Origin of the sequence: Nonomuraea sp. NPDC048916 (genome assembly GCF_040649575.1) — a bacterium.
In the GTDB taxonomy this organism is placed as follows: Bacteria; Actinomycetota; Actinomycetes; order Streptosporangiales; family Streptosporangiaceae; genus Nonomuraea.
Map to the genome: position 1 here is coordinate 1 of NZ_JBEZFS010000004.1, position 57,671 is coordinate 57,671.

Below are 57,671 nucleotides of genomic sequence, written 5' to 3' on the forward strand. Positions count from 1 at the left end.
TCGACCGCGGTCCAGCCGCCGTCCACGTAGAGGACCGAGCCGGTGACGAAGCTGGCCGCGTCGCTCGCCAGGTAGACCACGGCCCCGGCCATCTCCTCGGCCCGGGCCCACCGGCCGAGCGCGCTCTTGGCCGCGTAGGCGTCGTACCACGCGGGGTGGGCCTTGATCTGGCTGGTCAGCGGCGTCTCCACCACTCCGGGGGCGACGGCGTTGACCCGCACCCCGTGCGGCCCGAACTCGGCGGCGGCCGTGCGCAGCAACTGCACCAGCCCCGCCTTGGTGGCCGAGTAGACGCCCTGGCCCGGCTCCGTGACCGACGCGCGGATCGACGCGAACCCGATGATGGACCCGCGCCCGCGCTCCACCATCCCCGCCCCGAACGCCCGCACCACGTCGAACGAGGCGCGCAGGTTGAGGTCCACGACCCGGTCGAACTCCTCGGCAGAGTAGTCGAGCAGCCGCTTGCGCACGTTCGTGGCGGCGGTGAACACCAGCACGTCGGCGGGCGCCTCGGCGGCCGTCGCGCGTACGGCGTCGCCGTCGAGCACGTTCAGCAGCCGGGCCGTGCCTCCGCAGCGCGAGGCCGTCTCCTCGGCCGCCCCGAGGTCGCGGTCGGCGCACACCACCTCGGCGCCGTGCGCCGCCAGGGCCAGCGCCGACTCCCGCCCGATGCCGCTCCCGGCGCCGATCACCACAGCCCGCCGCCCGTCGAGGCGGAACAACGCGTCGTATCCCATGCGGGCCACCCTAGCGACTGGTCGGACCAGTACACCAGGTCCCGGGAGACGGCGGGTGGCAGAGTGTCGGTATGCGTATCGGTGTCCTTGGCCCTCTTCAGGTGGTCGCCGACGGCCGCGATGTGGAGGTGGGCGGGCCGCGCCTGCGCGCGCTGCTGATCCGGCTGGCCCTGGCGCCCGGCGCCGTCGTCACCTCCCACGCGCTGGCCGGGGCGCTGTGGCCCGACGGTGGTCCTGACCGGCCGGGGCCCGCGCTGCACTCGCTGGTGTCGCGGCTGCGTCGGGTGCTGCCGGACGGCGAGGCCCTGCGGTCGGCGCCCGCAGGTTACCGCCTCGACGTCCCGGCCGACGCGGTCGACGCCGTCCGCTTCGAGCGGCTGGCGGTACAGGGCCGCCTGTTCCTGCGCGACGGGCGCTCCGGCGCGGCGGCCCGGCAGCTCGTGGAGGCACTGGAGCTGTGGCGCGGCGATCCGCTGGCCGACGTGACCGGTCTTCCGTACGCCGACGCCGCCGCCGTACGGCTGGAGGAGGTCCGGCTGGGCGCGATCGAGGACCTCGCAGAGGCCCGGTTGGCCACCGGCGCCGGGCCGCCGGACGTGGCCGAACTGGAGCAGCTCATCGCCGCGCACCCGCTGCGCGAGCGGCTGCGCGTCCTCCAGCTCAGAGCGCTCGACGCGGACGGGCGCCAGCCTGAGGCGCTCGCCGCCTATGAGAGGTATCGGGTGTTTCTCGCCGACGCGCTGGGCACCGATCCCGGTCCCGAGCTCCAGCGGCGGCATCTGGCCGTGCTGCGCGTCTCCGGACGGGGCGGCGAGCCGGCCGCCGGAGGCGTCGGCGAGGGCTCCGGACTGTCCCGGCGAGGCAATCTGCGGACGCCGCTGGCCGACCTCGTCGGGCGTGAGCAGGAGCTGCGGCAGGTCGGTGCGCGACTGGCGGACTCGCGGCTGGTGACGCTGGTCGGCCCGGGCGGGGTGGGTAAGACGCGGCTGGCCGTGGCGGCGGCCGCGGACTTTCCGGGGCAGGTGTGGGTGATCGAGCTGGCAGGGGTGACCGAACCCGCCGACATGGCCGCGGCGGTCGCCCGCGCGATCGGGGTGCGGATCTCCGGCGATGTCGTGGCCGGCCTGGCGGAGGCGCTGTCGGTCACCGAGACGCTGGTCGTCCTGGACAACTGTGAGCACCTGATCGAACCGGCCGCCCGCCTCGCCGGAGAACTGCTCGGCCGGTGCCCCGGGCTGCGGGTGCTCACCACCGGCCGCGAGCCGCTCGGCATCACCGGCGAGACGCTCTGCCCGGTGCCACCGCTCCGGCCGGACGCGGCGGCCCGGTTGTTCGCCGCTCGGGCGCGGGCCGTGCTGCCGGAGTTCGAGGCCACCGATGAGGTGGCGGGGATCTGCGCGCGGCTCGACGGGCTGCCGCTGGCGATCGAGCTGGCCGCCGCCCGGCTGCGGTCGATGCCCGTCGACCGGCTGGCCACCCTGCTGGACGACCGCTTCCGGCTGCTGACGAGCGGAAGCCGCACCGCGCCGCCCCGGCACCGCACGCTGCGGGCGGTCGTGGAGTGGAGCTGGGACCTGCTCGGCGAGGCGGAACGCGTGGCGGCCGGGCGGGCCTCGGTCTTCCCATCGAGCTTCACCGCCGACGCCGCCGAGCACGTCGGCATCGCCGCCGACGCCCTGCACGCCCTGGTGGACAAGTCGCTCCTGCACCTCGACGGTGGCCGCTACCACATGCTCGGCACCATCCGCGAGTACGGCCTGGAGCGTCTCGCCGACGCCGGGCGGGTGCGGGGCCTGCACGCCGCCTACTACCTACGGCTGGCCGAGGAGGCGGAGCCGCACCTGCGCGGCCCCGGCCAGCCGGCGTGGCTGGGCAGGCTGGCCGCCGAGCGTGATCATCTGCTCGCGGCCCTGCGGTTCGCCCGCGACTCCGGTGACGCGGAGACCGCCGTCCGGCTGGGGGCCGCGCTCGCGATGTTCTGGACGGCCCACGGAGACCACACGGAGGCCACGGCATGGCTGGGTTCGGTGCTCCAGATGCCCGGAGCCGCGCCGACGGGGGCTCGGCCCGCCGCGGAGGCCGGCTATCTGTTCAACGCCCTGTTCGCCGGCCGGCCGGCCGACACCGGGGTCGTGGCCGGAGGCGGGGCCGGTCCGGTCGCCGCCTTCGTCGAGGCCCTGCTCCGCCTGGGTGACGGCGCCTCCGGCGCGGGCCTCTCGGCGCTGGAGCCGCACCTGAACCACGACGACGCCTGGACGAGGGGCATGCTCTGGCTGGCCCGGTCGTTCCTTGACGGCGCCCGGGCCGACGCGGCCGAAGTCGAACGGGACCTCGTCGCGGCCGTGGCCGCCTTCAGGACGGCGGGCGAGCGGTGGGGGTTGTCGCTGTCGCTCATGTCGCTGGCCTTCACAAGCACCGCGGCCGGCGCGTACGACGAGGCGGTCGCGGCGCTGGAGGAGTCGGTGGAGCTCGCTCGTGACCTCGGCACCCATCACCAGCAGAGGGTCTGGCTGGCGATGGTGGCGGTGCACACCGGCGACACCGGCCTGGCCCTCGCACACCTGCGGGAGGCGATCGGCGAGGCCCCTTCCAGCCGTCTCCTCGCCCTGGCCCGGGTGGCGCTGGCCGGCCTGGCCCGCTGCGACGGCGACCTCGATGAGGCGTCCCGGCAGCTCGGCCTGGCCGGGGAGGACGGCGAGGTGCCCTACCGCGCCCTGTACGCCACCGAGGCCGGGCACCTCGCCGTCGCCGCCGGCGACCTCGACACGGCCGCACGCCGCCTCGCCGAGGCGTTCGACCTCGCCAGGACGATGCCCGATCCGCCCATGGTCGCCCAGATAGGCGTCGCCGTGGCGGACCTGCTCCTGCGCCGCCGCCCCCGAAGGGCCGGCGCGGCGGCGGAGGTTCTGGGCATGGCCGCCGCACTGCGCGGCGGGCCCGACGCCCGCCACCCCGACGTCGTACGCCTCACGCGCGAACTCCGCCGGACGCCCGGTCACCGGGCCGCCTACGAGCGCGGCCGCGGCCTGGACCATGCGGCCTGCCAGGCACGGATCGAGAGCCTGCTGAAGGGGCGGCCGTCTCGGTGAGGCGTCAGGCGCGGGCGGCCTCCTTGCGGCGGCGCTCGGCGAAGGCGTCGCGGCACTCCTCACAGCAGAAGCCGTGGCGCGTGCCGTCCACCTCCAGCGTGATGGCGGTGTCGTCGAGCAGGACGATCATCCCGCAGAGGGGGTCCCGCACCGCCCTGCCGGAGGCGAGCTCCGCCTTGTAGGGCTCGTTCAAGAGGTCGACGATCCCGGTGGACGTCGTGGCCCGGCCGTCCAGGCCGATGCCTCCTTCGGGGACGCCGAGCACGTGGACGTGCACGACCGGTTCGCGGCCGTCCTCCTGCCGGAGCACCCTCGTGACGTACGAGATGATCGGCCCGCTCATGTCCTTGCGCCAGGGGCCGGGCACGTGGGCCCGGACGACGTAGCGCGGTGTGGTGACGGGTCGTTCGCCCGCCACCCACACCTCCGGCTCGTGCACGACCACCTGGAACAGCGACCGGAACACGTCGGCCGTACCGGCCTGCATGTGCTCGCCTTCGGCCAGCTCGTACAGCGACCCCAGCCGCTCGGCGACACGACGGAGCCGGTCGGCGTCGAGACTTCCACGGGGCACGAACAGTTCGACGAAGATCATCGAAAACACCTCCTGGCCCCGAGACTCCCCTGACGGCCTGCCAGACGGCTCACAGGCGGCTGTCAGGCGTCGAGCGCGTCGCGGCGGCCCTGGAGGAAGGCGCGCTCGGCGGCGTTGCCGGCCCGGGCGAGGGCCGCGTCGTAGGCCAGGGCCGCCTCGGCGGTGCGGCGGAGACGGCGCAGCAGGTCGGCGCGGACGGCGTGGAACAGGTGGTAGGAGTCGAGGCCGAGGCCGTCGACCACGGCGAGCGCCGCGGCCGGGCCCGCCACCTCGGCCAGCGCGACCGCGCGGTTCAGGGCCACGACGGGCGTCGGGGCGCACGCGAGAAGCTGGTCGTACAGCCGCAGGATCTGCCCCCAGTCCGTCGCCGCCGCGCTCGGCGCGTCACCGTGCACGGCGTTGATCGCCGCCTGGATCTGGTACGGCCCCGGCCGGTCGCGGCGCAGGCACTCGCGGACCAGGGCCTGGCCCTCGGCGACGAGGTCGTGGTCCCAGAGGCGGCGGTCCTGCTCGGCCAGGAGCACGAGCCGGCCGTCGGGCGTGGTGCGGGTGGCCCGGCGCGAGTGCAGCAGCAGCATGAGCGCGAGCAGCCCGATGGCCTCCGGCTCGTCCGGCATCAACTCGGCCAGCAGCCGGCCGAGCCGGATGGCCTCGGCGCACAGGTCCTCGCGGACGAGGCCGTCCCCGGAGCTCGCGGTGTGGCCCTCGGTGAAGATGAGGTAGACCACCGCCAGCACGGCGCGCACGCGGCCGGGCAGGTCGGCCTCGGCCGGCACCCGGTAGGGGATCCGCGCGTCACGGATCTTGGCCTTGGCCCGGACCAGGCGCTGCGCCATGGCCGGCTCCGACACCAGGAAGGCCCGCGCGATCTCCCCGGTGCCGAGCCCGCCGAGCAGCCGGAGCGTCAGCGCCACCTGGGCGGAGACGGCGAGCGCCGGATGGCAGCAGGTGAAGATCAGGCGCAGCCGGTCGTCGGGCACGGCGCCCTGCTCGGCCGGTGCGCCGGGAGCGTGCAGCAGGGCCGCCGCGGCGTGCCGGTCGTCACGGGACGCCTCGCGGCGCAGCCGGTCGATCGCTCGGTTGCGGGCCGTGGTGATGATCCACCCGGCCGGGCTAGGCGGCGGCCCGGTGACCGGCCAGCGGTCCACGGCCACGGCGAAGGCGTCCTGGACCGCCTCCTCGGCGAGGTCGATGTCACCGAAGCGGCCCACCAGCACGGCCACCGCGCGGGCGTACTCGCCGCGGAACACCTCCCCGATCTCGGCCGCCGAGACGCCCGGCACCCCGGGCCCGCCCTCGTCGGGCGGGCCGGCTCCGTCCCCGGGCGGAGCGCCGGTGTCGTCTCCTCGCCGCATGCCTGCCTCGCCCCTGCCCAGTACGCCGGTCTCAGGCATGGTCACGGATCGGCCGGGCCGGGACACGGGCCTCCCAGTCGGAGCGGAGCAGTTCGTACTCCACGTCACCCTCCTCCGACCCTTCGATGACGTCGGGCCAGTCCCCGTGGAACGTGCGCGTGTGGCGCATGCCGCACTTCTCCATGACACGGCGCGAGCCCCGGTTCGCGGTCATCGTCGTGGCGAAGACCCGCCGGGCGCCGAGCTCACCGAACGCCTCGCCGATCAGGGCGAGAGATCCCTCCGTGGCGTAGCCCCGGCCCCAGCAGGTCTTGTGCAGCCGGTAGCCCAGCTCCGGCTCGGCGGGGTCGCCGCCCTCCGGCGCCCGCAGGTGGAACCAGCCGAGGAACGCGCCGGTGGACCGCTCGACCGCGGCGAAGAAGCCTGACGAGATGAAGCGGGGCAGCGTCTCGTTCACGATCACGTCACGGGCCGCCGGCCTGCCGCCGTTGAGGAACCGCATGACGTCGGGGTCGTTGTGCAGCTCGAACAGGCGGTCGGCGTCGGCCTCGGTGAACCGGCGCAGGATGAGCCGGTCGGTCTCCAGGTAGATCTCCACGAGCCCACGCTAGCCCCGCCCCCGCGATCCGCGCCGCCGAGTTTCGCTGCACCGGATCGCGGCGGACCGCCCCGGAGCGTCCGGATTTCGGGGGAATGTCTGGATTGCGCGGGAGCGTTCGGATCGTGGGGCGCTGGATGGCGTGCGGCCAGGGGTGGCACGCGGGCCGCTGATGTCAGGGGCGCTGCCGGCGGAGCCAGGCGGGGGAGGAAGTCAAAGGCGTCGTCGTCGAGCAGGGCCCGGTCGACGCCGTCATGTCCGACCCCCGGGACCCGTACACGCGCACCCTCCTGGAGTCGATCCCGAGGTTGCGCTGATCGTTGACCCGCGAACGGCCCGGCGGCTAAACTCATCGCATAATGAATTATGTATGGGAGGTGCGGTCATGCGCAGGACACCCGCGGCCGTCGTCAGCGCCGCCTTCTTCGCCGCCGCCCCCGGCACCGTCGCCCTCCTCGGCCCGTGGTGGGTCTCGGGCTGGCGGTCGCGCGAGCCGTTCGCACCCTGGGTGATGGTCCCGTCGCGTGTGCTGGGGGCGCTGCTCGTGGTCGCGGGGGTCGCGGTGCTGGTCCACGCGTTCGCCCGGTTCGTGGTCGAGGGCCTCGGCACGCCCATGCCGGTCGCGCCGCCCGAACGGCTCGTCGTCGGCGGCCTCTACCGCCACGTGCGCAACCCGATGTACGTGGCGGTCCTGGCCTGCGTCATCGGGCAGGCCATGCTGTTCGGCGACGGGGGGCTGCTGGTCTACGCCGCCGCCGTGGCGGTGCCCGTGGTGCTGTTCGTCCGCTTCTACGAGGAGCCGGCGCTGCGCCGCAAATTCGGGGCCGACTACGAGCGCTACCGCGCGGCCGTGCCCGGCTGGTGGCCGGCGATCCACCCCTACCGGGCCTGAACCCCGCAACCTTGCTCAGCCCGAGCCCACCTGGGCCCGAACCCGTGAAGGGGCCGGAGACGGACGCCTCCGGCCCCCGGTCGTCAGCCGGTGAGGCCAGACCGTGGAGTTCTCGCAGAACCGCCGGCGGCGTGGCCCCGGATGATCTCCAGGACCTCGGCCCCCGGTCCCAGCGGGTACGGCTTGGCGAGCACCTCCTCCAGCTTCCCGGTGGCGAACAGGCCGGTGGTGGCATCGGCTTCAGCTCGGCATCCCGCACGTCCCGCACGTCCCGGTCGTCTTCGGCCAGCGGTCCGCGCGGTCCGTCCATTCGCTTCTTTCGCCTGACATGGGCATCCCGTGCGTTCTGGCTGACGTTTACGCGGTTTTGGTGGTGAGTCTCCCCCAGAGCGGTAAGGAGCGGTCATAGGGGTGTGCGTCCGGTCGCGAAGGGAGGATCAAGGTGAGCGTGTGGCATCGGTGCTCCATCAGGATCCGCCTGACCGCGGTGGCCGGCGCGGTCATGGCGCTGCTCTGCACTGCCGTCGCGGTGTTCGCCCTGATGGGGATACGGGAAGCCGCCATCGATGATCGGACGAAACGGCTCGTCACCCAGGTCGTGATCATGGCCAGGCAGATACGCCACGGCCGCCTGCCCCCCCTGCTGTCGGGCGGGCACGACGCGGCGATCCAGGTCTTCGACCCGACCGGCACGCTGGTCGCCGCCACCCCGGGCTTCTCGGCGCGCGAGCCGCCGATAACGAACCTTCGCCTCGATGTCGACGACGCTTTCGCGGAAGCGCGGTTGTGTGATCTGCGTGCGTTCCCCGGCCAGTGCAAGATCGTGATCTCCTACCCTCTCCACATGGCCAACGGCGTGTGGTGGATCAACATGGCCGTCGCCGATGTCCCCTGGTACGTCGGCCCTCGGCTGCTGATCTCGCTCGCCGGCGGCTGGCTTTTGCTGGTCGGGGCGACCGCGGTGGGCGCCTACCGGACCGTGAGCAAGACCCTGGAGCCGGTGGGCGCGATCGGCGGCGAGCTCGCCCTGATCACCGCGAGTGATCTCGGCCACCGGGTGCCGGTATCGAGGTACCGGGACGAGCTGCGAGACCTCGCCGAGATCGCGAACAAGACCCTGGACCGGGCCCAGGCGGCGATCGAACAGCAACTCCGGTTCGCCTCCGACGCCTCCCACGATCTGCGCAGCCCGCTGACCGCCATGAAGGCGGAGATCGAGGAGTCGCTCATGTACCCGCAGGAGACCGACTGGCCGCGAACGGCGAACGCGCTGCTGGGCAGCGTGGAACGGCTGCAGCACCTGGTCACCGACCTGTTGCAGATCGCCAGGATGGACGCGGGCGTCAGCGGCCGGCACGACCCCATCGACCTGACCGCCCTGGTGGCCGGCGAGCTGGACCGGCGCCCGCGCGGAGTCGAGGTGATCCGCCACCTCACCCCCGGCGTAACGGTCAACGGGGAGCGGATCGGCCTGACCCGGATATTGAACAACCTGCTGGACAACGCCGAACGGCACGCCGACACCACCATCACCGTCACCGTCAGGCTCGAATCGGGCACGGCGCTGCTGGAGGTGCGCGACGACGGCGACGGCATCCCCCCCGACCAGCACGAGACCGTCTTCCAGCGGTTCGCCCGCCTGGAGGCCTCCCGCAGAAGGGACGCCGGCGGCACCGGGCTCGGCCTGCCGATCGCCCGGCAGATCGCCGAAACCCACGGCGGCACCCTCACCATCGAGGACATCCCCCGCGGCGCCCGGTTCGTCCTGCGCCTGCCCGGCCATGCCGCGCCTCCCGCGGATCACACTCGCTTGCCGGCGCAGGGGTGAGAGCGCCGGGCCGCCGGCAGGGGCGGCCCGGCGCGTCACTAGTAGACGATCACGGCGAACACGGCCGCCACGAACAGGCCCGCCATCACCGGGATGAACGCCTTGCGGGCCAGGTCCAGCACCGGCACCCGGGCGAACCCGGCCACCGCGATCAGCGACGACCAGGCGACGAGCACCCCGCCGCCCGACCAGATGGCCCCCATCTGGCCCACGGCGGCCAGCGTGGCGGGGTCCATCCCGACGGCCGGACCGAGCGCGCCGGACAGCGAGCCGGTCAGCGGCAGCCCCGAGAAGCCCGACCCGTCCAGGCCGGTGATGATGCCCACGATCAGGATCGCGAAGGTCATCAGGAAGCCGTTCTGCGGGATGCCCTGCTGGGCCCCGCTGACCAGGTCGAACAGGAAGTTGGGCGCCTGACTCCCCTCCGGCAGGCCCATGATGCGCCCGGCGAAGTCGGCGTTGCCGATGAAGAAGAAGCCCGCGATCGGCAACACGATGCCCATCGCCTTGACCGCGAACACCAGGCCGTCCACCACGTGGTCGGCGCAGGTCTCCAGGGCCCCGCGGCCGTCGCTGACGAACGTGGCGAGCAGCAGCAGCACCGCCACCACGCCGCCCACCAGCGCCGCCGCCTCGCCGCCGATCGTCTCGGGGACCAGGTCGGTGAACTTGCCGAGCAGCATGTAGCCGACGAGCCCGGCCAGTGTGACGGGCACGATGATCGCGAACGCCTTGGACCGGCCCGTCCGCCCTCCTCCCGGGCCGCCGCCTCCGGCGGGCGGCTCGGCCACGGCCGTGGCCGTCGCGCCGTTCCGCCCCGGCGCCGCCGGCGCCTGGGTGACGGCCTGGACGGTCCCGGGCGCCTGGGCGGCGGCCACGGGCGTGCCCGCCGGTTCGGCCGTCACGAGGGTCGCCTGCCCGGCGGGCGGCGCGGGCACCCCCTCGGCGGCCTCGAGGTCCCGGACGGCCTGGGCGGCGGCCGGCTCCGCCAAGGCGGTGACCTCGGCCTTGCCCTCCCACTTCAGCAGGTGCTCGACGCTCGGCTCGGTGATCGTCTTGCGCGCCATGAGGTAGCCGAGCACCAGGGCGATCACGCCGACGATGAGTGACAGGACCATGGCCCGGTCGGCCACCAGGGTGGTGGACACGCCCGCCGCCTTGGCGGACAGGCCCGGGGCCACCTGCATGACGTAGTCGCTGGACAGCGCCATGCCCTGACCGGCGATCGCCATCGACAGGCCGGCCGCCAGCGGCGGCAGCCCGGCGCGGATCGCCGCCGGCAGCAGGATGGCGCCGATCAGCGGCACCGCGGGCGTCGGCCAGAAGAACAGGCTGATCACGTACGTCACGCCGGCGATCACCCAGAACGAGGCGTGCCCGTTCCGCATGACCGTGCGGAACGGCTCGATCATCCGCTGGTCCGCTCCGAGCGCCCGTAACGCCCCGAGCAGCGCGGTCACCAGCGCGATGATGAGGAAGATGTTGAACAGCTCGGCCGCCGCGGTCAGGCTCGCCCCGAAGACCGACTGCAGCCCCTTCACCAGGTCGCCGGTGAACGCCCAGGCCGTGAGGAACGTGGCCGCCACCGCGGGGATGACGATGTTCTTCCGCATGATCATGACGGCGATGATCACGACGATTCCGGCCAGATAGATCCAGTGAGCGGTGCCCAGGTTCATCCTGTCCCTCCCCATCCTTCCCCGGCGACCCCGGGCTTCAGCCAGGGGAGGGGCGGGGAGCTCGGGAGGGCCTCCAAGGCCCGCGTGGTGCGCTGATCGTACGGTTTCCGCGTCACAGGACTCTCCCTCTTGATATCGTCCTGGTGTTCGGACGGGCTGGTGAGAACCAAACCGGCCTGTCCGGGCCTACCGCCGACTGGCGGGATGTGAAGCCTGTGGAGGGCACGTAAGACCGGTCGCACACCCTCGGGTGTGCGCGGGCGGTCGCCGGTGAAGCAGGAAGATCCAGCCCGTGAGGGGTGGAATCCCCCGGATTCATCCGTGGGGAGGAAGTCAAGGCACCTCCCTTTCGGTACGGCATCGCGTACCTGGCAGTAAGTAGATGCACAGAATCTGCTCGGTGTCCTCAGCATGGACAATGAGGAAACTGCACATTAGGCACATGATCGTTTGTGCAGCTTGCCAGTGGTGTGGCGTTCGCGGCCAACGTTCCAGAAATGTGCAGGACGCCCATGTTTTTCGCCTTAGGTGCGGCACTTATCCCATATCGACGGTGAGGGTGCCGCGCCAACACTGAGTTCGGTGCGGGGAAAGGCCACGCCGCCTCCGGTCGGAGCCCGGAACCGCGGCGGTGCCGTACCGAGGGGCGAAGGAGGAACGGGCGTGGGCATGCATCGCGGGCTCAACCTGATCGGCGGGCAGTGGGTGCCCGCCCGGAGCGGGGCGACCTTCACCCGCGAGAATCCGGCGGACCCCGACGACCTCGTCGGCGAGTTCCCCGAGTCGGCGCCGGCCGACGTCCGGGAAGCGGCCGAGGCGGTCGCCGAGGGGGCCGCGGAATGGGCGGCCGCCACGCCCGACCGCCGGGCGCGGGTGCTCGGCGACGCCGCCGGCCTGCTGGAGGCGCGCCGCGCCGAGCTGGCCGCCGAGCTCACCAGGGAGGAGGGCAAGAGCCCCGCCGAGGCCGCGGCCGAGACCTCGCGAACCCCGCTCAACCTGCGCTACTACGCCGCCGAGGCGCACCGCGTCGCCGGCGCCGTGCACCCCGCCGACGACGGCGGCCTCGTCTACACCTGGCACGAGCCGGTCGGCGTGGTCGGCGCGATCACCCCGTGGAACTTCCCGCTGAACATCCCCTCGCGCAAGCTCGGCCCGGCCCTCGCCGCCGGCAACGGCGTCGTGTTCAAGCCGTCGCCGATCACCCCGCTGCTGGCCCAGCGGCTGGTCGAGGCCCTGCTGGAGGCCGGGCTGCCGGCCGGGGCGGTGGCCCTGGTGCACGGCGGGGCCGAGGCCGGCGCGGCGGTCGCCGCCGAGCGGCGGATCGGCGCCGTCACCTTCACCGGTTCCACCGCCACCGGCCGCGCCATCCACGCCGCGGCCGCGCCGCCGCGCCGCGTCCAGCTGGAGATGGGCGGCAAGAACCCCGTCGTGGTGCTGCCCGACGCCGACCTGGACCGGGCCGCGCGCATCATCGTGAAGGGCGCCTTCGGCCTCAGCGGCCAGGCGTGCACGGGCACCAGCAGGGTCATCGCGCTGCCCGAGGTGCACGACGCGCTGCTGGAACGGGTCGTCAAGCTCACCCAGGACCTCGAGCTCGGCCCGCTCGCCGCCGCCTTCCAGCTGGACAAGACCCTCGACTACGTGCGGATCGGCCAGGAGGAGGGCGCCGAGCTGGTCACCGGCGGGCAACGCCTGCCGGGCAAGGGCTACTTCGTCACCCCGGCCGTCTTCACCGGAGTGGAGCCCGGCATGCGCCTCGCCCGCGAGGAGATCTTCGGCCCGGTGCTGGCCTTCCAGCGGGCCGGCGACTTCGAGCAGGCGCTCGCCCTGGCCAACGACTCCGACTACGGGCTCGCCTCCGCGATCGTCACCCGCGACCTGGGCCGGGCGCTGGCCTTCGCCAGGAAGAGCCGCACCGGCCTGGTGAAGATCAACCAGCCGACTACCGGCATGGCGATGAACGCCCCGTTCGGCGGCATCGAGCAGCCGCTCAAGGAACAGGCCGGCCCCGCGCTGACCCACTTCTACACCTGCGAGAAGACCGTTTACCTTTCGCCCCCGGAATAGGAGCCCGGACATGCTGCTGTCAAAGGATGAGTTCCGCCAGGCACTGCAGGACGCCATCAAGGGCCGCCAGGCCGCCAACGCCAACTTCAGCCAGGCGTGGGCCGACGGCAAGCTCAAGCGGGAGCACTTCGCCCGCTGGGCCGAGAACCACTACCACTACGTGGGCCCGTTCGCCGACTACCTCGCCTACGTCTACGCCAACACCCCCGACCAGTACACGGGCGCCAAGGACTTCACGCTGCAGAACATGTACGAGGAGGAACTGGCCGACATCCGGCACACCGACCTGCTGATCAAGTTCGCCGAGGCGTGCGGCACCACCCGGGAACGGGTCGAGGACCCGGACAACATGAACCCGGTCACCCGCGGCCTGCAGTCGTGGTGCTACGCGGTCTCCATGCGCGAGCACTTCGTGGTCGCCACGGCCGCCCTCGTGGTCGGGCTGGAGTCGCAGGTGCCGAGCATCTACCGCAAGCAGATCGTGCCGCTGCGCGAGGTGTACGGGTTCACCGAGGACGAGATCGAGTTCTTCGACCTGCACATCACCTCCGACGAGGTGCACGGCGAGCGCGGCTACCAGATCGTGCTCGACCACGCCGACACCCCCGAGCTGCAGCAGCGCTGCCTGAAGATGTGCCGGTGGGGCGCGGAGATGCGCTACTCCTACACCCAGGGCCTGTACGACTACTACGTGAAGAATTCATGACCTGGGTCGAGGTCGCCTCGGTGAAGGAGCTGGCCAGGCGCCGGCGGAAGCTGGTGTCCGTCGGCGACCAGCAGATCGGCCTGTTCCTCATCGGTGAGACCGTCTACGCCCTGCGGGACGTATGCGTGCACAAGCAGCGCTCGCTGACCCGGGGCACCGTGCTGAACGGCCGGATCATCTGCCCCGGCCACCAGTGGTCGTTCGACCCGGCCACCGGCAGGGCCGACGGGCAGGAGCCGTGCCAGCCCGTCTACCAGGTGCGGGTCGAGGACGGCGCGGTCTACGTCGACCCCCGGCCGAGAGTCGCCGAGGAGGCCCGGTGATCCGGTCGCTGATCGTGGTGGGCGGCGGCCAGAGCGCCGCCGTCGCCATCAGGACGCTGCGCCGCCGCGGCTACGACGGAAGCGTGCTGCTCATCGGCGAGGAGCACGTCCCGCCCTACCAGCGGCCGCCGCTGTCCAAGGAGTACCTGGCCGGGGAGGCCGAACCCGGCGAGCTGACCCTGCTCGACCCCGGCTGGTGCGCGGCCAACGACGTGGAGCTGCGGCTCGGCGTCCGCGCCGAGTCCGTACGGGGACCCGAGGTGCGGCTGGCCGGCGGCGCGACGCTGACCGCCGACGCGCTGCTCATCGCGACCGGCGGCAGGCCGCGCAGGCTCCCCGGCCTCGAAGGGGAGCGGGTCAGGTACCTGCGGACGGTGGCCGACGCAGACCGGCTCCGCGACGACCTGAAGCCCGGCGCCCGCGTGATCGTGGTGGGCGCCGGGTTCGTCGGGTCGGAGGTGGCCTCCACCGCCCTCGCCAGGGGCGCCGAGGTGACCGTGCTCGAATGCCTGCCCAACCCCCTGCAGCGGATCCTCGGCGACGAGATCGGGCGGGCGTGCGCCGCCCTCCAGCGCGCCTCCGGTGTGGACCTGCGCACCGGGGTGACGGTCACCGGCTACGCCGAGACCGGCCAGGGCGCGGTCGTCACCACCGGCACGGGCGAGACGGCCGAGGGTGACGTGGTCGTCGTCGGCGCCGGGATGGTGCCCAACACCGAGGCGCTCGACGGGTTCGCGCTCGACGACGGCGTGCTGGTGGACGAGCACTGCCGCACCAGCGTCGAGGGCGTCTATGCGGCGGGCGACGTGGCCAGGCACTACCACCCCCTGTACGGCAGGCACGTCAGGGTGGAGCACTTCGACCACGCGAGCGCGCACGGCATGGCGGCGGCCAAGAACCTGCTCGGCCGGGCCACGCCCTACACCGCGCCGCACTGGTTCTGGTCCGACCAGTTCGACCGCAACCTGCAGTACGCCGGCCACGCCGACCGCTGGGACGAGATCGTGGTGCGCGGCTCGCTCGACGAGCTCGACTTCGCCGCCTTCTACCTGCGCGAGGGCCGGCTCGAAGCCGCCTTCGGCATGGAACGGGGCGGCGAGGTGGCCGTCGCCAGGCAGCTCATCGCCGCCCGCGTCACGCCCGACCCGCGGGTCCTCGCCGACGAGGACGCCGACCTGACCGACATGCTGTGAGAGGAGGACGACCATGGACCAGCGGGACGACTACCAGCGGGTGGCCCGGTCGGGGCAGGTGCCCGACGGGATCGTGCGGCGTTTCTACGTGGGGGAGGTGGAGATCGCGGTGGCGCGCTGGGACGGGCGCGTCCACGCCATGTCCAACTACTGCACCCACCTCGACTGCCTGCTCTCCTCCGGCCACGCCACCGAGGACGGACTGCTCTGCTCCTGCCACGGCAGCGTGTTCGACTACGAGTCGGGCGAGCCCATCCAGCCCCCGGCCACCCGTCCCATCCGGGTGTACGCGGTCCGGGAGGTGGACGGCGAGATCCTCGTCCGCCTTCCCCCGGACGCCACCGACGACCGCCCCCGCCGCCGCCAGACCGGCGTGACGGGCTGACCCGCCGCCCCCCACACCCCGCCCGCGTCAGGGGACGAGGAGGTCCTCGGCGGGCGGGGAGAGCTCGTCGGTGAGGGCGCCCGTGACCGCGGCCAGGGTGTCGATGTGGTGCGCGAGCCAGACCATGAACTGGGCGTCGGCCGACCTGATGTCCATGCGCAGCGCCCGCGAGGCCCGGTCCAGTTTGTACAGCATCGTGTTGCGGTGCAGCTTGAGCGTGCGGGCCGCGGCGTTCAGGTTGCCCGCCGACTTGATGTAGGCGATCACCACCTGCTCCAGGTCGCCGGTCTGGCTGTGCACGCGGCGCAGCGACTCCAGGATCTCCCGCGCGAACGCCTGCCCCTCCGGGCTGGCGGCCACGTCCTTGAGCGCGGCGTAGATGCGCAGGTCGTCGTAGCCGCACACCGGCGCCGACCCGGCGTGCCTGGCCAGGCCCATCGCCACCCGCGCCTCGTAGTAGCTGGTCGCCACCCCCGCCGCGCCCTCACCGGGGCGGCCCGAGGTGATCCGCAGGTCGCCGCCGAGGTGCGGGGCGAGCGTGCGGTGCAGCTGCTGCGCGAAGTGGGTGACCGCCCGCTGCTCCTCCAGCGGGTCGCCCTCCGGCACCTGCCTGACGACGACGATGAAGTTGCCGACCGCCGCCGCCAGCGTCCACCGGTTGCCCGACGGCTCGACGCCCTGCGCGACGCGCGTCACGGTCGCCGCCCGCCGCTGGTCGCGCCGTCCCGTCGGGACCAGCGCGGCGGCCGTCACGGTGTGCACGGCGTAGCGGCCGGTGACGTCGAACCCGTGGTGGCGGGCGCGGGCCGCCAGCGCGTGCGGATCGGCGAACCGCCCGTGCACCAGCGACTCGACGAAGTCACCCCGGGCCCGCTCCTCGGCCGCCCGGACCGACCGCTGCCGCAGCATCTCCGAGCCGGTCAGCGTCGCCCCGTGCTCGGCCACCACCCGGTGCTGGGCCAGGTCGTGCTCGTCGGGCGGCGAGCAGGGCTCGACCAGCACCAGCCTGCCGTACAGGTCGCCGCCGACCACGATGGGCGCGATCAGCACCCGCGTCGGGCGCGGCGGCAGGTCCAGCTCGGCCACGTCGGCGGCGGTGCCGTCGGCGCGCAGCTCCGGCAGCCGCTCCGCCAGCAGCTCGGCGATCTCGCCCGGGTCGAGGTCGGGGGAGTCGAACCCGGCGTACGCCTGTGTCTCGCCGTCGGCGTCCAGCACGATCACCGGTCCGCGCGACAGCCCCGAGATGGCCCTCGCCATGGCGGGGATCCCGGAACCGCGGGCGAGCACCTCGGCCAGCGCCCGGTGCACCCGGGTGCTGTACTCCAGCACGTGGGTGGCCTGGGCGAGGGCCTTCTGGCCGACGAGCCGGCCGACGGCCCGGTAGTCGGCCGTCGCGCCGAGGAGCAGCAGCGGCATCTTGGCCTCGTCCGCGGCGCCGGCGGCGGCCTCCAGTGCGGGCTCCGGCTCCTCCGGCGACGGCCAGGCGAGCAGGGCCGCCGCGTCGCGCCTGCCGAGGGCCGAGACCAGGCGGCGGGCCTCCTCGGGGGAGGCCAGGGCCGACGCCGGCAGGTGCACGGCCACGCCCGAGAGATCGTCGTGCGCCCCCAGCTCGGATAACGGCAGGCACCAGGAGGCGGCCCGGTCCAGCCCCGCCTCACCCCCGATCAGTCTGCCCCGCAGCAGGGGCTCCGCCAGGAGCGCCCGCAGGGGGATTCGTCCGTTGCAGTCGATGCCATAGCCGTTGTGCTGCTGATGTGCCATGTGCCCAAATCCTGTCCCGCTGGTTCGGCATTCTGTCCATTGATCGAGGTCAGGGTCGCTCGGAGACTGACGGGGTGTAGACGGTCCCGTCTCGCAGCGGGAAGGAGTTCTCCACAGTTTGCTTTCTCCCGATTTCTAGCGCAATAGCCGACTTTTTCGGGCTATGTGGTCTAGAGCCATGCGGCCCAAACCGGGCGCACTCGCTTGCCGTTCTTTGGAGGGATCATGCATCTCGTACACCGGTTGACGCTCGAAGACGCCCTCGTGATGCTCGAAGCGGCCGAGCAGGAGGCCCGGCGGATCGGCGTGCTGCAGACCATCTGCGTCGCCGACGACGGGGCCCATCCGATCGCGCTGCACAGGATGACCGGCGCCCGCCTGACCGGAGTGGAGATCGCGATCGCCAAGGCGTTCACGGCGGCCGGCCACCAGCGTGCGACGCACCGCTTCAACGAGCCCCCGGACGGGCCCGCGCTCCCGGGGAACGAGGCCTTCGGCATCAGCCACATGCACCCCGGCAGGTTCGCCGTCTTCGTGGGCGGCTTCCCGATCGTGCACGAGGGGCAGGTGGTGGGCGCGGTGGGCGTCAGCGGGGGCAACGGCGACCAGGACAAGGCCGTCGGCGCCGCCGCACTGCGCGCCTTCCAGGAGAAGATCGCCACCGCCGGCTGAGCCGGGCTCCCGGTCGGCCGGGTCAGCGCGGGCCGCGATAGCCGGGCGGCGGGGTGCCGGCGGTGTAGGCCCGCACCGGCTTGCCCGTCAGGAACGCCCGCAGGACGTTCAGGTACGGCCGGCCCCGGCCGGAGCCGTCCAGGTGGACCAACCGTGAGCCGGGCAGCGCCGCGCGGTAGTCGACGGCCGACGACCAGCTCTGCTCGTCGCAGTCGCCCTTGACGACCAGGGCGGGCACGGACAGCCCGGCGAGGCCCGGCCGCACGCTCCGGGGCAGGGGCCGCGCGGCGAGGTGCGCATAACCCCCCAGCCCGCTGAGCGCCGCCGATGACGGCGCCGAGGCCGGCGTCCGGATCGGGGCCGAGGTCGGGGCCGAGGGCGAGGCGGAGGACGGTGCCGGGGTCGCGGTCGAGGGTGGGATGGCGCCGCATGGCGGCTCGGCGGGCCGGGGGAGCCAGGCGTCAAGCTCGCGGTCCCCGGCGAAGGCGTGCGCGGCGGCGGGGTCGGCGCGCAGCAGTGTGTAGACGGCGAGCATGCGGGTCGAGGGCAGCCTCGCGCCGGACCCGGCCGGGCCCAGCAGCGCGGCGGCCCGGTCGCCGGCGGGGGAGTCGAGGCTCGCGGGATCGGCGAAGACCACCCTGGCCACCCGGTCCGGGTGCGCGGCGAGGTAGGCGGCCGCGAGCCGGGCCCCGTGGCCGTGGCCGATCAGGATGAGCCGCTCGGCGCCGACGGCCTGGCGTACCGCCTCCAGGTCGGCGGTGTCGCGGCCGAGGCCGTACTCTCGCGGGTCGGCCAGCCGCGCCGACCGGCCGGCTCCGAGCTGGTCGTAGACGTACACCTGGTAGCCGTCGTCGGCGAGCCTGCCGTAGAACGCCGAGTCGCCGGCGAGGTCGGCCCGCCCGGGCCCGCCGTGCAGGAACACGACCGGCTCCGCCCGCGTCACCCGCTTGGGCGCCACCCGCGCGTACGCCAGCCGGGAGCCCGTCTCCAGCCGCCACTCCCGCTGCCCGGCCACCGGCGGCGGGGGCGCCTCCAGAGGCGGAGGGAGCGTGAGGGCGGCCGTGACCTGCCAGACGACCACGGCCTCCACGGCCAGGACCGCCACCGCCCGCGTCCACCGCCCCCAGGAGACGGACGGCCTCGGCACGCAACGCAGCAGGCCGACGAAGAACACCGCGCCGAAGACCGCCAGCCCGGTCGCGGTGAAGACGTCCGGCCCGGCGCCGAGCATCGCCGTCCCGGCCAGCGTCGCCAGGCCCAGGACCGGCGCCAGCGCCAGCACCCCGAGCCCGGTCAGCAGCCGGACGGTCCACCGGGCGAGAACACGCACACGGCGAAACTAGTGCAAAACCTCCCTCCGAGGGGCGGCATCGGGTCGGCGCGCTGCCCCGCCGCGGGGACCGGGATAGCGCCTACACCGGCACGTGCGATGAAATATCACCATTCGTCTATCTGCTGGAGATTGTCGTGGCGCTTTTCGACCTGCCGATTGAGCGGCTCCGTTCCTACCGTCCCGACCGGGACGAACCCGCCGACTTCGATGCCTTCTGGTCGCGCACGCTCGCCGAGGCTCGCGAGTTCGACCTGGCGGCCGAGTTCACCCGGTACGACGTGCCGCTGACCGCCGTCGAGGTGTACGACGTGTCGTTCGCCGGGTGGGGCGGGCACCGCGTCAACGGCTGGTTCCTGACGCCGGGCGGCGCGGACGGGCCCGTGCCCTGCGTCATGCACTACATCGGCTACAGCGGCGGCCGCGGCTTCCCACACGACCACCTGATCTGGCCGGCCGCGGGTCACGCCGTGTTCGTCATGGAGACCAGGGGACACGGCGGGGCCAGCCCGCAGCACCCCGGCGTGACCGGCGACCCGCACGGCGGCGACCACGCCCAGGCGCCCGGCATGATGACCCGGGGCATCCTCGACCCGGAGACCTACTACTACCGGCGGGTGTTCACCGACGCGATCCGGGCGATCGACACGGCCGCCGCCCATCCGGCCGTCGACGCCGCGCGCATCGTGGTGTCGGGCGGCAGCCAGGGCGGCGGCATCGCCCAGGCGGCGGCCGCGCTGCATCCCTCGGTCAAGGCGGCGCTCGTCGACGTGCCGTTCCTGACCGACTTCCGCCGGGCCGTCGAGATCACCGACCGCGACCCGTACCAGGAGATCGTGCGTTTCCTGGCGTCGCGCAGGGACGCCGCCGAGCAGGTGTTCAGGACGCTGGCCTACTTCGACGGGCTCAACTTCGCCGCCCGCGGCCAGGTGCCCGCGCTGTACTCGGTGGCGCTGATGGACGACGTGTGCCCGCCGTCCACGGTCTTCGGCGCCTACAACCATTGGCGGGGACCGAAGGAGATCACGGTCTGGCCGTGGAACGGACACGAGGGCGGTGCGGGATTCCAGCGTGAGGAGCAGTTGCGCTACCTGCGCAAGCTGCTCTCGGACGGTTGATCGCCGCGGGCCCGGCACGGCCCCCCGCCGCACCGGGCCTGCGATCGGCGGTCAGACGTTCTGGTCGGTCACCAGGAAGGACACGGCCCCCTTGTCGTCGGCGCCGGCGTCCAGGGACTTGTCCTCAAGGACTGTGGCGGCCACCGGATCGAGGTAGACGCGGGCGCCCTCGGCCTCGACCACTTCGTCGGAGGGCTCCGGCTGGGTCGCCAGCGAAAGGGTGAGCGAACCCGAGCCCTCTCCCTGCGACGAGATGCGGATTCCGCCCTGATCTGGCTCAGGAGCGGACGCGGTCAGGTCACGGATGGCCTGCGCTGCGTTGGCGGTCAGGGTGAGCACTGCGGCTCCTCCTCACGGTCGACGTACATGAATTGCCTGCCCTTCCCGCCTCAGAGCAGCCCAACCATCCCCGGTCAGATTTCTTTCCCCATGCCGGCGCGGATCGCCCTACAGCTCGGCGAAGCGCTCAACATCCTCGGTGCGGCCGGAGATGAGGATGATGTCGTTGTACGTCAGCTCCGTCTCGGCGGTGGCGTAGGTGAACTCCTCGTCGGGGCTCTTGACCGCGACGACGGTGATGCCGTGCTTGCGGCGCAGGTTGGACCGCCCCAGCGGGGCGCCCACGTACTCCTTCGGCGGCCGGGTCTTGGCCAGCGCGAAGTCGGCGTCGACCTGCATGTAGTCGAGCATCCGCCCGCTCACCAGGTGCGCCACCCGCTCGCCCATGTCGTGCTCGGGGAGCACCACGTGATGGGCGCCGATCCGGCTGAGGATGCGGCCGTGCTGCTTACTGACCGCCTTGGCCCAGATGTCGTCGATCTCCAGCTCCACCAGCAGCGACGCGGTGAGGATGCTGGCCTCCAGATCGCCGCCGATGGCCACGACCGCGCGGTAGAAGTCGGGCACGCCGAGCTGGCGCAGCACCTCCATGTCGGTGGCGTCGGCGACGGCGATCTGCGTGATCTGCCCCGCCAGCGACTGCACCACCTTGGGACGCTGGTCGATGGCCAGCACCTCGGTGCCGTGCCGGGCGAGCTCCAGCGCCAGCGAGGTGCCGAACCGGCCCAGCCCGATCACCACGACCGGGTCGCTTCTCTTGTCAACCAACGGTGATCCGCTCCTCGGGTAGTTCGTAGCGGCGCTGGCGCTCCTTCAGCGCCAGCGCGGAGCCGAGCGTGAGCGGGCCGATCCGGCCCACGAACATGAGCAACAGCAGCAGGGCGTGCCCGGCCGGCGACAGGTCGGCGGTGACGCCGGTGGACAGGCCCGCCGTGCTGAACGCCGCGATCACCTCGAACAGCACCTTGTCCAGGCTGTGCGGCGTCAGCACGAGCAGCACGTAGGTCGAGACGGCCACCAGGACGACGCTGATCGCGGCTATCGACAGCGCCTGGCGCTGGGCCGACTCGGGGACGCGGCGGTGGCCGACGTTCACGCGGTTCTCGCCGCGCAGCTCCGCCCAGATGACGAACGCCAGCAGCCCGAACGTGGTCACCTTGATCCCGCCGGCGGAGCCCGCGCTGCCGCCACCGATGAACATCAGCACGTCCGTGGCGAGCCAGCTGGGCGGGGTCATCGCGGTGATGTCCAGGCTGTTGAAGCCGGCCGTACGGGGCATGACGGCGGCGAAGAAGGAGGCGAGCAGCCGGTCGCCGTCGTCGAGCGGCCCGAGTGTCCTGGGGTTGTGCCACTCGGCGCCGAGGAAGACCAGCGTGCCCGCGGCGAGCAGGATCACGGTGACGGTCACCGTGATCCGGGTCAGCACCGACCAGCGGCTGGGCCGCCGCCAGGACCTGGCCAGCTCGAACATCACGGGGAAACCGAGGCCGCCGACGATCACGGCCGCCGCGATCGTCAGGCAGATCCACGGGTCGGCGACGAACCGCGTCAGGCTGTCGGGCCACAGGGCGAACCCGGCGTTGTTGAACGCCGACACCGCGTGGAACGCCCCGAGGTAGGCGGCGCGGCCGAACGGCTCGCCGTAGCCCGTCATGAACCGGATGGTGAGCACCACCGCGGTCACGCTCTCGCACACCAGGCTGAACACGAGCACCTTGCGCAGCACCTGGCGCACGTCCGACATGCTCAGCGTGCGCGTCTCGGCCTGCGCGGCGAGCCGGGCGCGCAGGCCGAGCCGGCCCGCGACCAGCACGGCGAAGAGCGTGGCCAGCGTCATGATGCCGAGGCCGCCGGCCTGGAAGAGCCCGGCGATGACGACCTCGCCGAAGACCGACCAGTGTGACTCGGTGTCCACGAGCACCAGGCCGGTCACGCACACGGCGGAGGTGGCGGTGAACAGCGCGGTCAGCCAGCCCGCCGACTCGCCGGTCGTGGTGGCCGCGGGCAGCGCCAGCAGCAGCGTGCCCACGAGCACGGCGGCGCCGAACCCGGTCACGATGACCTGGGTGGGATGGTGGAACCGGGAGAGGATGAGAGACGACCTCACGCGGAGAGATGTTCCAGACAAGCCGTCACACGGCTTCAGCACTGACAAGGGGGGTCACGAAACGCCTCCGAAGTCCCCACGCGACATCGACGTTGCCGGCCGGCTTCCCGGCGCATCGTGGCCTACCGTAACAGGCATGTCGCATTGACGGCATATGATCTACCTTGTCTGCCAGGCAGGTGAGCCGCGTCACTGCCCGATCAGGCGGTTCACCAGTGCCTGCAGCGTCACCGCGCCGCGCAGCGCGCCGCCGTCCACCACGGCCACCAGAGGGCTGTGGGTGCGCGCCATCAGCGTCGCGAGCTCCAGCACGGTGGCGTCGGGACCGGTCACGGGCAGCTCGCGGGGCTTGTCCGGCAGCGCCTCGCGCACGGTGCGGCCGGCCAGGGACCGCAGGAACACGTCGGCGTGCGCCTCGTCGATCACGCGGGCCAGCGCGGGATCGTCGATGCAGTAGGTGGGGAGCGCCAGCCGCAGCACCTGGGTGCCCGGCAGGATGCTCAGCGGCCGGCCGCGCTCGTCCACCACGATCAGGCCGGGCAGGTCCTGCTCGGCCAGCAGGCGGGCGGCCTCGCCGACCGGGGTGTCGAGCGCGACGGTGGGAAACTCGGTGACGAGGTCGCTGGCACGCATGGGGCCCTCCCGAGGTCGACGAACCACCGACCCAGCTTCCCGGCGTCCGGGCCAACCTATCGGCTCACAACCGGCATTATCCCCCGGTCAGCGAGCATCTGGGCTAATCCCGGCGATGGACGGAAAAGTCACCACCGGTACCGCCCGCCCGCGGGTGCATACAACCATTCCTGCCGGTTAGGGGATCTCCTTCGGCCGCCGCGAGACCCCCGGGACTCGGCATTGACGGCGTACCCTCGCCCTGGCCGCCAAGATCCCGCTGCTCAAGCCGGACGACGTGGAGAAGGCCGAGGACTGGTTCGCCCGCCACGGCCACCGGACCGTCTTCCTGGGCCGCATGGTCCCGGTCTTCCGCAGCGTGATCTCGGTCCCGGCCGGCCTGCAGCGCATGTCGCCGGCCGCCTTCTCCCTGCTCACCGCCCTGGGCAGCCTCATCTGGAACACCGTGCTCGTACTGGCCGGCTATCTGCTCGGCGAGCAGTGGCCGCTGGTGCGGACCTACGTGGGCGGCGTCACCAACGTGGTGATCGTGCTCGCCGTGCTCGCCCTGCTGGTGTTCGCCGGCCGGCGGATCGCCGAGAGCCGCCGGAACTGACCCCTGCCGTTCCGGAACCCGTCTGAGCCCGTCCCAGAGGCCCGTTCCACAGGCCCGTCTCAGAGCCCGTACGCCTCCAGCAGCCGCAGCCACACCTCGCTGACCGTCGGGAACGACGGCACCGCGTGCCAGAGCCGGTCCAGCGGCACCTCACCGGTCACCGCGATCGTCGCCGAGTGCAACAGCTCGGCCGTGCCCGGCCCGGCGAACGTCATCCCGAGCGGCACCCGCCGCTCCTCGTCGACCACCATCTTGGCCCGCCCCCGATAGCCGTCGCCGAGCAGGTAGGCCCCGGTGACCGAGCTCAGGTCGTACTCCGCCACGCGCACCGGGAAGCCCGCCGCGCGGGCCGCCGCCTCGGTGCGGCCCACCGCGCAGATCTGCGGGTCGGTGAAGACCACCTGCGGGGGCCCGTACGCGGAGGCCGAGGCGCGCATCGCGGGCAGGTCGTCACGACGGCCCCTGGCCCGCGCGGCGATGACGTCGCCGCAGACCCGGGCCTGGTACTTGCCCATGTGCGTCAGCAGCGCGCGGCCGTTGACGTCGCCGACCGCGTAGAGCCAGCCGTCCTCGACCCCGGTCGCCCGCATGCTGTCGTCCACCTCGACCGTGCCCTGACCGGGCAGGCCGACGGTCTCGAGCCCGAGGTGGGCCGTGGCGGGGGTGCGGCCGGTGGCCACCAGCAGCTCGTCGGCCTCGAGCGGCGGGCCCTCCGGCAGGTGCACGGTCACCTTGCCGCCCGGCTCCGGCCGCTCCACCCGGACCGCGCTGGTGCGCATCCGCACGTCGATGCCGGAGTCGGCGAACGACTCGGCGAGCAGCTCGCCGGCGAACGGCTCCATCCTGGGCAGCAGCCTGTCGCCGCGCACCAGCAGGGTCGTCTGCCGCGCGCCGAGGCCGTGCATGGCCTGGGCCATCTCGCAGGCCACCACGCCGCCGCCGATGACGGCCAGCCGCTCGGGCACCGACGTGGCCGCGGTGACCTCGTGACTCGTCCACGGGGCCGCCTCCAGCAGCCCCGGCACCGGCGGGACCGCGGCGGTGCTGCCCGTCGCCAGGACCACGGCGTGGCGGGCGGTCAGCACCCGTTCGGAACCGTCCGGCGCGCTCACCCGGACCCGCCTCGCGCCGTCGAGCCGCCCGCGCCCGCGCACGAACTCGGCGGGCACGTCCTCGATCCACCTGACCTGGCCGGCGTCGTCGTAGTGGGAGACCGCCTCGTCTCGGTGGGCCAGCACCTTGCCCGCGTCGACGGGCCCGAGTGACAGGCCGGGCACCCGCGCGACCTCGGCGGCCAGGTCCACCGGGCGCAGCAGCGCCTTGCTGGGGACGCACGCCCAGTAGGAGCATTCGCCGCCGGCCAGCCGCGGCTCCACGACCGCGGCGGTGAGCCCGCCCCGCACCGCCCGATCCACCACGTTCTCGCCGGCCGGGCCGGCCCCGATCACGATCACGTCGAACTCGTCGCTCACGTCCGCCTCCGGTAAGAGTCCTCTCACCAGGCTTTCACGGCCCGGCGCCCGGCGCGTGCAGGGCTCACCAGTTGGGCCGGTCCGGGCAGGGCACGGCCGGGCACCCGTCCCGGCGACCCCGGCCAGCAGCGCCCCGGTGGCCCTCACCAGCTCGCCTTCGCGGCCGGGCGCCAGGCGGACGGCGCTGATGACCACGTCCTGGCCGGCGCCGAGCCGGGCCACGTCCCCGGTGTCCGCGGCGTCACCGGCGCGGGCGACGACGCCGGCGGGCAGGTCGCGGACCACGGCGGTGACCTCGTGGCCACAGGACAGCGCTTCGGCCACCGTGTGCCTGCCCACGTTTCCAGCCGCTCCGAACACGGTGATGCGCAGGGTCGTCTACTCCTTCTCGATCGACGGGGTGGGGCGCGGACGGGGGGCCGGGGGCGCCAGCTGGCCGGCGACGAGCGCGCCGAGCGCCACGAGGAACCCGGCGATCTGCCAGCCGGTCAGGGTCTGGCCGAGGATCACGAATCCGGCCAGGGTCGCGACCAGCGGGTTGGTGAGGCCCAGCAGGGAGAGCGAGGTGGGCGGCAGCCGGTCGATGCCGCGGAACCAGAAGGCGTACGCGACGGCGGTGCCGACGATGCCCAGGTAGGCGAAGCCGAGGACGTTCGCGGTGGTGACGGTGGCGGGCACGCCCTCGACGGCGAGGGTGAGCGGGGCCAGCACCAGCCCGCCGGCGGTGAGCTGCCAGCCCGTCATGACCAGTGGCGACTCGGGCGGGCCCCACTTCTTGGCCAGCACGATGGCCGTGGCCATCAACGACGTCGCGGCGAGCATGGCCGCGATCCCGAGCGGGTCCAGGGCGGCCCGCGCGGTCAAGGTCAGCAGGGCCACGCCGCCGCTGCCGGCCAGGGCGGCGTAGAGCACGGTCCGGCCCGGCCGGATCCGCAGGACCAGCAGCGACAGCGTCGCCACGATCAGCGGCTGCACCGAGCCGATCGTGGCCGCGACCCCGCCGGGCAGGCGGTAGGCGGCGAAGAAGAGCAGGGGGAAGAAGGCGCCGAAGTTGAGCAGGCCGAGCACGGCGGACTTCCACCACCACGCTCCGGTGGGCAGCCGGCGCGTGGCCGCCACCAGCACCAGTCCCGCCGGCAGCGCCCGCAGGGTCGCGGCCAGCAGCGGCCGGTCGGCGGGCAGCAGTGTCGTGGTGACGACATAGGTGGTGCCCCAGCTCGCCGGGGCGAGGGCGGCGAGCGCCAGGTCGGCCGGACGACGGGACCGCACGGCGCGCGGGGCCGTGATGGTGGCCACAATGATCACTCCTCATTGATAATCTCAACGTTGAGATAATCAGCTCGGATGTGCGAACGTCAAGCCAGTGAACGTTAAGACTCTTTAGGCTAAGAGGAGTGGCGATGGGTGACGCGGTCGACGCCGTGCTCGCGCAGTGGCAGCGGGAACGGCCCGACGTCGACGTGTGGCCGATGGGGATCGTGGGGCGGGTCTCCCGGCTCTCCAGCCTCTTCGGGCGCGCCCTGAAGGAGTTCTTCGCCGAGCACGGGCTGGAGTCCTTCGAGTTCGACGTGCTGGCCACGCTGCGCCGCTCGGGCGCGCCGTACGAGCTGACGGCCGGGGCGCTGCTCAAGTCGGCCATGGTGACCTCGGGCGCGATCACCAACCGGATCGACCGGATGGAGGCCAAGGGCCTGGTCGAACGTGTCCGCGACAGCGAGGACCGCCGCTCCGTGCGGATCAGGCTGACGGGGCGCGGCCTGGACGTCGTCGACGAGCTCGTCGCGCTGCACGTGGCCAACGAGGCCCGGCTGCTCGCCGCCCTCGATCCGGACGCGCGTGATCAGCTGGCCGGCCTGCTGCGCCTGCTCCTGGAGTCGATGGGCGACACCTCGCTCGAGTGACCGGCCTTGTCGGGCCGGCCACCGGCGGAGCCGGCCCGGTCAGAGCCGGTCAGGCGCGCTTGGCGATGGCCGTGATGAGCGGCTGCACGAGCTTGGCCGCCAGCGGTCCGAACGCCGCCAGGATGAGGACGTAGGTGGCGGCCAGCGGTCCCAGGTCGGGATGCACGCCCGCGGCCACGGCCAGGCCGGCGATGACGATGTTGAACTCACCGCGCGGGATGAGCGCGATGCCCGCCCGGGCCCGCCCGGCTGTCGCGATGCCCGCCCGCCGGGCCGCGTACGCGCCCGTCAGCAGCTTGGTGATCATGCTGATCAGGGCCAGGAGCGCGGCCAGGCCGGCCACCGGGAGCATCTTCGTCGGATCGGTCTGCAGGCCGAAGAAGACGAAGAACACCGCGGCGAACAGGTCGCGCAGCGGCGCCAGCAGCGCCTGCGCGTCGTGGGCCAGCTGCCCGGACAGCGCGATGCCGACCAGGAACGCGCCGACGGCCGCCGACACCTGCAGCTGCTGCGCCAGCCCGGCCACCAGCAGCGCCAGCCCGACGATCTTCAGCAGCAGCACCTCGTTGTTGGGGCTGGACACGAACGCCTCGATCCACTTGCCGAAGCGCAGCGCGACGATCAGGACCACGGTCACCGTGGCCAGCGCGATCCCCACCGTGATGGCCCCGCTGACCAGGCTCAGGCCGGCCAGCATGGCGGTCAGCACCGGCAGGTAGACCGCCATCGTCAGGTCCTCGAAGACCAGCAGCGACAGCACGGTCGGTGTCTCGCGGTTACCGATCCATCCCAGATCGGACAGCACTTTGGCGGTGATGCCGGAGGAGGTGGCGTAGGTGACGCCGGCCATCGCCACGGCGGCGACCGGGCCCCAGCCGAGCAGCAGCGCGCAGATCGCGCCGGGCGCGGCGTTGAGCACTAAGTCGACCAGGCCGGCGGGAGCGTTCCCTTTGAGGCTCGCCACGAGCTCGTCGGCGTTGTACTCCAGGCCCAGCGTGAGGAGCAGCAGCACGACCCCGATCTCGGCGCCGACGGAGATGAACTCCTCACTGGTGGCCAGGGGGAGCACTCCGCCGGTGCCGAAGGCGAGACCGGCGATCAGATAGAGGGGGATGGGCGAGATGCCGACGCGCATCGCCAGCGCGCCCAAGACGCCCAACCCCAGAAGAACGGCACCGAATTCGAGGAAAAGGATGGCGGTATGATGCACCCGCGGCCCTACCCGTGCGCCAGGATGTCGGTCACCTCGGAGGTGCTGTCGGCGCTGCCCACCACGACGACCACGTCGTTCTCGGCGAACACGAAGTCGGGGGTGGGGCTGGCGAAGACCTGCCCGCTGCGCACCACCGCCACGATCGAGGCGCTGGTGCGCGTCCGCACGCGCGCGACGCCCATCGGACGTCCCACGTACGGGGAGCCGGACGGGATCGGAACCTGCAGGCTCACCAGACCCTCCACCTGCTCGTGGAGGGCGTTGAGGCGCTGCACGATGCGCGGAGCGCCGAGCAGCTCGGCCAGCGCGTCGGCCTCCTCGTCGTTGAGCTTGACCGAGTCGCACACCCGGTCCGGATCTTCGCTGTCGTAGATGACCAGATCCCGGCGTCCGGTCCGGTGTGAGATGACACCGATCCGCTGGCCTGACCGCGTAGTGAACTCGTGACGCAGCCCGATGCCGGGCAACGCCGTCTGCTCGACCTCCACCGTCTATCCCACCCACCCGATTTACGCATTTCGCGGCTACTTTAGCAGTTTGAGAGATCTGCCCGATATGTAGGGACCTAGATCTCCGGGCAAAGCACAGATGTTAGGCCCAATGCAGGTGTAGTCATGCAACTTCACCTCATGTCCTTGTTTTTGGTGAGGATGTGGGGTTGGCCCGGCGACCCGCGAGGGACGCCGGGCACACCTGTTCAGAGCAGGCTCAGTGTCTGGCGGGCGATCTCCCACTCCTCGTCGGTCGGGATGACGAGCACCGCCACCTCGGAGTCCGGATGCGACACGACGCGTTCGCCGGCCGAGTCGGCCTCGTTGAGCGCCGGGTCCAGCCTGATGCCGAGCCGGTCGAGCCCCGTCATCGAGGCGGCGCGGGTGGCGGGGTCGTGCTCGCCCACGCCGCCGGTGAAGACGATCGCGTCCACCCGGCCGAGCACCGCGTAGTAGGCGCCCACGTACTTGCGGATCCGCCGCGTGTAGACGTCCAGCGCGAGCCGGGCCCGCTCGTCGCCGGCGGCCGCGCGACGCCGTACCTCCCGCATGTCGCCGCTGCCGGCGAGCGCGAGCAGGCCGCCGCGGCGGCTCAGCGCCTCCTCGGCGGCCTCGGCGTCCATCCCGGTCACCCGCTGCAGGTAGCCGGGCAGGGCGGGGTCGACGTCGCCCGAGCGGGTGCCCATGACGAGCCCCTCCAGAGGCGTCAGCCCCATGGAGGTGTCCACGCTCCGGCCGCCCGCGATCGCGGTGGCGCTCGCGCCGTTTCCCAGGTGCAGCACGATCAGGCCGGTCCGGTCGAGGGGACGCCCCAGCAGGCCCGCCGCCCGCTCCGACACGTACGCGCAGGACGTGCCGTGGAACCCGAACCGCCGCACCCCCCATTCCTCGGGGACCGCGTACGTGTACGCCGCGGGCGGCAGCGTCTGGTGGAAGGCCGTGTCGAACACCGCCACCTGCGGCACCCCCGGAAAGGCGTCCTGCGCCACCCGGATCCCGATCACGTTCACCGGGTTGTGCAGCGGCGCGAGCGGCGCCAGCTCCTCGATCGCGGCGATCACGGCATCGTCGACCAGCACCGCCTCCCGGAACAGGACCCCGCCGTGCACCACCCGGTGTCCCACCGCCACGGGGTCGAGCTCCGGCCCCACGTCGGCGAACGCCTTCATCACCGCGGCCAGGCCCTCCGCGTGCCCCGGGAAACGCTCCTCTCTCTCGTAGGGCGGGTCGTCCCCGCAGTGGTGGGTGAGCCGTCCCCGCTCCTCCCCGATCCGCTCGACCAGCCCCCGGGCCGGCCGGCCGCGGGTCGCCACGTCGATCAGCTCGTACTTGATCGAGGAGGAGCCGGTGTTCACGACGAGAATGCGTTCGGCCATGTCCATCCGCTGATCTCCGGAACGTCCTCGCCGTGCTCCCGGGTGTAGGCGCGCGCCCGCAGACGGGAGTCCACCATCAGCTGGCGCAGGTGGGCCTGGGTGCTCCCGAGGCCGGGAACCCGGTCGATGACGTCCATGACCAGGTGGTAGCGGTCGATGTCGTTGAGCATGACCATGTCGAACGGCGTCGTCGTGGTGCCCTCCTCCTTGTAGCCGCGCACGTGCAGGTTGGCGTGCCCGGCGCGGCGGTAGGTGAGCTGGTGGATCAGCGACGGATAGCCGTGGAAGTTGAAGACGACCGGCCTGTCGGTGGTGAACAGCGCGTCGAACTCCGCGTCCGACATGCCGTGCGGGTGCTCCGTCGGCGGCTGCAGCCGCATCAGGTCGACGACGTTGACGACGCGGACCTTCAGCTGCGGCAGATGTTCGCGCAGCAGCGCGGTGGCGGCCAGGGTCTCCAGCGTCGGCACGTCACCGGCGCACGCCATGACCACGTCCGGCTCGTCCCCGGCGTCGGTCGAGGCCCACGGCAGGATGCCCAGCCCCCGGGTGCAGTGGGCGATCGCCTCGTCCATGGTGAACAGGTCGAGCACCGGCTGCTTGCCCGCGACGATCACGTTCACGTAGTTCCGCGAGCGCAGGCAGTGGTCTCCCACCGACAGCAGCGTGTTGGCGTCCGGCGGCAGGTAGACCCGCACGACCTCGGCCTTCTTGTTGACCACCACGTCCAGGAAGCCGGGGTCCTGGTGGCTGAAGCCGTTGTGGTCCTGCCGCCACACGTGCGAGGACAGCAGGTAGTTGAGCGAGGCCACCGGCAGCCGCCACGGGATCTTCCGCGATATCTCCAGCCACTTGGCGTGCTGGTTGAACATCGAGTCGACGATGTGGATGAACGCCTCGTAGCAGTTGAACAGGCCGTGCCGCCCGGTCAGCAGATAGCCCTCCAGCCAGCCCTGGCACAGGTGCTCGCTCAGCACCTCCATGACCTGCCCGCCGGGGGACAGGTGCTCGTCGGTCGGCTCGATGGCGGCGTCCCACGCCCGGTCGGTGACCTCGAAGACGTCCGAGAGCCGGTTGGAGGCGGTCTCGTCCGGCCCCATCAGCCGGAAGATGGACGGGTTGGCGGCGATGACGTCGCGCAGCAGCCCGCCCAACACCCGGGTCGGCTCGGTCGACTGCGCGGCCGGCGACTTCACCTCCACCGCGTACTTGCGGAAGTCGGGCAGCCGCAGCGGCTGGAGCAGCTCGCCGCCGTTGGCGTGCGGGTTGGCGCTCATCCTGAGCGGGCCCACCGGCACTGAGCGCAGGATCTCGGGCACCGGCCGGCCCTCGGCGTCGAACAGCTCCTCCGGCCGGTAGGAGCGCATCCACTCCTCCAGCTGGGCCAGCCGGTCCGGCCGGTGCCGCACGTCGGTGAGCGGCACCTGGTGGGACCGCCACGTTCCCTCGACGGGCAGCCCGTCGACCTCGCGCGGCCCCGTCCAGCCCTTCGGGGTCCGGAGGATGATCATCGGCATCCGCTCGGCCTCGCCCGCCTTGTATTCGGCGATCTCGGTGTAGACCTCGTCGAGGGTGCTCGCCATCTCCTCGTGGTCGGGGCCCACGAGGTGCGGGCGGTAGCCGTACCCCTCCATGAGTTTGACCAGCTCCTCCATCGGGATCCTGGCCAGGATGGTGGGATTGGCGATCTTGTATCCGTTGAGGTGCAGGATGGGCAGCACCACGCCGTCGCGGCGGCGGTTGAGCAGCTTGTTGGAGTGCCAGCTGGCGGCCAGCGGGCCGGTCTCCGCCTCCCCGTCACCGATGATGCAGGCCACCATCAGGTCGGGGTTGTCGAAGGCCGCGCCGAACGCGTGCGCGAGGCTGTAGCCCAGCTCGCCGCCCTCGTTGATGGAGCCGGGTGTCTCGGGCGCGACATGGCTCGGGATGCCGCCGGGGAAGGAGAACTGCCGGAACAACTGCCGCATGCCCTGCGCGTCCTGCGACACGTTCGGGTACTTCTCCGAATAGGAGCCCTCCAGCCAGGAGAGCGCCACGGCCGCCGGGCCACCGTGTCCGGGGCCGACGACGTAGATCATGTCCTGGTCGTGCTCGCTGATCAGCCGGTTCAGGTGGGCGAAGCAGAAGTTCAGTCCCGGGGTGGTGCCCCAGTGGCCGAGCAGGCGCGGTTTGACCTGCTCCGGGCGCAGGGGCTCGGTCAGCAGCGGGTTGTCGAGCAGGTAGATCTGTCCCACCGACAGGTAGTTCGCTGCACGCCAGAAGGCGTCGATTTGGTCCATTCATAGCTGATTCCTCCAAACTGGCGACTCAACCGGATTAGTTCTCCTCTTCTGGGCAGAGGATCCGCACCTGTCGAGCAGCGAGGCGTCATGGAGATCAGGGGAGCACGGGAGCGGGCGTTCACCATCTCGTTCACCAGGAAGGGCGTGCCGCGGGCCCGCGGCGCCGCGATGCGGCTGGCCCGGGCGCAGGGCATGCCGCCCGAGCGGGTGATCGACCTGGCACTGGTGGTGAACGAGGCGATGGTCAACGCGGTCGCCCACGGCGGCGGGCGCGGACGGCTGCGCATGTGGCGCCAGGACGGCGCCCTGCTGTGCGAGATCGAGGATCACGGCCCCGGCATCCCCGCGCGCCAGTTGGACCGGACCGGGCCGCCGCCGCCGTCCTCGCTGGGCGGCTGGGGCATTTGGCTGATCCGCCGCCTGGCCGATAAGGTCGCCCTTACGACCGGCCCGGACGGCACCGCCGTACGCATCGCGATGGACCTTTCTGAGCGCGAGCGCGCTGTGCCGTAAAGGCCCATTCAGTTCTGGTAGGCGGGCGGGTGAACACGGATTCTGGTGATGCGGCCCCCCCATCGTTGCTCGTCACGTTCTTCGCGGAGAGCAGCCTGGCCGACACGCGCGCCGCTGCCCAGCACCACGCGCGCGAGCAGGGGCTGACCGGCGAGCGGCTCGAAGACTTCGTCATGGCGGTCAACGAGTGCCTGGTCAACGTCCTGGCCCATGGAGGCGGGCAGGGCCGGCTGCGCCTGTGGCGAGAGGGCGACACCCTGCTCTGCGAGGTCAGAGACTCCGGCCCCGGCATCCCCTCACGCTTCCTCGACGAGTCCGAGCTGCCGGCGCCCTCGCAGCTCGGCGGCCGCGGGATCTGGCTGATCCGGCGGCTCACCGACGGCGCCGTCTTCGCGACCGGCTCCGCCGGCACCACCGTCCTCATCGCCAAGAAGCTCACCGCCGGCAAACCCGTCCCAGGGCAGCCCGCCGCGGGCAAGCTCGCCACCGGGAAGGTCCCCACCGGAAACCCCGCCGCCGGGACACCGCCGGGTGACGCCGGCGAGCCGTTCCGGCCCGCCGGCGGATCGGCCGACCGCGCCTGACGTCGGCCCCTGCGCCTCCAGGCGACGTCCATGGGGATCCAGGGATGTCCGGACAGGTCGCGATATGGTGCCGGTCATGGGGCTCCGCAGTGCGCGCTGGTACTCAGGTAACGACAGGAACTCCTACATCCACCGCGCCTGGATGCGCCGCGGCCTGCCGGACGAGGCGTTCGACGGCGGCCGGCCGCACATCGCGATCGCCAACACCGCCTCCGACCTCACCCCGTGCAACTCCCACCTGAACGAGGTGGCCGAGAGCGTCAAGCAGGGCGTGTGGGCGGCCGGCGGCGTCCCGCTCAACCTGCCCGTCGTCTCCCTGGGCGAGACCAGCGTCCGGCCCACCGCGATGCTCTGGCGCAACCTCGCCGCCATGGCCACCGAGGAGATGCTGCGCGCCAACCCCGTCGACGGCGTGGTGCTGCTCGGCGGCTGCGACAAGACGATCCCGTCGCTGCTGATGGCCGCCGCCTCGGTCGATCTGCCCGCGGTCGTGCTGCCGGGCGGCCCGATGCTGACCGGCCACTTCCGCGGCGTCCCGCTCGGCTGCGGCACCGACGTGTGGCGGCTCAGCGAGGAGGTGCGCGCCGGCACCCTGTCCCGCGAGGCGTTCCTGCGGTCGGAGTCGTCGATGATCCGCAGCCGCGGCCACTGCAACACGATGGGCACCGCCTCCACCATGGCCTGCGTGGCCGAGGCCCTCGGCATGACCATCCCCGGCACCGCCGGCACCCCCGCCCCCGACAGCAGGCTGCTCGAACGCTCCCACGAGACCGGCGGGCTCGCCGTCGAGCTGGTGCGCCGGGGCCGCCGCCCGAGCGACGTGATGACCCGGGGCTCGTTCCTGAACGCGATCGTGACCCTCGCCGCGATCGGCGGCTCCACCAACGCGGTCGTCCACCTGCTGGCCATCGCCGGCCGCCTCGGCGTCCGGCTCGCCCTGGACGACTTCGACCGCACGGGCGCCGGGGTGCCGCTGCTGGCCGACCTCCAGCCCGCCGGGCGCCACCTGATGGACGACCTGTTCAGGGCGGGCGGGCTGCTCGCCGTCCTGAAGGAGGTCGAGGACCTGCTCGACCCCGCCGCGCCGACCGTCACCGGCAGGCCGCTGGTCGAGCATCTCGCCGACGCCGCCATCTGGGACGAGACGGTCATCAGACGGCGCGCCGACCCGCTGCTGCCCGACGCGGGCATCGCGGTCCTGCGCGGAAACCTCGCCCCCGACGGCGCCGTGATCAAACCCGCCGCCGCCTCGCCCGAGCTGCTCCGGCACCGCGGCAGGGCCGTCGTCTTCGACAGCGTCGAGGACGTGTACGCCCGGCTCGACTCGCCCGACCTGGACGTGGACGAGACGTCCGTGCTGGTGCTGCGCGGCTGCGGGCCCAGGGGCTACCCGGGCATGCCGGAGGTCGGCAACCTGCCGCTGCCCGCCAAGCTGCTGGCCAAGGGGGTGCGCGACATGGTGCGGATCAGCGACGCCCGGATGAGCGGCACCGCCTACGGCACGGTCGTCCTGCACACCGCGCCGGAGGCCGCCGCGGGCGGGCCGCTGGCCAGGGTGCGCACCGGCGACCCCATCGTGCTCGACGTGGCCGCCCGCCGGCTCGACGTGGACCTGCCCGACGGCGAGCTGGCCGCCCGGGAGCCGGTCATGACCGGCCAGGCCAGACCCGTACGCGGCTGGGAACGCCTTTACGTCGACCACGTCACCCAGGCCGACCGGGGAGCCGACCTCGACTTCCTCACCGGGTCGAGCGGCGACGGAGTGGGACGCGAATCCCACTAGGCAAAGAGTCACTCCGCCGTGCGCGGAATCGTCTCGCCCGGGTACGGGGTTACGACACCATGTGATCGGTTTTCGACGGTACGAGGAGGAAGACGTGGGCGGCGACATCACCCAGAGCCACGAGTGGGCGGCTCTGGCCAAGCACCACGAGGAGCTGGCGGGCAGGCACCTGCGGGAGTTGTTCGCCGAAGACCCCGGCCGCGCCGGGCGGATGACGCTGACCGCCGCCGATCTCTTCCTCGACTACTCCAAGCACCGGGTGACCGACGAGACCATCGACCTGCTGGTGGCGCTGGCCGAGCGGGCCGGGCTGCGCGACCGCGTCGAGGCCATGTTCGGCGGCGAGCACATCAACGTCAGCGAGGACCGGGCGGTGCTGCACGTGGCGCTGCGGATGTCGCGCGCCGCGGGGCTCGTCGTCGACGGCCAGGACGTGACCGGCGACGTGCACGCGGTGCTCGACAGGATGAGCGCCTTCGCCGACCGGGTCCGCTCGCGGGAGTGGCGGGGCGCGACGGGGCAGCCGATCACGACCGTGGTCAACATCGGCATCGGCGGCTCCGACCTCGGCCCGGCCATGGCCTACGAGGCGCTGCGCGACTACGCCGACGCGGGCGTCCGGGCCAGGTTCGTCTCCAACGTCGACCCGGCCGACATCACCCGCAACCTCGCCGGGCTCGACCCCGCGAGCACGCTGTTCGTGATCAGCTCCAAGACGTTCACCACGCTCGAGACGCTCACCAACGCCAAGGTCGCCCGCGACTGGCTGGTCGGCGCGCTCGGCGAGGACGCCGTCGCCAGGCACTTCGTGGCCGTCTCCACCAACGCCGCCAAGGTCGCCGAGTTCGGCATCGACACCGACAACATGTTCGGCTTCTGGGACTGGGTGGGCGGGCGCTACTCCTACGACGGCGCCATCGGCCTGTCCCTGATGCTCGCCATCGGGCCCGGCCGGTTCCGCGAGATGCTGGCCGGGTTCCGCGCCGTCGACGAGCACTTCCGCCACGCGCCGTTCAGGGCCAACATGCCCGTGCTGCTCGCGCTGCTCGGCGTCTGGTACACGAACTTCTTCGGCGCCGAGACCAGGGCCGTGCTGCCCTACAGCCAGCGGCTGCACCGCTTCCCGGCCTACCTGCAGCAGCTGACCATGGAGTCCAACGGCAAGTCCGTGCGCGCCGACGGCGGGCCCGTCACCGCCGCCACGGGCGAGATCTTCTGGGGCGAGCCCGGCACCAACGGCCAGCACGCCTTCTACCAGCTGCTCCACCAGGGCACGCGGCTGGTGCCCGCCGACTTCATCGGCTTCGCCGAGCCGTACGAAGACCGCGAGGGCATGCAGGACCTGCTCGCCGCCAACCTGTTCGCGCAGACGTCGGCGCTGGCGTTCGGCAAGACCGCCGAGGAGATCGCGGACGAGGGCACCGCGCCCGCGATCGTCCCGCACAAGGTGATGCCGGGCAACCGGCCCACGTCCACGATCCTGGCGCCCAAGCTCACCCCCTCCACGCTGGGCCAGCTCGTCGCGCTCTACGAGCACGTCGTGTTCGTCGAGGGCATGATCTGGGGCATCGACTCCTTCGACCAGTGGGGCGTCGAGCTGGGCAAGAAGATGGCGCTCGACCTGGCGCCCGCGCTCACCTCCGAGGAGCCGCCGGTGGGCTTCCCCGACCCGTCCACCGAACAGCTCGTGCGCAGATACCGGGAGCTGCGCGGCCGGCGCCCCTGACCCGCCGCGAGGGGGCGTGCCCCGCGCCCGTTGACGGCCGGGCCCCGCCCGTCCGACGATCGCAGGCATGCCCCTCATCCCGGTATCCGGCCGCGACCACACCTGGGCGGCGCTCACCCCGGCCACCGCGTACGTCTTCGGCGTCGAGACAGGCGAGGAGACCCGAGTCGTCCAGCGCTACTGGGGGCCGCGACCGCCCGTCGCGGCCCTGTGCCAGCTCACCGGGCTCCCGCCGGGCGGGATCACCACCGGCTTCCTCGACCCCGCCGACGCCGGCGAGCTGCTGCCCGTCGACGGCGGGCGCCGCTGGGGCGTGCCGTCGCTGCAGGCCGTCTACCCGGGCGGCGTGCGCTCGGTGGAGCTCCACTTCGAGGAGGCCGTCCGCGGCGAGAACGAGCTCGATCTGGTGCTGCGCGACCACGACTACGGCCTGCGCGTCGGCCTGCACATGCGCGTCTTCGACGACTGCGACGTCATCGAGCGGTGGGTGAGCCTGACCAACGAGTCCGGTCAGGCCGTCCGCCTGCGACGGGCCGACTCCGGCAGCTGGGTCATCCCCGAGCAGGCCGGGTTCCGTTACACCGGCGTGGCGGGCGGATGGGCCCGCGAGACCCACCCGCACCACGGCGAGCTGCCGATCGGCGAGACGACGTTCACCAGCAGGACCGGCACCACCTCCCACAAGGCCAACCCGTGGATCATGATCGGCGACGCCACCGAGACCACCGGGCGGGTCTGGAGCGTGGCGCTCGCCTGGAGCGGCTCGTGGCGGCTCACCGCCCAGCGCCGCCCCGAAGGCGACGTGACGGTCAGCGCCGGGTTCGGCCACGAGGGCCTGTCCTGGCCGCTCGCCCCCGGCGCGACCCTGCGCACACCGCCCGCGCTCGGCCTGCACACCGACGGCGGCCACGGCGCCGCCAGCAGGGCCTGGCACGACTACGCCCGCAGGCACGTCCTGCCCACCCCGGCCGAGGAACGGCCCGTGCTCTACAACTCGTGGGAGGCCACCTGGTTCGACGTCACCGAGGAGGGCCAGCTCGACCTCGCCCGCCGGGCCGCCGCCCTCGGCGTGGAGCTGTTCGTCGTGGACGACGGCTGGTTCGGCCGGCGCACCGACGACACGCGCGGGCTCGGCGACTGGTGGCCGGACCCCGACCGCTTCCCGCGCGGCCTCGGCAGGCTCTTCGCCGGCGTCCGCGAGCTGGGCATGCTGGCCGGGCTCTGGGTCGAGCCCGAGATGGTCAACCCCGACAGCGACCTCTACCGCAAGCACCCCGACTGGGTGCTGCACTATCCGGAACGCCGCCGCGACACCATGCGCAACCAGCTCGTGCTCAACTTCGCCCGCGACGACGTGCGCGCCTGGGCGCTCGGCTGGCTCGACCACCTGGTCCGCGAGTACGACCTGGCCTACCTCAAGTGGGACATGAACCGCAGCTTCAGCCAGGCCGGCTGGGCCGAGGGCGGCGACCTGCTCTGGATCGAGCACACCAGGGGCGTCTACGCGATCATGGACGAGCTGCGCCGGAGGCATCCGCGGCTCAGGATCGAGTCGTGCTCCGGAGGCGGCGGCCGGATCGACTTCGGCGTGCTCCGCCGTACGGACCAGGTGTGGACCTCCGACAACACCGACGCCCGCGACCGGCAGCCGATCCAGCAGGGCTTCTCCTACCTCTACCCGGCCAGTGCCATGTCCTGCTGGGTCACCGACAGCCCCAACCCGATCACCGGCCGGGAGGTGCCGCTGCGCTACCGCTTCCACGTGGCCATGGCCGGCACGCTCGGCATCGGCGGCGACCTGACCCGATGGAGCGCCGAGGAGCTGGAGGAGGCGCGGCGGCTGGTCGCCGGCTACAAGGCGGTGCGGCCGGTCATCCAGCACGGCGTCCTGCACCGGCTGGACGGCACCCCCGGCAGCACCGCCTCGGCCGTGCAGTACACCCTCGGTGACCGGGTCGTCGTGCTCGCCTACAACCCGTACACACCGGACAGGCGGCCGCCCCGGCGGCTGCGGCTGGCCGGGCTCGACCCCGACGCCGTCTACGAGGACGCCGACGGCGCCCGCCTGCACGGCGCCACCCTCATGCACCACGGGCTGGTTCTGCCGACCTGGCATCACGCGGGCGGCGACTACCGGAGCGAGATGGTGGTATTGCGGCGGACATAAGACGAACATGTGGACATGAACATCATGGAACTCCTGGAGCAGTCGAAGGACGCCGCGACGGTGAAACGCGTTTTCGGCGACCCGATCCAGCAGGGCGACGTCACCGTCATCCCGGTCGCCCGGGTCGGGCAGGGCGGCGGTGGCGGGATGGGCAGCGGCAAGGGCGAGCACGCCGAGCAGGGCGGCGGGGGCGGCTACGGGCTCAGTGCCACGCCGGCCGGGGTGTTCGTGCTCAAGGACGGCGACGTCTCCTGGCGGCCGGCCGTCGACGTCAACCGCATCGTGCTCGGCGGCCAGGTGGTCGCCGTGGTGCTGCTGCTGACCGTCCGGGCCATCGTGCGGAAGCGACGCCGGCGTTAGGGCCTCCCCCCTGGCCCGCCTGCGGGTTTAGCACGGATACGGGCCGGTCATAGTCGGATGTGCGGATTGACGTCCCGTCCGACATGTGCGGGGCAGACCGGGGGGTCGCGATGGGCTTGCTGAACGACGCGCTGGAGGCGCACGGCCGGCTCGCGCGCCGGCGGGACCCGACGACCGTACGGGTGGCGCCCGACGACCGCGCGGGCGGCGCACGGCCGGCTCGCGCATCGGCGGGGGCGACGCGATGACGCCGGTTGACCGGCGCGACCGGCATCTGACGCTCGTCACCGGCGCCGCCGGCACCACCGGCGGCGTCGGCCGGGCCGTGGTACACGATCTGCTGGCGCGCGGCCTGCCGGTGCGGGCCTTCGTCCACCGGGAGGACGCGCGGGCCGACGCCCTACGCGCGGCCGGGGCCGAGGTCGTCGCCGGTGACCTCACCCGGGCCGGCGACGTCAGGCGCGCGCTCGACGGCTGCCGCCGCCTGTACTTCGCGATGTCCGTGTCGCCGCGATACCTGGAGGCCACGGCCGCCGCCGCTGCCGCCGCGCTCGACCAGGGCCGGCTGGAGATCTTCGTGAACATGTCGCAGATGACGGTCTCGCAGATGGACCTGACCAGCGTCGCCGAGTCCGACCAGCACCGGTCGCAGTGGCTGGGCGAGCAGGTGCTCAACTGGTCGGGACTGCCGGTCACGCACATCAGGCCCACGGTCTTCATGGAGAACCCGCTGTTCCGGATCATCGCCGCGAGGTCGATCCGGCAGGACGACGAGATCCGGCTGCCCTTCGGATCCGGCCGCACCTCCCCGGTCGCGGTCCGGGACGTCGCCGACGTGATCACGGCCGTCCTGACGGATCCCGGACGCCACGCCGGCCAGGTCTACGAGCTGACCGGGGCCGCCTCACGCGATCTCACCGCCATCGCCGCGGAGTTCAGCGCGGCGCTCGGCCGGCACATCACCTACGTGGACGTGCCGTACGACGACTGGGCCAGCGGGGAGCTCGCCGGGCTGGACCTTCCGGCGCACGTCCACGACCACCTGGCCACCATGGCGCGTCTCCACGCGCAGAACCGGTACGACCGCGCGACGCGCGACGTCGAGAGGCTCCTCGGCCGGCCCCCGTCGACCATCCAGGACTTCGTCACCCGGGATCCGGCGCCCTTCACGGAGCGCTAGGCGCGTGGTCGCTAGGCGATCGTGACGCCGAGCAGGTGGCCGAGCCCGTACGTCACGGCCGCCGCGCCGACGCCCAGCCCCAGCTGGCGCAGGCCGCCCAGCCACCACGGCCGGGCGGTCAGCCGGGCGACCGCCGCGCCGAACCCGAACAGCGCCAGCACGCTCAGCACCAGCGCCACCGCCAGCCCCGATGCCCCGAACAGGAACGGCACCAGCGGCACCAGCGCCCCGGCCGCGAACGCGCCGAAGGACGACGCGGCGGCCAGGTAGGGCGAGGGCAGGTCGTCGGGGTCGACGCCCAGTTCCTCGCGCACGTGCACGCGCAGGGCCTGCTCCGGATCGGCCGACAGCCCCGCCGCCACCTGGTCGGCCAGCTCGGCGTCCAGGCCGCGGGCCCGGTACAGCGCTGCCAGCTCCGCCTGCTCGCCCTCGGGGTTGCGGGCCAGCTCGCGGCGTTCCACGGCGATCTCCGCCCTCATCAGCTCCGTCTGCGACTTCACCGACGTGTATTCGCCCGCGGCCATCGAGAACGCCCCGGCGGCCAGGCCCGCGAACCCCGCCAGCACCGCCGCCTGGCCCGCGCCCGCCGCGCCCACCACACCGGCGATCAACGCGAAGTTGGAGACGAGCCCGTCCATCGCCCCGAACACCGCCGGCCGCAACCACCCTCCGGACACGTCCCGGTGATGGTGGTGCCGCTCCGGGGAGTGCGGCTGGTCGAGCTCGATGGTCATGAAAGTCCCCTCCTAATCACAACTCGTCTAGAAATTTAGGCATATTTCCGTACGTGTCGCAACGAAGGGGAGGCTTGCCTGACCTGCGCTTCTGTACTTTCGTGACACTGTGTCACGAAACTATGAGCGAATACCACGAACTCCCCGGCCGTCCCTGAACCCCCGCCCCGGAGCGACCGCGGGCGGGCACGCGCGAACGGCCGGGGACGACGAGGTCACTCCCGGCTGGGGCCGGGCGGGTCAGGCGTGGCTGGGGACGGCTCGCTCGTCCCGAGTGGCCTCGGCCGCGCCGACTGGGCCGACCACACCGACTGGGCCGGCTGGGCCGGTGTCGCGGATCAGCGTCGTGCAGTCGCCGATCGCGCCCGCCAGCAGCTCGCGCAGCAGTTTGTCCGGGTCGGGAATGCAGGCCTGCACGATCCCGACCACCGCGAGCTGGACCGCGTTGGGCGCGGCGTAACGGCGGAAGCCCTTCTCGGTGATCTTCGCCGCACGGCTGAACCGTCTGGCCTGCTCGGCGGCGTACGGCACCTGAGCCATCGCCTGCCGGCTCGCCTCGCTCATCCGGCCCGACGGCGCCCCGTCGAGCCTGGCCAGCATCTCCTCGGCGGCCAGGACCGACACCGCCAGGGCGAGCTGGCGTTCGGCCGCCGCCACCGGCAGCGCGGCCGTCGCGCAGCGCAACGCGATCCGCGCGTCCACGCGCAGGTCGTCACTGGCCAGGCCGATGATCGACGGGACGAGCCCGACGAGCTCGGCGCGGCTGTCGTCGTCGACGTTGTCGTTGACCAGGCGGGCGAGAGCGGCCAGCAACGGGTGCGTGCAGGCCGGGTGATCGCTCCACCGCTCTCCGGCTAGGTAGGACGCCAGCTCCATGAAGCAGGCACCACGCTTCGGATTACGATGCCTACCTCGGGACAGAACCGGCATATGATCTAGGTAGTTGTCCACGGGTGCTCCTACTTCCACGGATCGCCGTTCTTCCAGTCTGCGCCGTCGATCGCCCGGACGCCAGTGATGGACCGCGAGGGACCGGTGTGGCGCGCGGGATAACGCGCGCGGAACGTTGATCAAAAGGTGGCGCCGTTCCGGACGACCCCGTGCTACGTTGCCGACACTTCCCGACTTGAGCACCGCGCGGCACACCGGACGTCGCCGCCGCGGGCTTCTCACTTGGATGGGGGCCAACGGTGAGGCAGGCACTTCTGCTCTTGGTCGCGGCGACGCTGTGCTGGGCGCTGCCTGCCGTGGGCGCGTCCGCCGCCACCGCGGCCGCGGAGGAGGCCGGCGGGCGGGTGGTCTTCATCGGCGTGCCCGGCCTGCACTGGGACGACCTCGACCCGACGACCACCCCGCACCTGTGGCGGCTCGCCGGGCAGAGCGGGCTCGGCTCGGTCTCGGTCAAGACCCTCGGCACCGTCACCTGCCCCTACGACGGCTGGCTGACCGTCTCGGCCGGGGTGCGCTCCGCCGTCGGCCACGGATGCGGGCTGCCGCCCGAGCCCGACCTCCAGGGCACGGGGGCGAAGGTCCCCGGCTTCAAGGACCTGCTCGGCGAGCGCGACGGCACCTACGCCGGCACCCTCGGCGAGGCCGTGCACACGGCGGGCCAGTGCACCGCGGCGGTCGGCAGGGGCGCGGCCCTGGCGCTCGCCGACCGCCAGGGCGCCGTCGACCTCTACGCGCCGGAGCCGGCCGGCCTGGCCGACTGGTCACGCTGCAAGGTCGTCGCCGTGGACGTGGACGAGCTGATCAGCCCCTACCTGACCGACGGCAAGCTGCCCAAGGAGCCCGACGCGCTCGGCCCCGCGCGCCGCCAGGAGGCGGTGCGCGCCGCCGACGCCGAGGTCGGGGCCGCACTGGCCAGGGTCCCCGCCGATGCCGAGGTGGTGCTCGCCGGGATCGGCGACCACGGCTCGGTGCCGCACCTGCGGGTCGTGATGTGGAAGCGTCCCGGAGCGGCCGGGGCCTTCGTCGGCACCACCTCGACGAGGCGCGAGGACATGGTGATCCTGCCCGACATCGCGCCCACCGTGCTGACCGCCGCGGGCATCTCCGTCCCGCCGACCGTCGTCGGCGTGCCGTGGGCGCTCGGCCGCGCCACCGGGCTCGACGAGGCCGCCGCCGACCTGCGCATAGCCGACCTGGCCGGCACGACCGTGCGGCTGACCACCGGCGTGTTCTTCACCGCGTTCGCCATCAGCCAGGTCGCCTTCTACGCGGTGGCCTACTTCCTGCTGGCGCGGCGCAGGCGGCCGATGGCCGTGGGCGTGGTCGCGCTGGGGCTCGCCTCCATCCCCGTCTCGACATACCTGGTCAACCTGCTGCCGTGGGCGCGCGGCGACCACCCCGTGGTGGGGCTGGTCGGCGGGGTGCTCGGCCTGGCCGGGCTCATCCTGCTGGCGGCCATGGCGGGGCCGTGGCGGCGCCACCCGCTGGGGCCGCCCGCCGTGGTCGCCGCGGTCACCGCGGCCGTCCTGCTCGGCGACCTGCTCACGGGGACGACGCTGCAGTTCAACAGCCTGATGGGTTACACCGCCGTGGTCGGCGGGCGCTACCACGGGCTGGCCAACATCCCGTTCGCGCTGCTGGCCACGGCCGTGCTCATGGTGACCGCGGTCGCGGCCGACCACCTGGTGCGCGCCGGGCGCAACCGGCTCGCGGTGGCGATCGTCGCGACGCTCGGCGTGGCCACGATGCTGCTGGCCGGCTGGCCGGGCATCGGCAGCGACTTCGGCGGCGTGATCGCGTTCGTTCCCGGCATCGCCGTCACGGCGCTGCTCGTGGCCGGCAAGCGGGTCTCGATCCTGCGGCTCGCCGGGTTCTGCGTGCTGGGCGGACTGGCCGTGTCGGTCATCGCGGTGCTCGACCACCTGCGCCCGCCCGGCTCGCAGACGCACCTGGGCCGGTTCGTCGGGCAGGTGATCGACGGGACGTTCCTGCCCATGATCGGCCGCAAGCTCGGGGCCATGCTCAACACCATGCTCTCGCCCAACCTGATGCCGATCGTGATCGCCGGCCTGGCGTTCCTGATCTTCGCGCTGCTGCGGCCCGGGCAGGCCAGCGCGGGGCTGCTGCCCCAGGCGTTCGCGCGCGCCCCGATGCTGCGTGCCGGGCTCATCGGGGCGCTGGTCAGCGGTGTGGTCGGGATGCTGGTCAACGACTCGGGCACGGCCGTGCTGTCGATGGCCGTGGCGCTGGCGGTGCCCCTGGTGCTCTACGCGGGGCTGCGCTCACCCGAGCAGCCGGAGCCGCTCGGCGGCGAGCGCGACGAGCCCGGTGAGCCCAGTGCGCGCGGTGAGCCCGGTGAGCGCGGCGAGCGTGCTCCCCGGGCCGATCCCGTGCCGGGTCAGGCCTGAACAAGATCTGAAATTTTCTTTTAGTTTATCTCCAAGTCTTGAAAGTAATAGCCACGGGCGATTGAGTTCGGTCGTGCAGACCCTCCGTTACGCGGCCGCGGCCGCCGCGATCGTCTTAGGCATCGCGGCGCCCGCGCTGGCCGATCCCACGCCCCCGGCAGAGGACACGCTCACGGCGTCGTCCTACCCACCCCCCTCGACCCTGCTCGCCGCCGCCTCCGGGGAGCGCCTGGAGACCGACAGGAAGACCAGGCCCGTCGCCCCCGGCATCTCGCTCACCTCGTTCGACCGCTACGACGCGCTCGGCTGGCTCCGCGCCGACGCGCTCACCGCCGACCTCGGCAGCGCCAGGGCCGACTACGTGTTCTCGGGCGAGGTGTCCAAGACCGAGCCGCTGTCCGGCCCGGCCAACCGCGCCCGCGCCGTCGCCGCCGTCAACGGCGACTTCTTCGACATCAACAACTCCGGCGCCGCCCAGGGCGTCGGCGTCCAGGACGGCTCGCTCGTCCAGTCGCCCGTCGCCGGCCACGACAACGCCGTCGCGGTCACGGGCGACGGCGTCGGACGGGTGCTGAAGATGTACTTCGAGGGCACCGCCACCCCCGGCGGCGGCTCCCCGATCACGCTCACCCAGTTCAACCAGCTCGTCCAGGCGGGCGGGGTCGGCCTGTTCACGCCGCTGTGGGGCTCCTACACGCGGGCCCGCGCCGTCGAGGGCGCCGCCGCCGTCACCGAGGTCGAGCTGGTCGACGGGGTCGTCACCGAGGTACGGCAGGCCGCCGGCAGCGGTCCGATCCCCGCGGGCACCACGATCCTGCTCGGCCGCGACGCCGGGGCCGCCGCGCTGGCCGGGCTCCGGGCGGGCGACCGCGTCGACGTGACGTACCGGCCGAGGGCGTCCGACGGCGGCGCGGTCAAGGCCGCCGTCGGCGGCAACCACGTCCTGGTCAAGGACGGCGTGGTGCAGAACTCGGCCGACCCGGCCGCGCACCCGCGCACCGCGGTCGGCTTCTCCGCCGACGGCCGCACGATGCACCTGCTGACCGTGGACGGCCGCCAGGCCGACAGCCGCGGCGTCACGCTCAACGAGCTGGGCGCGATGATGGCCGAGCTGGGCGCCGCCGACGCGCTCAACCTCGACGGCGGCGGCTCCTCGACCCTGCTCGCCCGCGAGCCCGGCTCGGCCGAGGTGCGGGTCGAGAACAGCCCGTCCGACGGCGGCGAGCGGCACGTCCCCAACGGCCTGGCCCTGTTCGCGCCCGAGGGCAGCGGCAAGCTCAAGGGATTCTGGCTGGAGACCGCCACCGACCCCGCCCGCGCGCCCGGCGCCTCGCCCGTCGCGGGCGGCCGTCCCGACCGCGTCTTCCCCGGTCTCACCAGGCTGCTGACCGCCGCCGGATACGACGAGACGTACGGCCCCGCCGCCGGAACCCCGTCCTGGAAGGCCGCCCCGATCGCGCACGGCGTGATCCGCGACGGGAGGTTCCACGCCCTGGTGCCCGGCCGCACGACCGTCACCGCCTCCCGCGACGGCGCCAAGGGCACGCTGGAGCTCACCGTCCTCCAGCCCCTGCGGCGGCTCGGCATGACCGCCGACCGGGTCGGCCTGGCCGGAGCCTCGGGCACGGCCACGTTCGGCGTGGTCGGCTACGACCGCAACGGCAACTCCGCGCCCATCGAGCCCGACGACGTCACCCTGTCCTACGACCGCGACCTGTTCGAGGTGACGCCGTCCGAGCACGGCTACTTCACCGTACGGGCCAAGCGGGACACCGGGTCGGGGCTCATCACGGCCAAGGTGGGCAAGACGAGCGCCGCCGTGCCCGTCACCGTGGGCTTCGAGGACCGGCCGGTGGCCGACTTCGAGGACGCCGCCTCCTGGACGTTCGCCGCGGCCCGGGCCACCGGCTCGCTGTCGGCGGCGCCGGGACAGAGCGGGGGCGGGCTCAGGCTGGCCTACGACTTCACCCAGTCCACCGCGACCCGCGCCGCCTACGCCAGCCCGCCGCGGCAGCTGGAGATCCCGGGCCAGCCGCAGGCGTTCGGGCTGTGGATCAACTCCACCGGCAAGGGGGAGTGGCCCAGCCTGGAGTTCTACGACGCCCTCGGGCAGTCGCAGATCCTGCGCGGCCCGTACATGACCTGGACCGGCTGGAAGTTCGTCGAGTTCGCCGTGCCCGCGGGCGTCAACTACCCGCTCAGGCTGCGCCGCTTCTACGTGGCCGAGACGAAGGCCGACCAGAAGTACACCAACGAGATCCTGATCGACGGGCTGGTGGCCAAGGTGCCGCCGTCGATCGAGGCGCCGGCCGCGGCGAAGGTGGCCGACCCGGTGGTCCGGCCCGAGGTGGCGACGATGCCGTGGCGGTTCGCGGTCATGTCCGACGCCCAGTTCGTCGCGCGCGACCCGGACAGCGACATCGTCCGCAACGCCCGCCGCACCCTGCGCGAGATCAAGGCGGCCGCGCCCGACTTCCTGCTGATCAACGGCGACCTGGTGGACGAGGCGTCGCCGGAGGACTTCGCGCTGGCCAAGAGGATCCTCGACGAGGAGCTGGGCGGGACGCTGCCCTATCACTACGTGCCCGGCAACCACGAGGTGATGGGCGGCAAGATCGACAACTTCAGGGCCGTGTTCGGCGACACGTACCGGACGTTCGACCACAAGGGCACCCGGTTCGTCACGCTGGACACCTCGCGGCTCAACCTGCGGGGCGGCGGCTACGAGCAGGTCGCCCTGCTGCGCTCGCAGCTCGACGCGGCGGCCCGTGACGCGTCGGTCGGCTCGGTGGCGGTGCTGTTCCACGTGCCGCCGCGCGACCCCACGCCCGGCAAGGGCAGCCAGCTCGGCGACCGCAAGGAGGCCGCCCTGGTCGAGGGCTGGCTGGCCGACTTCCAGCGGACGACCGGCAAGGGCGCGGCCTTCATCGGGGCGCACGTCGGCACCTTCCACGCCGCGCGGGTCGACGCGGTGCCGTACTTCGTCAACGGCAACTCCGGCAAGAACCCGGCCACCCCCGCGGACGACGGCGGGTTCACCGGGTGGTCGCTGTGGGGCGTGGACCCGGTGAGCGCCCAGGAGGCCGAGCACGTCAGGCGCAACTGGTTCGTGGACGCGCCCACCTGGATCGGCACCCAGGTCCGCCCGCACGTGGACGAGCTGACGCTGACGGCGCCCGCCTCGCTCCCCGTGGGCGGCACCGGCTCCGTCACGGCCACGGTGCGTCAGGGCGCCCGCGCGGTGCCCGCCGCCCATCCCGTGTCCGTGGAGTGGTCGGGCTCGGCCGGCCTGCACGTCGGCTCGCGTTCGACGGCCGGCAGCCGGCACGTCGCCGTCCTCGACCCGGCCACGGGCACGCTCACCGCGCTGCGCGAGGGCCAGGTCACGGTCACGGTGACGGTCAGCGGCGTCGGACGCGAGGCGGTGATCGCGGTGGCGGCCAAGGCCGCGGCCTGACCCGGGCCCGTGCGAGGGCGGGTTTTTCGGGCCCCGGTTCGCCCGGTGACGTCGTGGATCCCGGGCGAACCGGCGATCCCGCCCGCCGCGGCGGGTGATCCAGACCCGCACGAGGGTAGGAGCGGCGCGAGATCCGGCCGGAGAAGGGGGCGCGTGCGTGAGTACGGGGGCACTGTTGCGGGAGGCGCTGCGGGCGGAGCTGCCCGCGGCCAAGGCGCTGAGGCGGGAGCTGCACGCGCAGCCGTGCCTGTCGGGGCGAGAGGGGCCCACCCTCAAGCTGGTGCTCGACGCGCTGACGGGCGGGCTGGTCGAGTACGTGGCCGACACCGGCGCCGTGGTCAGGATCGGCGGCCCGGGCCCGTCGGTGGCGGTGCGCGGCGAGCTGGACGCGCTGCCCATCGCCGAGCGCACCAGCGTCCCGTGGGCCTCCGCGAACGGCGCCATGCACGCCTGCGGCCACGACGTTCACCTGGCCGCCGTCGTCGCCCTGGCCCGCGCGGTGGACAGGGTCCGCGCCGCCGGGGAGTCCTGGCCGGGCACGGGCACCGACGGCCAGGCCTGGGGGCCGAGGGCGCTCCCGGTGGCGGGTCCCGGCCCGGCCACGGTGGCCCCGCTGCTCGTCGTCCTGCAGCCCCGCGAGGAGGGCTATCCCTCGGGCGCCTGGGACGTGGTCGAGTCGGGGGTGCTCCACCGCCACCAGGTCCGGGCCATGATCGGCGCGCACGTGCAGCCGGTGCTGCCCGCCGGCATGGTGTCGTGCACCCCCGGCCCGGTCAACGCGTCGGCCGACGAGTTCGAGCTGACGATCAGGGGCTCGGAGGGGCACGCCGCCTATCCGCAGCTCGCCCGCGACCCCGTCGTGGGCCTGGCCCAGGTCATCGTGGCCGTGCAGCAGCTCGTCAGCCGCGCCGCCGACCCGATGGTGCCGACCGTGGTCACCTTCGGCACGATCAACGCGGGAACGGCGCCGAACGCCATCCCGGCCAAGGCCACGGCGCGGGGGACGCTGCGGGCGATGTCCGAGCGGTGGCGCTTCGAGCTGCACGACCGGTTCACCCAGATGGTCGAGGACGTGGCCAGGGCCTTCGGCTGCCACGCGGAGGTGCGCGTGCTGATCGGTGAGCCGGTGCTCGCCAACGACGAGGAGCTGGCCATGCAGGCGGGGGAGCTGTTGCGGCACGGGGGCAGGACGGTCACCGAGGAGCTGCGCTCGTGCGGCGCGGACGACTTCGCCTACTACGCGTCGGTGGCGCCGTCGCTGATGATGTTCGTCGGGGTGGACACGGTGTCGGGGCTGCACAGCGCGGAGTTCCTGCCGGGCCCGGCGGCGGTCGAGGACGTGGCGGAGGCGCTGCTGGCCGGCTATCTCACGGCGGCGGATCGGCAAGAACCCGGGGAATGACGTCCTCCGGCAGCATGGTCAGAGGAGGCGCTCACCACGCCCCGCCCGGCCGACCCTTTAGGCTCGGCGGGGATGAATCTCGCGCATTTCACCCCCGGCGCGGGCCGCCTCGAACCCCGGGCAGCCCTCCACTCCGACGCACCCGCCCTCGACCTCAACGGCGTCTGGCGCTTTCGCCTGTCACCGGTCGCGCACGTCCCCGAGGACTTCGCCGACCCCGGCTACGACGACTCGGGCTGGGACGAGCTGCCCGTGCCGTCGCACTGGCCGCTGCACGGCCACGGCGCCCCCGCCTACACCAACGTCTCCTACCCCTTCCCCCTCGACCCGCCGCACGTGCCGACCGAGAACCCGACCGGCGACTACCGGCGCGCCTTCGACCTGCCCGCCGGCTGGAGCGGCGGCCGGCTGCGCTTCGAGGGCGTCGACTCCTACGCCCGGGTCTGGCTCAACGGTCACGAGCTGGGTTACTCCACCGGCAGCCGGCTGCCCGTCGAGTTCGACGCGGGCCCGAGCCTGAGGCCGGGACGCAACGTGCTCGCCGTGCGGGTCCACCAGTGGTCGGCCGCGAGCTACCTGGAAGACCAGGACATGTGGTGGCTGCCGGGCATCTTCCGCGACGTGACACTGACCCGTTCGGCCGCCGACGTCTTCGTGCGCGCCTCCTACACCGGCGGGCGCGGCACGCTCGCCTTCGACGGCTCCGGCCGGCTGTGCGTCCCCGAGCTGGGCGTCGCCGATCTCCCGGCCGGCACCGAGATCACCCTCGACGTCGAGCCGTGGACGGCCGAGACGCCCCGCCTCTACGACGCGGTGGTGACCCTGCCCGACGAGTCCGTACGGCTGCGCGTCGGCTTCCGCACCATCTCCATCGAGGACGGCGTCCTGCTCGCCAACGGGCGCCCCCTGCTGCTCAAGGGCGTCAACCGGCACGAGTTCCACCCCGAGCACGGGCGCGCGGTGACGTACGCGACCATGCGCGAGGACGTGCTGCTGATGAAGCGGCACAACGTCAACGCCGTCAGGACCAGCCACTACCCGCCGCACCCGGCCTTCCTCGACCTCTGCGACGAGCTCGGGCTGTGGGTGATCGACGAGTGTGACCTGGAGACGCACGGCTTCGGCCAGGTCGGCTGGCGCGGCAACCCCGCAGGCGACCCCCGCTGGGCCGAGTCGTGCCTCGACCGGATGCGCCGCATGGTCGAACGGGACAAGAACCATCCCAGCGTGATCATGTGGTCGCTCGGCAACGAGGCGGGCGTGGGGCGCAACCTCGCGGCCATGGCCGCCTGGACCCGCGAGCGCGACCCGTCCCGGCCGATCCACTATGAGGGCGACCTGTCCTGCGCCCACACCGACGTCTACTCGCGGATGTACGCCACGCACGCCGAGGTCGAGGCCATCGGGCTCGGCACGGAGGAGCCGCTCGCCGACCCCGTCCTCGACGCGCGCCGCCGCGCGATGCCGTTCCTGCAGTGCGAGTACGCCCACGCCATGGGCAACGGGCCCGGCGGGCTGGCCGAATACCAGGAGCTGTTCGAACGTCACCCTCGGCTGGCCGGCGGGTTCGTCTGGGAGTGGATCGACCACGGGCTGGCGCACCCGGCCCTCGGCCACGCCTACGGCGGCGACTACGGGGAGCCGCTGCACGACTCCAACTTCGTGATCGACGGGCTGGTGTTCCCCGACCGGACGCCGTCGCCCGGGCTGCTGGACCTCAAGAAGGTGTTCGAGCCGGTCCGGTTCGAGTTCTCCGGCCGTGTGGTGCGGGTCCGCGACCTGCACGGGTTCCGGGACCTGTCACACCTGGCCTTCCTCGGCGTCGTCGAGGCCGACGGGGTGCCGGTCGCCGAGCTCACGCTCGACGTGCCGGCCACCGGCGGCGAGGTCGAACTGCCCGCGCCGTCCGCCTGGCTCGATGGGGAGGGCGAGCGGTGGCTGACCGTCCGCGCCGTGCTGGCGGCCGACGAGCCCTGGGCCGAGGCGGGCCACGAGGTGGCCTGGGCCCAGTCCCGCCTGTCACCGCCCGTCCCCACGCCGCCCCCGGCCGGTCCGCACCCGGAACATCGCGACGGCCGCCCGGACATCGCGGACGCCGATCCGGAAAACCCGGCCCCGGCCACGCTCGCGGAGCCGGGTGTGGTCGTGGGGGAGGTGGCCGTCGGCGGTGGCGGCTTCGACCCGGCCACCGGGCGGCTGGTGCGGCTGTTCGGCATCGACGTCGAGGGACCGCGGCTGGAGCTGTGGCGGGCGCCGGTCGACAACGACCGGTACGGCGGGCTCGAACGGACCTGGCGGCGGCTCGGCCTGCACCGGCTCACGCACCGGGTGGACACCGTGGAGACCGGAGTCGGCCTGGTCGTGCGCACCAGGGTCGCGCCCGCCGCCACCGACCTCGGGATGCGCGTCACCTACCACTGGACCCAGGCGGGCGACGGGCTCCGGCTGGCCGTGGACATCGTTCCCGAGGGGGAGTGGGCCGAGCCCATCCCGAGGCTCGGCGTCGTCATGGCGCTGCCCGCGTCCTTCGGGCAGGTCACCTGGTTCGGCGGGGGCCCCGGCGAGGCGTACCCCGACACGGGCCTGGCCGCCAGGGTCGGCAGGTGGTCCGCCACCGTCGAGGAGCTGCAGACGCCGTACGTCTACCCCCAGGAGAACGGTCACCGGGCCGGCGTCCGCTGGGCGGAGCTGACCGGCTCCGGCCAGGGATTGCGGATCACCGGCGACCCGGTGTTCGGGCTGACCGCCCGGCGCTGGACCACGACCGACCTCGAACGCGCCCGCCACCGGCCCGACCTGGTGCCGGGCGAGCGCGTGCACGTCAACCTGGACCTCGCCCAGCAGGGCGTCGGGACCGCCAGTTGCGGCCCCGGCGCCCTGCCCCGGTACGACCTCAGGCCGGCGGAGACGACCTTCCGCCTCCGCTTCGACCCGATGTGACGTCCCGGCGGCCGGCCCCGTCCCGTCACAGGTCCGGCCGGCGGACCGCCGGCCCCGATGTCAGTCGGGGACGGTGAGGACGGTGCCCGCGCCGACGGTGAGACCGCCCTCGCGGATCGCGAAGCCGAGCCCCGGCTCGACCGCGACGGCCTTGCCCAGCTCGACCGTCACCTCGACCGTGTCACCCGGCCGCGCGGGCCCGGCCAGGACGAGCTCGCCGGGCACGTCGGTGGTCCGCAGGTAGAACTGCGGCCGGTAGCCCGACGCGACCGGCCTGCGCCGCCCGCCCTCCTCCGGCGTGAGGAGGTAGAGCCGGGCGGTGAACGACCGGCGAGCCCGCTGGCTGCCGGGCGCGGCCAGCACCATGCCGCGCCGTACCTGCTCGCGGCGGACACCGCGCAGCAGGACCGCGGCGTTGTCGCCCGCCTCGCCCCGCTCCATCGTCTTGCCGAACGTCTCCACCCCGGTCACCACCGCGGTGAACCCGTCGCCAAACCCGACGACCTCCACCTGGTCTCCGACGCGGACCGTGCCGCGTTCGATGGCCCCGGTGACGACCGTGCCCCGGCCGGTGACCGTGAGCACGTTCTCGACCGGCATCAGGAACGGCGCGTCCACGTACCGGACCGGCACGGGGATGCGCTCGTCGACCGCCCGCAGCAGGGCGTCGATCGACGCCGTCCACTCCGGGTCGCCCGCGAGGGCGCGCAGCCCGGACACCCGGACCATCGCGACGTCCTGGTAGCCGTGCTCGGCGAGCAGCTCCCGCAGCTCCAGCTCCACCAGGTCGGTCAGCTCCGGGTCGGCGCCGTCGGCCTTGTTGACCGCGACGACCAGGTGCTCGACGCCGACCCGCCTGGCGAGCAGCACGTGCTCCCGGGTCTGCGGCATGATGCCGTCCCGCGCGGACACCACGAGGATGGCCCCGTCGAGCTGCGCCGCCCCGGTGATCATGTTCTTCACGTAGTCGGCGTGGCCCGGCATGTCCACGTGCGCGTAGTGCCGGCCGGCGGTCTCGTACTCGACGTGCGAGATGTTGATCGTGATGCCCCTGGAGTGCTCCTCCGGGGTGCGGTCGATCCGCTCGAACGGCGTGTAGGTCGCCTGCCCGCGCTCCGCGAGCACCTTCGTGATCGCGGCGGTCAGCGTGGTCTTGCCGTGGTCGACGTGGCCCATCGTGCCGATGTTGAGATGCGGCTTGTTGCGCGCGTAGGCCTGCTTGGCCATGGTTCTCTTCCTTCGAAAGCCTGGATCCGTGGTGACCCGTCAGAGTCGGCTACCTCCCCCCGCCGGGTCACATTCGGGACTTACGGGAAGAGGTCAGCGCTCCAGGCCGTCGAGGGCACGCTCGAAAGCGCCCGCGCGTGCGGGCGCCGAGAGCTGAGCGTGCCGGAACATGATGACCATGATGTGGCTCTCAGCACCGGGCGGCAACGGATTATTCCGGCAAGATGTGTATGGCCGACCGCAACGAGAGGAGCATCGCGTGGCTGGATTAACGGGTCACCGGCTCGCCGAGCTGATCGCCGAGTACGAGGTGCCGGGGGCGGCCCTCGCCTACCTGCACGACGGGGAGGTGCACGAGTTCGCCGCCGGGGTGCTCAACCAGGCCACCGGCGTGGAGGCCACCCCCGACTCCCTCTTCCAGATCGGCTCGGTCACCAAGGTGTGGACCGCCACCATGCTCATGCAGCTGGCCGAGCGGGGCGGCCCGGCGCTGGACACCCCGGTGCTGGAGGTGCTGCCCGAGTTCAGGGTGGCCGATCCCGACGTGACCAAGTCCGTCACGATCAGGCACCTGCTGACCCACACCAGCGGCATCGACGGCGACCTGTTCCTCGACACCGGACGCGGCGACGACTGCGTGGAGAGGTACGTCGAAGCCTGCGCGGCCCTGCCGCAGAACCACCCCCTGGGCGCCACTCAGTCCTACTGCAACTCGGGCTTCGTGATCGCCGGCCGCATCCTGGAACGGCTCGACGGCAAACGCTGGGACGACGTGCTGCGGGAACGGATCATCGAGCCCCTCGGGCTCACCCACACCTGGACCCTGCCCGAGGACGTGCTGCGCTTCCGCCCGGCCATGGGCCACCTGGACGGCAAGGCCGCCCCGATGTGGGGGCTCATGCGCTCGGCCGGGCCCGCCGGGCTGATCTGCGCCCGCCCCGCCGACGTGGTCGCCTTCGCCCGGGCCCACCTCGACGGCGGCCTGCTGGACGACCCCCGGGCCATGTGGGAGCCGCAGGTCGACATCCCCAACCCGCACACGCTCGGCAGGCACTGGGGCATCGGCTGGATCCTCGACGAGTGGGACGGCCACCGCGTCATCTCCCACGGCGGCAACACCATCGGGCAGCATGCCATGCTCTGGGTCGTTCCCGGCACCGGCACGATCGTCTGCGTGACGGCCAACGGCGGCCACAGCGCCGCGTTCACCCGCGCCCTGGCCACCGAGCTGTTCGCCGAGCTCGACGGCCTGACCGTGCCGCCCGCCCTCAGCCCGCCCGAGACCCCCGTCCAGGTCGACACCGCCCGGTACGCGGGCCGCTACGAGCGGGCCGGCGCCCGCCTGACGATCACCGAGCGCGACGGCGGGCTCCGGCTGCTCATGGAGGCCACCGGCGCGCTGGCCGCGCTGAAGAGGCCGCAGGAGGCCGACCTCGTCCCCGTCGACGAGACGACCTTCGTCGGACGCCTGCCCGGCGACCCCGCCTGGACCTCGGCCGTGTTCTACGAGCTGGCCGACGGCTCCCCCTACGTCCACCTGGGCGCCCGCGCCACCCCCAGGACCGGCTGAGAGCCGCGGGCGGACCCGGGCGAGCGCTCGCGGCGGCCGGACTACAGAGGGATCCACTCGGTGGAGGTGGTGACCTCGTCGAGCACGGCCGGGATCGGCTCCACGCCGAGCCCCGGCCCCGACGGCACCTCCAGATGCCCGTCGGACAGCTCGAACGGCTCGGTGATGTCCGTCGCGTAGTAGCGGCGCGAGCCGGAGGTGTCGCCGGGCAGCGTGAAGCCGGGCAGCGCGGCGAGCGCCACGTTCGCGGCCCGGCCGAGCCCGGTCTCGAGCATGCCGCCGCACCAGACCGCGATCCCGTTGGCCCGGCACAGATCGTGGATGCGCCGTGCCTCCAGGTATCCGCCGATCCGGCCAGGCTTGATGTTGATGATGGAGCAGGAGCCGAGCGCGATCGCGGCCGCCGCGTGCTCGGCCGACTCGATCGACTCGTCCAGGCAGATCGGGGTGCGCAGCTGCCCGGCCAGCCTGGCGTGCTGCACGAAGTCGTCGTTGGCCAGCGGCTGCTCGATCAGCAGCAGCCCGAACTCGTCCAGCCTGGCCAGGTGCCGCGCGTCCACCAGCGTGTAGGCCGCGTTGGCGTCGACCTGGAGCAGCACGTCGTCGCCGAACCGCTCGCGCACCGCCCGGACCGGCTCGATGTCCCAGCCCGGCTCGATCTTCAGCTTGATCCGCACGTAGCCCTCGTCCAGGTAACCGCCGACGGCGTCGAGCAGCTCCGGGATCGAGTCCATGATGCCCACCGACACGCCGCACGGCACCCGGTCACGCGCGGCGCCCAGGAACCGGCCGAACGACTCGCCCGCGGCTCGTAGCTGCGCGTCCAGCACGGCCGTCTCCACGGCGGCCTTGGCCATGCGATGGCCCTTGATCGGCTCCAGCGCGCGGCCCACGGTGTTGGCGTCGAGGTCGCCCGGCAGCGCCGGCAGCAGGAAGCGCCGGATCACCTCGGCCGCGCCGTCGACGTACTCCGCGGAGTAGCGCGGCTCCGACATCGCCACGCACTCGCCCCAGCCCTCGGCGTCGGGCGTGACGACCCTGACGAGCAGCACGTCGCGGGCCCTTTCGGTGCCGAACGAGGTGCGGAACGGTGCCACCAGGGGCATCGCGATCCGCCGCAGCTCAACTCCAGTGATCTTCATACTCGCTCCACTGCGTAGTAGGACTTCTCGTGGAACCCGTGGTCGCGCGTCCCTCAGTTGGCAGGCCACCCGGCACGTACCGTACGGTATGCCGCCGTGCCTTCGCCGTTCCCGGCCGGTCCGGCGCGACACGCGGATCGGCTTCCGGTGTCCCGCCGGTGTCACGCTGACCGTATGCCATCGTGCGGGGGGGGCGGGATTCGTGCGGGTGCACCAAGGCGGCCCCCGGATTGGTAGCGCCCGACGGTCCGGTCAGGAACGGGGGCGCGGCGGGCGCCGGGTCGCCGCCAGGCCCGGCTCGCCCACGCAGGGGGCGATCCGGACCCCGGACGGTGTCCCCGGGCTGAGCCGGACCGAGCGCAGCGGCACCGTCACCTCGGGCGTCGGGTGGCGGCCGGCCGGGAAGCAGGCGGACAGGCGGGTCAGCACGCCGTCGGTGGTGACGTCTCCGTGCAGCGCGGTGCCGCCGTCGCGCCGGATCTCCAGCACGCACGGCACCGGCTGCCCGGCGAGTGCCAGCCCGCCGACCGTCGCGCCGGCCAGCGCGTCGAGGTCGTCAAGGCTCCAGCCGTAGTGCCAGATGGCGGCGGCCACCACGGACGCCGCCGGATCACCCGGCTCGGTGAGGACCAGGTCGAGCCCTTGGCAGAGCTCCCATGCGATCCGCTCGGCCCCCCGGACGACCTGGGTGCCGACGCGCAGGCCGGGAAGGTCGGGCACCGCGCCGCCCGCCTCGAAGATCAGCTTGATGCCGGTCCGGGCACGTCCCGGACGGCCGTCGCGCCATCCG

47 protein-coding genes and 1 pseudogene (1 of these 48 running past the window's edge) are annotated in these 57,671 nt (G+C 72.9%); 26 read left to right on the top strand and 22 right to left on the bottom strand.

Annotated features, from left to right (window positions below; translation table 11 throughout):
- Window positions 1-737, bottom strand: a 737-nt coding sequence (locus AB0C16_RS04525; RefSeq protein ID WP_357678811.1) for an SDR family NAD(P)-dependent oxidoreductase, incomplete at its 3' end; no start/stop codon positions are given.
- Between the two features lie 71 nt (window positions 738-808).
- On the opposite strand from AB0C16_RS04525, the gene AB0C16_RS04530 reads away from it, so the two are divergent.
- Window positions 809-3,826 carry a BTAD domain-containing putative transcriptional regulator gene (locus AB0C16_RS04530; protein ID WP_357678813.1) on the top strand — a complete coding sequence of 1,006 codons (3,018 nt, stop codon included), beginning with the start codon at window positions 809-811 and terminating at the stop codon, window positions 3,824-3,826.
- A gap of 4 nt (window positions 3,827-3,830) precedes the next feature.
- Here the strand turns inward: AB0C16_RS04530 and AB0C16_RS04535 are convergent, their stop codons facing one another.
- From AB0C16_RS04535 to AB0C16_RS04545, 3 genes are all read right to left on the bottom strand, one after another.
- Window positions 3,831-4,421 carry a YHS domain protein gene (locus AB0C16_RS04535; protein ID WP_357678815.1) on the bottom strand — a complete coding sequence of 197 codons (591 nt, stop codon included), beginning with the start codon at window positions 4,419-4,421 and terminating at the stop codon, window positions 3,831-3,833.
- Window positions 4,422-4,483: 62 nt separating this feature from the next.
- Window positions 4,484-5,776 carry a DUF6596 domain-containing protein gene (locus tag AB0C16_RS04540; protein WP_357678817.1) on the bottom strand — a complete coding sequence of 431 codons (1,293 nt, stop codon included), beginning with the start codon at window positions 5,774-5,776 and terminating at the stop codon, window positions 4,484-4,486.
- A 31-nt stretch (window positions 5,777-5,807) separates the two neighbouring features.
- Window positions 5,808-6,374 (bottom strand): GNAT family N-acetyltransferase, encoded by a 567-nt coding sequence (locus AB0C16_RS04545; RefSeq protein ID WP_357678819.1) that lies wholly within the window; start codon window positions 6,372-6,374, stop codon window positions 5,808-5,810.
- A 239-nt stretch (window positions 6,375-6,613) separates the two neighbouring features.
- On the opposite strand from AB0C16_RS04545, the pseudogene AB0C16_RS04550 reads away from it, so the two are divergent.
- From AB0C16_RS04550 to AB0C16_RS04560, 3 genes and pseudogenes are all read left to right on the top strand, one after another.
- Window positions 6,614-6,691 (top strand): annotated as a pseudogene (locus AB0C16_RS04550) (hypothetical protein); the annotation flags it as partial.
- Window positions 6,692-6,759: 68 nt separating this feature from the next.
- The gene (locus AB0C16_RS04555) at window positions 6,760-7,266 is read left to right on the top strand and encodes a methyltransferase (protein ID WP_357678821.1); all 507 of its coding nucleotides are present in this window, start codon (window positions 6,760-6,762) and stop codon (window positions 7,264-7,266) included.
- Between the two features lie 442 nt (window positions 7,267-7,708).
- On the top strand, window positions 7,709-9,094 hold the full coding sequence (locus AB0C16_RS04560; RefSeq protein WP_357678823.1) for a HAMP domain-containing sensor histidine kinase: 1,386 nt from the start codon (window positions 7,709-7,711) through the stop codon (window positions 9,092-9,094).
- 38 nt (window positions 9,095-9,132) lie between these two features.
- Here AB0C16_RS04560 and AB0C16_RS04565 read toward each other — a convergent pair whose 3' ends face one another.
- The gene (locus AB0C16_RS04565) at window positions 9,133-10,773 is read right to left on the bottom strand and encodes a hypothetical protein (RefSeq protein ID WP_357678825.1); all 1,641 of its coding nucleotides are present in this window, start codon (window positions 10,771-10,773) and stop codon (window positions 9,133-9,135) included.
- Between the two features lie 669 nt (window positions 10,774-11,442).
- Here AB0C16_RS04565 and AB0C16_RS04570 point away from each other — a divergent pair.
- Genes AB0C16_RS04570 through AB0C16_RS04590 form a run of 5 tightly spaced genes read left to right on the top strand, consistent with a single transcriptional unit; the run spans window position 11,443 to window position 15,447 of the window.
- Window positions 11,443-12,840: an aldehyde dehydrogenase family protein gene (locus AB0C16_RS04570; RefSeq protein WP_357679287.1), complete on the top strand. Its 1,398-nt coding sequence runs from the start codon at window positions 11,443-11,445 to the stop codon at window positions 12,838-12,840.
- 10 nt (window positions 12,841-12,850) lie between these two features.
- Window positions 12,851-13,546, top strand: coding sequence for an iron-containing redox enzyme family protein (locus AB0C16_RS04575; RefSeq protein ID WP_357678827.1), 696 nt, complete (start codon window positions 12,851-12,853; stop codon window positions 13,544-13,546).
- Window positions 13,543-13,869 carry a Rieske (2Fe-2S) protein gene (locus tag AB0C16_RS04580; RefSeq protein WP_357678829.1) on the top strand — a complete coding sequence of 109 codons (327 nt, stop codon included), beginning with the start codon at window positions 13,543-13,545 and terminating at the stop codon, window positions 13,867-13,869. The genes AB0C16_RS04575 and AB0C16_RS04580 overlap by 4 nt, the downstream gene beginning before the upstream one ends.
- Entirely contained in the window at window positions 13,866-15,062 is a 1,197-nt protein-coding gene (locus tag AB0C16_RS04585; protein ID WP_357678831.1) for an FAD-dependent oxidoreductase, read from the top strand. The genes AB0C16_RS04580 and AB0C16_RS04585 overlap by 4 nt, the downstream gene beginning before the upstream one ends.
- Window positions 15,063-15,075: 13 nt before the next feature.
- Window positions 15,076-15,447, top strand: a complete 372-nt coding sequence (locus AB0C16_RS04590; RefSeq protein WP_357678833.1) for a Rieske 2Fe-2S domain-containing protein — start codon at window positions 15,076-15,078, stop codon at window positions 15,445-15,447.
- Window positions 15,448-15,474: 27 nt separating this feature from the next.
- Here the strand turns inward: AB0C16_RS04590 and AB0C16_RS04595 are convergent, their stop codons facing one another.
- Complete coding sequence (locus AB0C16_RS04595) at window positions 15,475-17,208, bottom strand: helix-turn-helix domain-containing protein (RefSeq protein WP_357678835.1); 1,734 nt, start codon at window positions 17,206-17,208, stop codon at window positions 15,475-15,477.
- A gap of 225 nt (window positions 17,209-17,433) precedes the next feature.
- On the opposite strand from AB0C16_RS04595, the gene AB0C16_RS04600 reads away from it, so the two are divergent.
- Window positions 17,434-17,880 carry a heme-binding protein gene (locus AB0C16_RS04600; protein WP_357678837.1) on the top strand — a complete coding sequence of 149 codons (447 nt, stop codon included), beginning with the start codon at window positions 17,434-17,436 and terminating at the stop codon, window positions 17,878-17,880.
- 22 nt (window positions 17,881-17,902) lie between these two features.
- On the opposite strand, the gene AB0C16_RS04605 is transcribed toward AB0C16_RS04600, so the two are convergent.
- Window positions 17,903-19,210: an alpha/beta hydrolase gene (locus tag AB0C16_RS04605; RefSeq protein ID WP_357678838.1), complete on the bottom strand. Its 1,308-nt coding sequence runs from the start codon at window positions 19,208-19,210 to the stop codon at window positions 17,903-17,905.
- Window positions 19,211-19,347: 137 nt separating this feature from the next.
- Between AB0C16_RS04605 and AB0C16_RS04610 the strand changes: the two genes are divergently transcribed.
- Window positions 19,348-20,328: an acetylxylan esterase gene (locus AB0C16_RS04610; RefSeq protein ID WP_357678840.1), complete on the top strand. Its 981-nt coding sequence runs from the start codon at window positions 19,348-19,350 to the stop codon at window positions 20,326-20,328.
- Between the two features lie 51 nt (window positions 20,329-20,379).
- On the opposite strand, the gene AB0C16_RS04615 is transcribed toward AB0C16_RS04610, so the two are convergent.
- From AB0C16_RS04615 to AB0C16_RS04630, 4 genes are all read right to left on the bottom strand, one after another.
- Window positions 20,380-20,667 (bottom strand): iron-sulfur cluster biosynthesis family protein, encoded by a 288-nt coding sequence (locus tag AB0C16_RS04615; protein WP_357678842.1) that lies wholly within the window; start codon window positions 20,665-20,667, stop codon window positions 20,380-20,382.
- Window positions 20,668-20,775: 108 nt separating this feature from the next.
- Window positions 20,776-21,435 (bottom strand): TrkA family potassium uptake protein, encoded by a 660-nt coding sequence (locus AB0C16_RS04620; protein ID WP_357678844.1) that lies wholly within the window; start codon window positions 21,433-21,435, stop codon window positions 20,776-20,778.
- Entirely contained in the window at window positions 21,428-22,774 is a 1,347-nt protein-coding gene (locus AB0C16_RS04625) for a potassium transporter TrkG (RefSeq protein ID WP_357678846.1), read from the bottom strand. The genes AB0C16_RS04620 and AB0C16_RS04625 overlap by 8 nt, the downstream gene beginning before the upstream one ends.
- A 189-nt stretch (window positions 22,775-22,963) precedes the next feature.
- Window positions 22,964-23,407, bottom strand: coding sequence for a CBS domain-containing protein (locus tag AB0C16_RS04630; RefSeq protein ID WP_357678848.1), 444 nt, complete (start codon window positions 23,405-23,407; stop codon window positions 22,964-22,966).
- Between the two features lie 259 nt (window positions 23,408-23,666).
- Here AB0C16_RS04630 and AB0C16_RS04635 point away from each other — a divergent pair, with 259 nt between their 5' ends.
- Window positions 23,667-24,002 carry a DedA family protein gene (locus AB0C16_RS04635; protein WP_357679289.1) on the top strand — a complete coding sequence of 112 codons (336 nt, stop codon included), beginning with the start codon at window positions 23,667-23,669 and terminating at the stop codon, window positions 24,000-24,002.
- 59 nt (window positions 24,003-24,061) lie between these two features.
- Here the strand turns inward: AB0C16_RS04635 and AB0C16_RS04640 are convergent, their stop codons facing one another.
- Window positions 24,062-25,834, bottom strand: coding sequence for an FAD-dependent oxidoreductase (locus AB0C16_RS04640; protein ID WP_357678850.1), 1,773 nt, complete (start codon window positions 25,832-25,834; stop codon window positions 24,062-24,064).
- Window positions 25,835-25,852: 18 nt separating this feature from the next.
- On the bottom strand, window positions 25,853-26,770 hold the full coding sequence (locus AB0C16_RS04645; RefSeq protein ID WP_357678852.1) for an EamA family transporter: 918 nt from the start codon (window positions 26,768-26,770) through the stop codon (window positions 25,853-25,855).
- 104 nt (window positions 26,771-26,874) lie between these two features.
- On the opposite strand from AB0C16_RS04645, the gene AB0C16_RS04650 reads away from it, so the two are divergent.
- Entirely contained in the window at window positions 26,875-27,375 is a 501-nt protein-coding gene (locus AB0C16_RS04650; RefSeq protein WP_357678854.1) for a MarR family transcriptional regulator, read from the top strand.
- A 49-nt stretch (window positions 27,376-27,424) separates the two neighbouring features.
- Here AB0C16_RS04650 and AB0C16_RS04655 read toward each other — a convergent pair whose 3' ends face one another.
- The 4 genes from AB0C16_RS04655 to AB0C16_RS04670 form a co-directional block, all read right to left on the bottom strand.
- The gene (locus AB0C16_RS04655) at window positions 27,425-28,585 is read right to left on the bottom strand and encodes a cation:proton antiporter (RefSeq protein ID WP_357678856.1); all 1,161 of its coding nucleotides are present in this window, start codon (window positions 28,583-28,585) and stop codon (window positions 27,425-27,427) included.
- An 8-nt stretch (window positions 28,586-28,593) separates the two neighbouring features.
- Window positions 28,594-29,076: a cation:proton antiporter regulatory subunit gene (locus AB0C16_RS04660; protein WP_357678858.1), complete on the bottom strand. Its 483-nt coding sequence runs from the start codon at window positions 29,074-29,076 to the stop codon at window positions 28,594-28,596.
- Between the two features lie 209 nt (window positions 29,077-29,285).
- Complete coding sequence (locus tag AB0C16_RS04665) at window positions 29,286-30,455, bottom strand: acetate kinase (RefSeq protein ID WP_357678860.1); 1,170 nt, start codon at window positions 30,453-30,455, stop codon at window positions 29,286-29,288.
- Entirely contained in the window at window positions 30,431-32,734 is a 2,304-nt protein-coding gene (locus AB0C16_RS04670; protein WP_357678862.1) for a phosphoketolase family protein, read from the bottom strand. The genes AB0C16_RS04665 and AB0C16_RS04670 overlap by 25 nt, the downstream gene beginning before the upstream one ends.
- 90 nt (window positions 32,735-32,824) lie before the next feature.
- Here AB0C16_RS04670 and AB0C16_RS04675 point away from each other — a divergent pair, with 90 nt between their 5' ends.
- The 8 genes from AB0C16_RS04675 to AB0C16_RS04710 all read left to right on the top strand — a co-directional run bounded on the left by AB0C16_RS04675 (window position 32,825) and on the right by AB0C16_RS04710 (window position 41,050).
- The gene (locus AB0C16_RS04675) at window positions 32,825-33,250 is read left to right on the top strand and encodes an ATP-binding protein (protein WP_357678864.1); all 426 of its coding nucleotides are present in this window, start codon (window positions 32,825-32,827) and stop codon (window positions 33,248-33,250) included.
- Window positions 33,251-33,279: 29 nt separating this feature from the next.
- Window positions 33,280-33,834 (top strand): ATP-binding protein, encoded by a 555-nt coding sequence (locus AB0C16_RS04680; RefSeq protein WP_357678866.1) that lies wholly within the window; start codon window positions 33,280-33,282, stop codon window positions 33,832-33,834.
- A 76-nt stretch (window positions 33,835-33,910) separates the two neighbouring features.
- Complete coding sequence (locus AB0C16_RS04685; RefSeq protein ID WP_357678868.1) at window positions 33,911-35,617, top strand: IlvD/Edd family dehydratase; 1,707 nt, start codon at window positions 33,911-33,913, stop codon at window positions 35,615-35,617.
- 94 nt (window positions 35,618-35,711) lie between these two features.
- Entirely contained in the window at window positions 35,712-37,343 is a 1,632-nt protein-coding gene (gene pgi / locus AB0C16_RS04690) for a glucose-6-phosphate isomerase (RefSeq protein WP_357678869.1), read from the top strand.
- A 67-nt stretch (window positions 37,344-37,410) separates the two neighbouring features.
- Window positions 37,411-39,510, top strand: coding sequence for an alpha-galactosidase (locus AB0C16_RS04695; protein ID WP_357678870.1), 2,100 nt, complete (start codon window positions 37,411-37,413; stop codon window positions 39,508-39,510).
- 15 nt (window positions 39,511-39,525) lie between these two features.
- Complete coding sequence (locus tag AB0C16_RS04700) at window positions 39,526-39,870, top strand: spore germination protein GerW family protein (RefSeq protein WP_357678872.1); 345 nt, start codon at window positions 39,526-39,528, stop codon at window positions 39,868-39,870.
- Between the two features lie 110 nt (window positions 39,871-39,980).
- The gene (locus AB0C16_RS04705; protein ID WP_357678874.1) at window positions 39,981-40,118 is read left to right on the top strand and encodes a hypothetical protein; all 138 of its coding nucleotides are present in this window, start codon (window positions 39,981-39,983) and stop codon (window positions 40,116-40,118) included.
- A complete protein-coding gene (locus AB0C16_RS04710) occupies window positions 40,115-41,050 on the top strand; it encodes an NAD(P)H-binding protein (RefSeq protein WP_357678876.1) in 936 nt (311 codons plus the stop codon). The genes AB0C16_RS04705 and AB0C16_RS04710 overlap by 4 nt, the downstream gene beginning before the upstream one ends.
- A gap of 11 nt (window positions 41,051-41,061) precedes the next feature.
- Here the strand turns inward: AB0C16_RS04710 and AB0C16_RS04715 are convergent, their stop codons facing one another.
- Both AB0C16_RS04715 and AB0C16_RS04720 read right to left on the bottom strand, forming a co-directional pair.
- Complete coding sequence (locus tag AB0C16_RS04715) at window positions 41,062-41,784, bottom strand: VIT1/CCC1 transporter family protein (protein ID WP_357678878.1); 723 nt, start codon at window positions 41,782-41,784, stop codon at window positions 41,062-41,064.
- Between the two features lie 240 nt (window positions 41,785-42,024).
- Entirely contained in the window at window positions 42,025-42,660 is a 636-nt protein-coding gene (locus AB0C16_RS04720; RefSeq protein WP_357678880.1) for a hypothetical protein, read from the bottom strand.
- 314 nt (window positions 42,661-42,974) lie between these two features.
- Here AB0C16_RS04720 and AB0C16_RS04725 point away from each other — a divergent pair, with 314 nt between their 5' ends.
- The 4 genes from AB0C16_RS04725 to AB0C16_RS04740 all read left to right on the top strand — a co-directional run bounded on the left by AB0C16_RS04725 (window position 42,975) and on the right by AB0C16_RS04740 (window position 52,942).
- Complete coding sequence (locus tag AB0C16_RS04725) at window positions 42,975-45,143, top strand: hypothetical protein (protein ID WP_357678881.1); 2,169 nt, start codon at window positions 42,975-42,977, stop codon at window positions 45,141-45,143.
- Between the two features lie 73 nt (window positions 45,144-45,216).
- The gene (locus tag AB0C16_RS04730) at window positions 45,217-48,600 is read left to right on the top strand and encodes a phosphodiester glycosidase family protein (RefSeq protein WP_357678883.1); all 3,384 of its coding nucleotides are present in this window, start codon (window positions 45,217-45,219) and stop codon (window positions 48,598-48,600) included.
- Window positions 48,601-48,757: 157 nt separating this feature from the next.
- Complete coding sequence (locus tag AB0C16_RS04735) at window positions 48,758-50,002, top strand: M20 family metallopeptidase (RefSeq protein WP_357678885.1); 1,245 nt, start codon at window positions 48,758-48,760, stop codon at window positions 50,000-50,002.
- A gap of 72 nt (window positions 50,003-50,074) precedes the next feature.
- Window positions 50,075-52,942, top strand: coding sequence for a glycoside hydrolase family 2 TIM barrel-domain containing protein (locus tag AB0C16_RS04740; protein WP_357678887.1), 2,868 nt, complete (start codon window positions 50,075-50,077; stop codon window positions 52,940-52,942).
- Between the two features lie 60 nt (window positions 52,943-53,002).
- Here AB0C16_RS04740 and tuf read toward each other — a convergent pair whose 3' ends face one another.
- Window positions 53,003-54,169, bottom strand: a complete 1,167-nt coding sequence (tuf, locus tag AB0C16_RS04745; RefSeq protein WP_357678889.1) for an elongation factor Tu — start codon at window positions 54,167-54,169, stop codon at window positions 53,003-53,005.
- Window positions 54,170-54,428: 259 nt separating this feature from the next.
- Here tuf and AB0C16_RS04750 point away from each other — a divergent pair, with 259 nt between their 5' ends.
- The gene (locus AB0C16_RS04750) at window positions 54,429-55,739 is read left to right on the top strand and encodes a serine hydrolase (RefSeq protein WP_357678891.1); all 1,311 of its coding nucleotides are present in this window, start codon (window positions 54,429-54,431) and stop codon (window positions 55,737-55,739) included.
- Between the two features lie 41 nt (window positions 55,740-55,780).
- On the opposite strand, the gene menC is transcribed toward AB0C16_RS04750, so the two are convergent.
- Together menC and AB0C16_RS04760 are read right to left on the bottom strand one after the other, a co-directional pair.
- Complete coding sequence (gene menC / locus AB0C16_RS04755) at window positions 55,781-56,881, bottom strand: o-succinylbenzoate synthase (protein ID WP_357678893.1); 1,101 nt, start codon at window positions 56,879-56,881, stop codon at window positions 55,781-55,783.
- Window positions 56,882-57,133: 252 nt separating this feature from the next.
- Window positions 57,134-57,671, bottom strand: partial view of an acyclic terpene utilization AtuA family protein gene (locus AB0C16_RS04760; RefSeq protein WP_357678895.1) — the 3' portion only. The gene runs 53 nt beyond the window's last position; the window shows 538 of its 591 coding nt (coding positions 54-591); its start codon lies beyond the right edge, outside the window — the gene reads right to left on this strand; the stop codon is at window positions 57,134-57,136.

Bases quoted from the DNA above. Each gene is read 5' to 3' on its own strand.
- AB0C16_RS04650 (WP_357678854.1), top strand. From the start codon at position 26,875: ATGGGTGACGCGGTCGACGCCGTGCTCGCGCAGTGGCAGCGGGAACGG.
- AB0C16_RS04595 (WP_357678835.1), bottom strand. From the start codon at position 17,208: ATGGCACATCAGCAGCACAACGGCTATGGCATCGACTGCAACGGACGA.
- AB0C16_RS04675 (WP_357678864.1), top strand. From the start codon at position 32,825: ATGGAGATCAGGGGAGCACGGGAGCGGGCGTTCACCATCTCGTTCACC.
- AB0C16_RS04685 (WP_357678868.1), top strand. From the start codon at position 33,911: ATGGGGCTCCGCAGTGCGCGCTGGTACTCAGGTAACGACAGGAACTCC.
- AB0C16_RS04590 (WP_357678833.1), top strand. From the start codon at position 15,076: ATGGACCAGCGGGACGACTACCAGCGGGTGGCCCGGTCGGGGCAGGTG.
- AB0C16_RS04565 (WP_357678825.1), bottom strand. From the start codon at position 10,773: ATGAACCTGGGCACCGCTCACTGGATCTATCTGGCCGGAATCGTCGTG.
- AB0C16_RS04715 (WP_357678878.1), bottom strand. From the start codon at position 41,784: ATGACCATCGAGCTCGACCAGCCGCACTCCCCGGAGCGGCACCACCAT.
- AB0C16_RS04580 (WP_357678829.1), top strand. From the start codon at position 13,543: ATGACCTGGGTCGAGGTCGCCTCGGTGAAGGAGCTGGCCAGGCGCCGG.
- AB0C16_RS04535 (WP_357678815.1), bottom strand. From the start codon at position 4,421: ATGATCTTCGTCGAACTGTTCGTGCCCCGTGGAAGTCTCGACGCCGAC.
- AB0C16_RS04575 (WP_357678827.1), top strand. From the start codon at position 12,851: ATGCTGCTGTCAAAGGATGAGTTCCGCCAGGCACTGCAGGACGCCATC.
- AB0C16_RS04665 (WP_357678860.1), bottom strand. From the start codon at position 30,455: ATGGCCGAACGCATTCTCGTCGTGAACACCGGCTCCTCCTCGATCAAG.
- AB0C16_RS04710 (WP_357678876.1), top strand. From the start codon at position 40,115: ATGACGCCGGTTGACCGGCGCGACCGGCATCTGACGCTCGTCACCGGC.
- AB0C16_RS04540 (WP_357678817.1), bottom strand. From the start codon at position 5,776: ATGCGGCGAGGAGACGACACCGGCGCTCCGCCCGGGGACGGAGCCGGC.
- AB0C16_RS04555 (WP_357678821.1), top strand. From the start codon at position 6,760: ATGCGCAGGACACCCGCGGCCGTCGTCAGCGCCGCCTTCTTCGCCGCC.
- tuf (WP_357678889.1), bottom strand. From the start codon at position 54,169: ATGGCCAAGCAGGCCTACGCGCGCAACAAGCCGCATCTCAACATCGGC.
- AB0C16_RS04740 (WP_357678887.1), top strand. From the start codon at position 50,075: ATGAATCTCGCGCATTTCACCCCCGGCGCGGGCCGCCTCGAACCCCGG.
- menC (WP_357678893.1), bottom strand. From the start codon at position 56,881: ATGAAGATCACTGGAGTTGAGCTGCGGCGGATCGCGATGCCCCTGGTG.
- AB0C16_RS04600 (WP_357678837.1), top strand. From the start codon at position 17,434: ATGCATCTCGTACACCGGTTGACGCTCGAAGACGCCCTCGTGATGCTC.
- AB0C16_RS04695 (WP_357678870.1), top strand. From the start codon at position 37,411: ATGCCCCTCATCCCGGTATCCGGCCGCGACCACACCTGGGCGGCGCTC.
- AB0C16_RS04720 (WP_357678880.1), bottom strand. From the start codon at position 42,660: ATGGAGCTGGCGTCCTACCTAGCCGGAGAGCGGTGGAGCGATCACCCG.
- AB0C16_RS04530 (WP_357678813.1), top strand. From the start codon at position 809: ATGCGTATCGGTGTCCTTGGCCCTCTTCAGGTGGTCGCCGACGGCCGC.
- AB0C16_RS04700 (WP_357678872.1), top strand. From the start codon at position 39,526: ATGAACATCATGGAACTCCTGGAGCAGTCGAAGGACGCCGCGACGGTG.
- AB0C16_RS04670 (WP_357678862.1), bottom strand. From the start codon at position 32,734: ATGGACCAAATCGACGCCTTCTGGCGTGCAGCGAACTACCTGTCGGTG.
- AB0C16_RS04570 (WP_357679287.1), top strand. From the start codon at position 11,443: ATGCATCGCGGGCTCAACCTGATCGGCGGGCAGTGGGTGCCCGCCCGG.
- AB0C16_RS04630 (WP_357678848.1), bottom strand. From the start codon at position 23,407: ATGCGTGCCAGCGACCTCGTCACCGAGTTTCCCACCGTCGCGCTCGAC.
- AB0C16_RS04705 (WP_357678874.1), top strand. From the start codon at position 39,981: ATGGGCTTGCTGAACGACGCGCTGGAGGCGCACGGCCGGCTCGCGCGC.